The organism is Stenotrophomonas sp. YJH_SMC_19 (genome assembly GCF_059367915.1).
On sequence record NZ_JCAFRI010000004.1, the window covers coordinates 112,725 to 169,297 of the forward strand.

49 protein-coding genes and 2 tRNA genes (2 of these 51 cut by a window edge) are annotated in these 56,573 nt (G+C 67.1%); 30 read left to right on the plus strand and 21 right to left on the minus strand.

Features of this window, described 5'->3' with window-relative positions:
• Both AC5P5R_RS06685 and AC5P5R_RS06690 read right to left on the minus strand, forming a co-directional pair.
• On the minus strand, positions 1-866 hold the beginning of the coding sequence (locus AC5P5R_RS06685; protein ID WP_100438748.1) for a hypothetical protein. The gene continues 901 nt to the left of window position 1, outside the view; 866 of the gene's 1,767 nt are visible here — the first part of the coding sequence; the start codon lies at positions 864-866; its stop codon lies beyond the left edge, outside the window.
• 10 nt (positions 867-876) lie between these two features.
• Complete coding sequence (locus tag AC5P5R_RS06690) at positions 877-1,476, minus strand: NfuA family Fe-S biogenesis protein (protein ID WP_005410314.1); 600 nt, start codon at positions 1,474-1,476, stop codon at positions 877-879.
• A gap of 90 nt (positions 1,477-1,566) precedes the next feature.
• Here AC5P5R_RS06690 and AC5P5R_RS06695 point away from each other — a divergent pair, with 90 nt between their 5' ends.
• From AC5P5R_RS06695 to zupT, 3 genes are all read left to right on the plus strand, one after another.
• The gene (locus tag AC5P5R_RS06695) at positions 1,567-1,917 is read left to right on the plus strand and encodes a 4a-hydroxytetrahydrobiopterin dehydratase (RefSeq protein WP_006456031.1); all 351 of its coding nucleotides are present in this window, start codon (positions 1,567-1,569) and stop codon (positions 1,915-1,917) included.
• Positions 1,914-2,330, plus strand: coding sequence for an energy transducer TonB (locus tag AC5P5R_RS06700; RefSeq protein WP_005410316.1), 417 nt, complete (start codon positions 1,914-1,916; stop codon positions 2,328-2,330). Before AC5P5R_RS06695 ends, AC5P5R_RS06700 begins: the two co-directional genes overlap by 4 nt.
• A gap of 98 nt (positions 2,331-2,428) precedes the next feature.
• Positions 2,429-3,238 carry a zinc transporter ZupT gene (gene zupT, locus AC5P5R_RS06705; RefSeq protein ID WP_005410317.1) on the plus strand — a complete coding sequence of 270 codons (810 nt, stop codon included), beginning with the start codon at positions 2,429-2,431 and terminating at the stop codon, positions 3,236-3,238.
• Positions 3,239-3,650: 412 nt separating this feature from the next.
• On the opposite strand, the gene AC5P5R_RS06710 is transcribed toward zupT, so the two are convergent.
• Entirely contained in the window at positions 3,651-4,625 is a 975-nt protein-coding gene (locus tag AC5P5R_RS06710; protein WP_012480803.1) for an RluA family pseudouridine synthase, read from the minus strand.
• Between the two features lie 407 nt (positions 4,626-5,032).
• Between AC5P5R_RS06710 and AC5P5R_RS06715 the strand changes: the two genes are divergently transcribed.
• Entirely contained in the window at positions 5,033-8,326 is a 3,294-nt protein-coding gene (locus AC5P5R_RS06715) for an Rne/Rng family ribonuclease (RefSeq protein WP_164281503.1), read from the plus strand.
• A 224-nt stretch (positions 8,327-8,550) separates the two neighbouring features.
• Here AC5P5R_RS06715 and AC5P5R_RS06720 read toward each other — a convergent pair whose 3' ends face one another.
• The 10 genes from AC5P5R_RS06720 to AC5P5R_RS06765 form a co-directional block, all read right to left on the minus strand.
• On the minus strand, positions 8,551-9,435 hold the full coding sequence (locus AC5P5R_RS06720) for an endonuclease/exonuclease/phosphatase family protein (RefSeq protein WP_049397928.1): 885 nt from the start codon (positions 9,433-9,435) through the stop codon (positions 8,551-8,553).
• 2 nt (positions 9,436-9,437) lie between these two features.
• The gene (locus AC5P5R_RS06725) at positions 9,438-12,605 is read right to left on the minus strand and encodes a discoidin domain-containing protein (RefSeq protein ID WP_100438750.1); all 3,168 of its coding nucleotides are present in this window, start codon (positions 12,603-12,605) and stop codon (positions 9,438-9,440) included.
• A complete protein-coding gene (locus tag AC5P5R_RS06730) occupies positions 12,602-13,438 on the minus strand; it encodes a carbohydrate ABC transporter permease (protein ID WP_005410322.1) in 837 nt (278 codons plus the stop codon). The genes AC5P5R_RS06725 and AC5P5R_RS06730 overlap by 4 nt, the downstream gene beginning before the upstream one ends.
• Positions 13,435-14,316, minus strand: coding sequence for a carbohydrate ABC transporter permease (locus AC5P5R_RS06735; RefSeq protein WP_005410323.1), 882 nt, complete (start codon positions 14,314-14,316; stop codon positions 13,435-13,437). Before AC5P5R_RS06735 ends, AC5P5R_RS06730 begins: the two co-directional genes overlap by 4 nt.
• A complete protein-coding gene (locus AC5P5R_RS06740; protein WP_100438751.1) occupies positions 14,313-15,653 on the minus strand; it encodes a sugar ABC transporter substrate-binding protein in 1,341 nt (446 codons plus the stop codon). The genes AC5P5R_RS06735 and AC5P5R_RS06740 overlap by 4 nt, the downstream gene beginning before the upstream one ends.
• 4 nt (positions 15,654-15,657) lie before the next feature.
• Entirely contained in the window at positions 15,658-17,262 is a 1,605-nt protein-coding gene (locus tag AC5P5R_RS06745) for a glucoamylase family protein (RefSeq protein ID WP_049451706.1), read from the minus strand.
• Positions 17,263-17,509: 247 nt separating this feature from the next.
• Positions 17,510-20,566, minus strand: a complete 3,057-nt coding sequence (locus tag AC5P5R_RS06750) for a TonB-dependent receptor (protein WP_005410326.1) — start codon at positions 20,564-20,566, stop codon at positions 17,510-17,512.
• 76 nt (positions 20,567-20,642) lie between these two features.
• Entirely contained in the window at positions 20,643-21,680 is a 1,038-nt protein-coding gene (locus tag AC5P5R_RS06755) for a LacI family DNA-binding transcriptional regulator (protein ID WP_012480808.1), read from the minus strand.
• A 149-nt stretch (positions 21,681-21,829) separates the two neighbouring features.
• Positions 21,830-22,081: a BolA family protein gene (locus AC5P5R_RS06760; protein ID WP_162292028.1), complete on the minus strand. Its 252-nt coding sequence runs from the start codon at positions 22,079-22,081 to the stop codon at positions 21,830-21,832.
• Between the two features lie 20 nt (positions 22,082-22,101).
• A complete protein-coding gene (locus tag AC5P5R_RS06765) occupies positions 22,102-22,401 on the minus strand; it encodes a YciI family protein (protein ID WP_005410329.1) in 300 nt (99 codons plus the stop codon).
• Positions 22,402-22,775: 374 nt separating this feature from the next.
• Between AC5P5R_RS06765 and AC5P5R_RS06770 the strand changes: the two genes are divergently transcribed.
• The 3 genes from AC5P5R_RS06770 to AC5P5R_RS06780 are packed head-to-tail and all read left to right on the plus strand — an operon-like array spanning position 22,776 to position 26,182.
• Positions 22,776-23,681: a segregation and condensation protein A gene (locus AC5P5R_RS06770; protein ID WP_005410330.1), complete on the plus strand. Its 906-nt coding sequence runs from the start codon at positions 22,776-22,778 to the stop codon at positions 23,679-23,681.
• Between the two features lie 13 nt (positions 23,682-23,694).
• Positions 23,695-24,570, plus strand: coding sequence for an SMC-Scp complex subunit ScpB (gene scpB / locus AC5P5R_RS06775; protein ID WP_005410331.1), 876 nt, complete (start codon positions 23,695-23,697; stop codon positions 24,568-24,570).
• Complete coding sequence (locus AC5P5R_RS06780; RefSeq protein WP_099473667.1) at positions 24,563-26,182, plus strand: pseudouridine synthase; 1,620 nt, start codon at positions 24,563-24,565, stop codon at positions 26,180-26,182. The genes scpB and AC5P5R_RS06780 overlap by 8 nt, the downstream gene beginning before the upstream one ends.
• 116 nt (positions 26,183-26,298) lie before the next feature.
• On the opposite strand, the gene AC5P5R_RS06785 is transcribed toward AC5P5R_RS06780, so the two are convergent.
• Positions 26,299-27,087 (minus strand): AraC family transcriptional regulator, encoded by a 789-nt coding sequence (locus tag AC5P5R_RS06785; protein WP_012480810.1) that lies wholly within the window; start codon positions 27,085-27,087, stop codon positions 26,299-26,301.
• A 91-nt stretch (positions 27,088-27,178) separates the two neighbouring features.
• Between AC5P5R_RS06785 and AC5P5R_RS06790 the strand changes: the two genes are divergently transcribed.
• Positions 27,179-28,306 carry an MFS transporter gene (locus tag AC5P5R_RS06790; RefSeq protein WP_100438753.1) on the plus strand — a complete coding sequence of 376 codons (1,128 nt, stop codon included), beginning with the start codon at positions 27,179-27,181 and terminating at the stop codon, positions 28,304-28,306.
• A 95-nt stretch (positions 28,307-28,401) separates the two neighbouring features.
• Entirely contained in the window at positions 28,402-28,695 is a 294-nt protein-coding gene (locus AC5P5R_RS06795; RefSeq protein ID WP_005413984.1) for a hypothetical protein, read from the plus strand.
• Here the strand turns inward: AC5P5R_RS06795 and AC5P5R_RS06800 are convergent.
• From AC5P5R_RS06800 to AC5P5R_RS06810, 3 genes are all read right to left on the minus strand, one after another.
• On the minus strand, positions 28,682-29,116 hold the full coding sequence (locus AC5P5R_RS06800) for a hypothetical protein (RefSeq protein WP_005410336.1): 435 nt from the start codon (positions 29,114-29,116) through the stop codon (positions 28,682-28,684). The two genes, AC5P5R_RS06795 and AC5P5R_RS06800, sit on opposite strands and share 14 nt — an antisense overlap.
• A 103-nt stretch (positions 29,117-29,219) precedes the next feature.
• On the minus strand, positions 29,220-30,026 hold the full coding sequence (locus AC5P5R_RS06805) for an amidohydrolase (RefSeq protein ID WP_032966922.1): 807 nt from the start codon (positions 30,024-30,026) through the stop codon (positions 29,220-29,222).
• Positions 30,027-30,040: 14 nt separating this feature from the next.
• Positions 30,041-31,189, minus strand: a complete 1,149-nt coding sequence (locus AC5P5R_RS06810; protein WP_005410338.1) for a pyridoxal phosphate-dependent aminotransferase — start codon at positions 31,187-31,189, stop codon at positions 30,041-30,043.
• A 247-nt stretch (positions 31,190-31,436) separates the two neighbouring features.
• Here AC5P5R_RS06810 and ccmA point away from each other — a divergent pair, with 247 nt between their 5' ends.
• From ccmA to AC5P5R_RS06865, 11 genes are all read left to right on the plus strand, one after another.
• The gene (ccmA, locus tag AC5P5R_RS06815; RefSeq protein WP_407070841.1) at positions 31,437-32,006 is read left to right on the plus strand and encodes a heme ABC exporter ATP-binding protein CcmA; all 570 of its coding nucleotides are present in this window, start codon (positions 31,437-31,439) and stop codon (positions 32,004-32,006) included.
• On the plus strand, positions 32,003-32,698 hold the full coding sequence (gene ccmB, locus AC5P5R_RS06820) for a heme exporter protein CcmB (protein ID WP_100438754.1): 696 nt from the start codon (positions 32,003-32,005) through the stop codon (positions 32,696-32,698). The genes ccmA and ccmB overlap by 4 nt, the downstream gene beginning before the upstream one ends.
• Before the next feature lie 43 nt (positions 32,699-32,741).
• A complete protein-coding gene (gene ccmC, locus AC5P5R_RS06825) occupies positions 32,742-33,512 on the plus strand; it encodes a heme ABC transporter permease CcmC (protein ID WP_005410341.1) in 771 nt (256 codons plus the stop codon).
• A complete protein-coding gene (gene ccmD / locus AC5P5R_RS06830) occupies positions 33,509-33,697 on the plus strand; it encodes a heme exporter protein CcmD (RefSeq protein WP_005410342.1) in 189 nt (62 codons plus the stop codon). Before ccmC ends, ccmD begins: the two co-directional genes overlap by 4 nt.
• Positions 33,694-34,155, plus strand: coding sequence for a cytochrome c maturation protein CcmE (gene ccmE, locus AC5P5R_RS06835; RefSeq protein ID WP_100438755.1), 462 nt, complete (start codon positions 33,694-33,696; stop codon positions 34,153-34,155). Before ccmD ends, ccmE begins: the two co-directional genes overlap by 4 nt.
• Positions 34,156-36,075, plus strand: coding sequence for a heme lyase CcmF/NrfE family subunit (locus AC5P5R_RS06840; protein WP_100438756.1), 1,920 nt, complete (start codon positions 34,156-34,158; stop codon positions 36,073-36,075).
• A gap of 8 nt (positions 36,076-36,083) precedes the next feature.
• Complete coding sequence (locus tag AC5P5R_RS06845) at positions 36,084-36,701, plus strand: DsbE family thiol:disulfide interchange protein (RefSeq protein ID WP_005410345.1); 618 nt, start codon at positions 36,084-36,086, stop codon at positions 36,699-36,701.
• Between the two features lie 4 nt (positions 36,702-36,705).
• On the plus strand, positions 36,706-37,155 hold the full coding sequence (locus tag AC5P5R_RS06850; protein ID WP_005413991.1) for a cytochrome c-type biogenesis protein: 450 nt from the start codon (positions 36,706-36,708) through the stop codon (positions 37,153-37,155).
• Positions 37,149-38,138 (plus strand): tetratricopeptide repeat protein, encoded by a 990-nt coding sequence (locus tag AC5P5R_RS06855; RefSeq protein WP_049459788.1) that lies wholly within the window; start codon positions 37,149-37,151, stop codon positions 38,136-38,138. The genes AC5P5R_RS06850 and AC5P5R_RS06855 overlap by 7 nt, the downstream gene beginning before the upstream one ends.
• Before the next feature lie 148 nt (positions 38,139-38,286).
• The gene (metX, locus tag AC5P5R_RS06860; protein ID WP_043035339.1) at positions 38,287-39,399 is read left to right on the plus strand and encodes a homoserine O-acetyltransferase MetX; all 1,113 of its coding nucleotides are present in this window, start codon (positions 38,287-38,289) and stop codon (positions 39,397-39,399) included.
• Entirely contained in the window at positions 39,400-39,744 is a 345-nt protein-coding gene (locus AC5P5R_RS06865) for a DUF1294 domain-containing protein (protein ID WP_043035340.1), read from the plus strand.
• Positions 39,745-39,836: 92 nt separating this feature from the next.
• Here the strand turns inward: AC5P5R_RS06865 and cydC are convergent, their stop codons facing one another.
• Together cydC and cydD are read right to left on the minus strand one after the other, a co-directional pair.
• Positions 39,837-41,510 carry a thiol reductant ABC exporter subunit CydC gene (gene cydC / locus AC5P5R_RS06870; protein WP_012480819.1) on the minus strand — a complete coding sequence of 558 codons (1,674 nt, stop codon included), beginning with the start codon at positions 41,508-41,510 and terminating at the stop codon, positions 39,837-39,839.
• Complete coding sequence (cydD, locus tag AC5P5R_RS06875) at positions 41,507-43,252, minus strand: thiol reductant ABC exporter subunit CydD (RefSeq protein WP_049397940.1); 1,746 nt, start codon at positions 43,250-43,252, stop codon at positions 41,507-41,509. The genes cydC and cydD overlap by 4 nt, the downstream gene beginning before the upstream one ends.
• A gap of 228 nt (positions 43,253-43,480) precedes the next feature.
• Here cydD and AC5P5R_RS06880 point away from each other — a divergent pair, with 228 nt between their 5' ends.
• From AC5P5R_RS06880 to pgaD, 10 genes are all read left to right on the plus strand, one after another.
• On the plus strand, positions 43,481-45,070 hold the full coding sequence (locus AC5P5R_RS06880) for a cytochrome ubiquinol oxidase subunit I (RefSeq protein ID WP_005410352.1): 1,590 nt from the start codon (positions 43,481-43,483) through the stop codon (positions 45,068-45,070).
• A 15-nt stretch (positions 45,071-45,085) separates the two neighbouring features.
• Positions 45,086-46,237, plus strand: coding sequence for a cytochrome d ubiquinol oxidase subunit II (cydB, locus tag AC5P5R_RS06885; protein WP_005410353.1), 1,152 nt, complete (start codon positions 45,086-45,088; stop codon positions 46,235-46,237).
• A gap of 58 nt (positions 46,238-46,295) precedes the next feature.
• Positions 46,296-46,412: a cytochrome bd-I oxidase subunit CydX gene (gene cydX / locus AC5P5R_RS06890; protein WP_005410354.1), complete on the plus strand. Its 117-nt coding sequence runs from the start codon at positions 46,296-46,298 to the stop codon at positions 46,410-46,412.
• 55 nt (positions 46,413-46,467) lie between these two features.
• Positions 46,468-46,544, plus strand: a tRNA-Pro gene (locus AC5P5R_RS06895).
• 140 nt (positions 46,545-46,684) lie between these two features.
• Positions 46,685-46,761 (plus strand) — tRNA-Pro (locus AC5P5R_RS06900).
• A 223-nt stretch (positions 46,762-46,984) separates the two neighbouring features.
• Entirely contained in the window at positions 46,985-48,190 is a 1,206-nt protein-coding gene (locus tag AC5P5R_RS06905) for a CynX/NimT family MFS transporter (protein ID WP_005413997.1), read from the plus strand.
• Positions 48,191-48,534: 344 nt separating this feature from the next.
• Entirely contained in the window at positions 48,535-50,562 is a 2,028-nt protein-coding gene (pgaA, locus tag AC5P5R_RS06910) for a poly-beta-1,6 N-acetyl-D-glucosamine export porin PgaA (RefSeq protein ID WP_100438758.1), read from the plus strand.
• A 1-nt stretch (position 50,563) separates the two neighbouring features.
• Complete coding sequence (pgaB, locus tag AC5P5R_RS06915; RefSeq protein WP_005413999.1) at positions 50,564-52,450, plus strand: poly-beta-1,6-N-acetyl-D-glucosamine N-deacetylase PgaB; 1,887 nt, start codon at positions 50,564-50,566, stop codon at positions 52,448-52,450.
• A gap of 1 nt (position 52,451) precedes the next feature.
• A complete protein-coding gene (pgaC, locus tag AC5P5R_RS06920; protein ID WP_049395393.1) occupies positions 52,452-53,708 on the plus strand; it encodes a poly-beta-1,6-N-acetyl-D-glucosamine synthase in 1,257 nt (418 codons plus the stop codon).
• Positions 53,705-54,175 (plus strand): poly-beta-1,6-N-acetyl-D-glucosamine biosynthesis protein PgaD, encoded by a 471-nt coding sequence (pgaD, locus tag AC5P5R_RS06925; RefSeq protein ID WP_005410359.1) that lies wholly within the window; start codon positions 53,705-53,707, stop codon positions 54,173-54,175. The genes pgaC and pgaD overlap by 4 nt, the downstream gene beginning before the upstream one ends.
• Before the next feature lie 135 nt (positions 54,176-54,310).
• On the opposite strand, the gene AC5P5R_RS06930 is transcribed toward pgaD, so the two are convergent.
• A complete protein-coding gene (locus tag AC5P5R_RS06930; RefSeq protein ID WP_099497580.1) occupies positions 54,311-55,582 on the minus strand; it encodes a glutamate-5-semialdehyde dehydrogenase in 1,272 nt (423 codons plus the stop codon).
• Positions 55,579-56,573, minus strand: partial view of a glutamate 5-kinase gene (gene proB / locus AC5P5R_RS06935; RefSeq protein WP_024958393.1) — the 3' portion only. Its footprint extends 163 nt past the window's final position; the window shows 995 of its 1,158 coding nt (coding positions 164-1,158); the start codon falls outside the window, past its right edge; the stop codon is at positions 55,579-55,581. The genes AC5P5R_RS06930 and proB overlap by 4 nt, the downstream gene beginning before the upstream one ends.

Genomic DNA, 56,573 nt, shown 5'->3' on the forward strand with positions numbered 1-56,573 from the left:
TGCACCGGGATGTCACGCAGCTGCGGCGTCCGCACCGCGATCTCCGGCGCACGCAGTGCGGCCGGGGCCGGCGGCACCTGCACCGGCTGCACACTGCGCTCGCGCACCGTCGGTACCGTGTCGCGCGGCACGATGCTGATCTCCGTGCGCGGCACGCTGACAGGTGGCACCACGAAATCCGCACTGGCCTCGGCTACTTCGGTGGCCTGCACCGGAGACGGCGGCGGTGCCGCGACCGGCGCCGGCTCGGATTCGGCGGGCGGCGGTGGCACGCTGACCACTGCAGCCGGAGCGGGTGCGGACGCAGCTGCCGACGCCGACGCCGGACGCGGCTCAGGCGCCGTCGCGGCCCCTGCGTTCTGGCCAGCTGCAACCTGGCCCGGCGGTGCAGCGGCCGCCGCTTCCGCACCTGGCTGATCGCCACCGCCCTCCTGGGTAGCGCGACCGACGAACTCCACCTGCACGCGCTCGCCCTCGGCGCCTTGTTCTTCCGGTGCCGAGGTGAGGATCACTGCCACCCATAGCAGCAGCACGAAGAACAGCAGATGCAGCAACGCACTGGCCAAGGCCGAGACCCAACGCATCCAGCGCTGGTCGCGCGGCGCAGCATCCCAGTCCTGCCAGAACAGACGGCGCAACGCTTGCCAGGGTGACAACCGGGGCAACTGCCCGGGTGGCCCCGGCAGCGGACGCGGCAGCAGCACCGCGATCAACTCGCTGGCGTGCAGCGGCCGCGGCAACGGACCGAGCGAGCGCAGCCACAGCGCCCAGCCATACGGCAGGCGCGTGGTTTTCTCGAGGACGGCCCTGGGCTGCTGGCGGGCCAGCAGCAGGTCGATGAACTGCTCGGCCCGGGTCAGAGGCACGCGTCAGCGATCAGGCGGCGTTGCCGCGAGGGATATACGGCGCGTGGCCACTGTCGTGGTCGGTCGCGTCGCGCACGGCGGTCACGCCCGGCACGCGGCCCATCAGGGTCTTTTCAATGCCCTGCTTGAGGGTCACGTCGGCCATGCCGCAGCCCTGGCAACCGCCACCGAAGCGCAGCAGCACCACGCCTTCGGCCGAAACTTCCTGCACGGCCACCTTGCCGCCATGCGAGGCCAGCTGCGGATTGATTTCGTTTTCCACCACCCAGTGCACGCGCTCGACCAGCGAGGCGGCATCGCCGGGCGCTTCGCCCTTGATGCGCGGTGCCTTGATGGTCAGCTGCTGGGTACCGGCACTGCCGGCGACGATGTCGATCTCGGCGCCATCGAGCCAACCGACGCTGCCGGCATCAACGTAGAGCGTGAAACCATCGCAGTCCACCGCCCACTCGTCGCCGAGCAGGTCGGTCGGTTCGGCGAACTCCAGCCGGGCGTCGGCGCGCGGGGTGCCGGGATCGACCGCGCTCAAGCGCACACCCATGCCGGGCACGCCCTCGCGTTCGATCAGCTTGCGGAAATGGGTCTGGGCAGTGTCGGAGATCTGGATCATCAGGCTATTCTAGCCAAGTAAGCGTCAGCCGCTCATTCGGTTTATACACCGTCCGGCGCATTGTTCAGTCAACACGAGGTGGAGATTCCCATGGCCGACCTGATTCCACTGGCCCAGGCCCGTTGCGTGCCGCGCAAAGGCAGCGACCACAAGCTCGGCGAAGCCCGCCTGGCCGAACTGCTGCCGCAGATTCCCGGCTGGGAGCTGAGCGAGGGCGGACAGGCCCTGTCGCGCACCTTCCGCTTCAAGGATTACTACGCCACCATGGCCTTCGTGAACGCGCTGGCCTGGATTGCCCACCGCGAGGACCACCATCCGGACCTGGGCGTGCACTACGACCGCGCTGTGGTGCGCTTTTCCACCCACGACGTGGGCGGCCTGAGCGAGAACGACTTCATCTGCGCTGCGAAGACTTCGGCCCTGACGGAGCAACTGCCATGAACGTACGCTTGCTGAGCCTGTCCCTGATTGCTGCGACCGGCCTGGCCGGTTGTGGCCCGTCGGAACCGCCGGCACCACCGCCGCCGCCGCCGACCGAAGTGGCCGCGGTGAAGACGCCGCCACCGCAGTACCCGCTTGAACTGGCCTGCATGGGCGTAGGCGGCACCAGCACCTTCAAGGTGACCATCGGCACCGACGGCAAGCCAAGCGAGGTCGCCCTGCTGACCGGCGCCGGCAACCCGCAGCTGGACGAACTGGCCAAAACGGCCGTTCAGGGCTGGCAGTTCAAGGCCGCCACCCGCAACGGCGCTGCCGTGCCGGCCACCATCCAGGTGCCGGTCAGCTTCAACCCGCCGCAGCCGAAGCCCGATCAGTGCTTCGCCATCGAAGAACGCCTGCGCCGCGGCGGCTGATCGCGCGCGCCCCGACGAGGCCAGCCGACGCCCGCCTCGCCCTCCCCGCCCCGGGCTCATCCGGGGCGGCTGTCTGTTGACCAGGACCGCGTCGGTACATGCTGCAGATTCCCCCCGAAAATGTCTGGATCGCACTGGCGGTCACCCTCGCGGCCGGCCTGGCCACTGCCATCGGCAGCCTGCTGGTGCTGTTCTCGCGCCGCCCCAATCCGCGCCTGCTGGCGTTCGGCCTGGCCTTCGCCGGCGGCGCGATGGTCTACGTGTCGCTATCGGAAATCCTCAACAAGTCCATCGCATCGTTCGCCCTGGCCTATGGCGAGCGCACCGGCTTCACCTACGGCACGCTGGCCTTCCTGGCCGGCGTGATCGTGATCGTGCTGATCGATCACTTCATTCCCAATCCGCATGACAGCCTGGACAAACAGGACCCTGCGTTCCGCGAGAACAGCCGCGAGTACCTGAAGCGGGTCGCGCTGCTGACCTCGGTGGCGATCACCGCGCACAATTTCCCGGAAGGCCTGGCGACCTTCTTCGCTACGCTGGAAAGCCCGTCGGTGGGCATGCCGCTGGCCTTCGCCATCGCCATCCACAACATTCCCGAGGGCATCGCGATCGCGGTGCCGGTGTACTTCGCCACCCAGAACAAGTTCTATGCGTTCAGTGCCAGCCTGCTGTCCGGCCTGGCTGAGCCGGTGGGCGCGGTGCTGGGCTACTGGTTGTTGTCAGGATCGCTGTCGCACGCCACGTTTGGCTGGGTGTTCGGACTGATCGCCGGCGTGATGGTGTTCCTGGCGCTGGACGAGCTGCTGCCGGCAGCCAAGCGCTATGCCAAGGGCCACGAGACGGTATATGGCCTGGTGGCCGGCATGGGCACCCTGGCGATCAGTCTGGTGCTGTTCAAGTGGTGAGGGGTTCCCGGCCAACGGGCTGAGCCCCCTCGCGGCTGGCACGTTCCGCAGTATCGAGAGGTCACGGGCGGGGCCGGCTTGCAGGGGACGCCGTGAACCCGTCCATGGGGGCTTGTCCGCGGCATCTCATGCCGCAGACACCCCTGCAAGCCGGCCCCGCCCGTGCCCCGTCATTCTTCCGTGCACGCCAGCCGCGCGATGAAAAGATTGAAGAGCGAAGCGCGCGCTGCGCGCGTGAGTCGAGTACGACTCGAGTCTACAAAGGCTGCGTGCGGGTATGGGCCTACGCTGCGGATGTCCGGGTGCGCCTTGTAGCGAGCCGAGCACCGCAGGTCCGGCGAGGGCGAAGAGGCGCGGGTGTCTGAGCGCTGCGAATGGCGCCGACCAAGCGCCCGGCGCCGCCGAACTGCCGTCAGCGCAGGCGGTCCAGCGCCTCGACCAGCTCATCGGCCAGCGGCGCGTTCAGCACATACGGGCTCTTGCCGTCGTCCAGCGCGAACTCCAGCGAGGCCGCGTGCAGGAACAGGCGCTTCAGCCCGATCTGCTCACGAAGCCGCTTGTTGACCGCCGGATCGCCGTACTTGTCGTCGCCGGCCACCGGATGACCCAGGTGCTGGGCATGCACGCGGATCTGGTGGGTACGGCCGGTCTCGATGCGCACCTCGCAATAGGAATGGCCGCCGCGGCGCTCCAGCACCCGGAAGTGGCTGATCGATTCCTTGCCGATCGCGTTGACCTGCACATGGCGCTCGCCGCCCTGGCGCAGGCCGACATGCAGCGGCGCATCGACCGTCATCACCCCGTCGGGCATGCGTCCGGCCAGCAGGGTCAGGTAGCGCTTGCGGATGCCGGCACCGTGGTCTTCACGCAGCAGCGCCTGCAGTTCGCTCAGCGCCGAGCGCTTCTTGGCCACGATCAGCAGGCCCGAGGTGTCGCGATCCAGCCGGTGGACCAGCTCCAGGGTCTGCCCCGGGCGCAGCGCGCGCAGGGTCTCGATGGCGCCGAAGCTGATGCCGCTGCCGCCGTGGCTGGCCACGCCGGTGGGCTTGTTCAGGGCCAGCAGGCGCGCGTCCTCGAAGACGATGGCCTGCTCCAGCCGGCGCATGAATGCCTCCGGGGGACCCACCTTGTCTCCCTCTTCGGTGAGACGAACCGGCGGCACGCGCACTTCGTCGCCCGCCTCCAGCTTGCGCTCGGCCTTGGCGCGGCCGCCGTTCACCCGTACCTGGCCACTGCGCACCAGCTTGTAGACCAGGCTGCGCGGGGCGCCCTTCAGCTGGCCGAGCAGGAAGTTGTCCAGGCGCTGGCCGGCGCGGTCGGCGGGAACGGTGATCATGCGCACGGAAGGCTTGTCGCCAGCGGGCTTGGTGGGGTCTTGGGCGGTCATCAGGCTGTTTATTCTGTTACACTCGGGGGGCGAGATAAGGGATTGATTTCGTTGGAAGTTACTCAGGGCCAGAAGCCCAGCTTCCGACGAATCCGGCACAGTGCGCGACCACCGCCCGCGGGGCGGCCATGTTAGCGGCTCACCGGCCTTCCCGGCCATCGCCGGATGCCTGACACGCAACCGTGCTGAACATGTCCCGCGTGGCGCTCCAGCCTGGCTGACAGCTGCCTGCGGCCCTGCAACACCCAAAAACCATAAGAGTGAAGCGCTCCCGCGGCCTGCCGTGGTGTCGTAGCGCTGGAAACCCAAGCCGCCCTCCCCGCGCTTGCGCGAATGGGCGGCGAGCCGTGTCCAGAGGCGAAACCCCATGGCGTTCCGCGCGGTAGCCGCTTGCGAGGAACGCAACAATGAAGCGAATGCTGATCAACGCCACGCAGGCTGAAGAGCTGCGTGTTGCCATCGTGGATGGCCAGTCGTTGTATGACATCGACATCGAACAGCCGTCGAAGGAACAGAAGAAGTCCAACATCTACAAGGGCCGGATCTTCCGCATCGAGCCCTCGCTGGAAGCGGCCTTCGTCGAGTACGGCGGTGGCCGCCATGGCTTCCTGCCGCTGAAGGAAATCTCCCGCGACTACTTCCAGGCCGGTGTCGACCACAACAAGGCCGGCATCCGCGAGCTGCTGAAGGAAGGCCAGGAGATCGTCGTCCAGGTCGACAAGGAAGAGCGTGGCAACAAGGGCGCCGCCCTGACCACGTTCATTTCGCTGGCCGGCCGCTACATGGTGCTGATGCCGAACTCGCCCAGCGCCGGCGGTGTGTCGCGCCGCATCGAGGGCGAAGACCGGGCCGCGCTGAAGGACGCCCTGGACAAGCTGAACATCCCCGACGACATGGGCGTGATCATCCGTACCGCCGGCGTCGGCCGCGATGCGGAAGAGCTGCAGTGGGACCTGGACTACCTGCTCAATGTCTGGCGCGCCATTGCCGAAGCGGCACTGAGCAAGCCCGCCCCGTTCCTGATCTACCAGGAATCGCGCCTGATCGTGCGCGCCCTGCGTGACTACCTGCGCGCCGACATCGGCGAGATCCTGGTGGACACCGAGGAGATGTACGAGCACGCCCGCGAATTCATGCAGCAGGTGATGCCGCAGACCCTGCGCAAGCTCAAGCACTACAAGGACGACATTCCGCTGTTCAACCGCTTCCAGATCGAATCGCAGATCGAAGGCGCCTACGAGCGCAACGTGCGCCTGCCGTCGGGCGGCTCGATCGTGGTCGACCAGACTGAAGCGCTGACCGCCGTCGACGTCAACTCCTCGCGCGCCACCAAGGGCAGCGACATCGAGGACACCGCGTTCCAGACCAACCTGGAAGCGGCCGAGGAAGTGGCCCGCCAGCTGCGCCTGCGTGACCTGGGTGGCCTGGTGGTGATCGACTTCATCGACATGGCCTCCAACAAGCACCAGCGCGAAGTCGAGAACCGCCTCGCCAACGCGCTGAAGTACGACCGCGCGCGCGTGCAGGTGGGCCGCATCTCGCGCTTCGGCCTGCTGGAAATGAGCCGCCAGCGCCTGCGCCCGAGCCTGGGCGAGTCCAGCCAGATCGTCTGCCCGCGTTGTGACGGCCACGGCCGCATGCGCAGCGTCGAGTCGCTGTCGCTGTCGATCATCCGCGTGGCTGAAGAGCATGCGATGAAGGAGAACACCGGGCAGGTGCTGGTGCAGGCCCCGGTGGAGATCGCCAATTACCTGCTGAACGAGAAGCGCAGCGCCCTGCGCGAGATCGAACAGCGCCACGAGGCACCGATCGTGATCGTCGCCGACGAGCAGCTGCACACCCCGCACTACACCGTGACGCGCCTGCGCGAGAACGAGCTGGGTGAAGAAAGCAGCAAGCCCAGCTACCAGCGCGGCACCCCGCGCAAGCTGCCGGTGCACGCGCTGACCAAGGGCCAGCTGAATATCCCGCCGCCGGCGGTGACCCAGGTCAAGCACACTTCCCCGGCCCCGGTGCGCGAGGAAGTGGAGCCGGCCGCGGCCGCGGCCGCTCCGGCCCCGGTCGCTGCAGCGCCTGTTGCGCCGGCCCCAGCGGGCGGCGTGATCGGTTGGCTCAAGCGCGTGTTCGGTGGCGAACCGGCGCCTGCGCCAGCACCGGCCGCCCCGGCTGCACGCCAGCAGCAGGACGGCGGTCGCAAGGACCGCAACAAGGATCGCAACAAGGACCGCAAGGACCGTCGCGACGACAATCGTGGCAATGGCAACGCGCAGCAGCAGAAGGATGGCGGCAACCGCAAGGACCGCGGCGAGCAGCGCAAGGACGGCCGCAACGGCAATAACGGCAATGCGCAGCAGCAGCCGCAGCAGGGCAAGCAGAAGGAGCCGCAGCACAAGGATGGCCAGCAGCCGCCGCAGCAGCAGAACAAGCCGCGCAACGAGCAGCAGGGCCAGAACCAGAACCAGCAACCGAAGCTGAAGCAGCCCAAGCAGCCGCGCCCGCAGCAGCAGGACGGTGACAAGCCGGCCGAGAAGCCGCAGCGCAATGCCGCCGAAGCACCTGCCGAAGCCGTGACCGCAGCTGCAGCCGTAGCCGCTACGGCCGTCGCCGCCAATGGGGTGAACGCGCAGGAAGCCACCGCGCCGGTCGCCCCGGTCGCCCCGGTGGAAGCGGCCGCACCGGTCGACACCGCTGCCAATGCGGCCAGTGCGACCGACGTGGTTGCAGTTGCCGGTGAAGAGGCTGCAACCGACGCCAATGGCGAGCAGGCTGGCGAAGGCGCAACCCGCCGTCGCCGTGGCCGTCGTGGTGGCCGTCGTCGTCGTCGCGGTGGCGCCGAGAACGCCGCCGGCAGCGACGCTCTGGGTGATGACCAGGACGAGGGTGATGACGGTGATGACGCCGACGGCGCCGAGCCGAACATCGACAGCACTGCCGGCACTGCGCCGGTCGCGGCTGTGCAGCCCACGCGTTCGCAGCCGGAGTTCGACTTCGATGACGAAGCCGAGCCGGTCGCTGTCGAAGCCGAGAAGCCAGCCCGTGCTGCCGCCGCTGTTGTCGCCGCGCCGGTTGCCGTGGTGAGCAGCGCTGTGGTCGAAGCCGCCGCCCCGGTCGTGGCTGAAGTGCAGGCACCGGTCGAAGCTGCGAAGACCGAAGCGGTGTCCTCGCCGGTGCAGACCAGCATGCTCGATGCCATCGACGCCGCGACCCCGGTCCAGCCGGTCGCCGCTGCCGCACCCGTCGCCAACGCCACTCCGGTGGTGGACGCTGCTGCGCCGGCCATCGAAGCAAAGCCGGTTGTGGCTGAAACGGCCGCGGTGGTTGAAGCCGCACCGGTGATCGAAGCGAAGCCGGTCGCAGTCGAGGCCGCGCCGGTCGTGGAATCGAAGCCGCAGGTGGTTGAAGCAACCCCGGTGGTTGAAACCAAGCCGGTGGCCAGTGAGAGTGCCCCGGTGGTGGAGGCCGGCCCGGCCGTTGAAGCCACGCCGGTCGTCGAGGCTGCGCCGATCGCGGAACAGCCGGTCGCTCCGGTGGCGGTCGAAGCCGCACCGATCGAAGCCGCCGCCCCGAGCGCTGATGCGGTGGTGACGCCATCGATCGATCCGGTCGCCGATGGCCATGCCGACGCTGCAGCCCAGGCTGCAGAAGCCAAGGCTGATGAAGAAGACGACGAGGCCGCCAAGCGCACGCCGCCGGCGAACTGATCGCTCCTTGATAGCGTGAAAGCGAAACGGCGGGGATCAATGATCCCCGCCGTTTTTGTTTGTGCTTCGGGCCGAACCGTGCCAACCAAGGTTGGCACCCACCAGGGCACAACCCGCGCACGGTCACCGCTTTGGTAGAGGCCAACCTTGGTTGGCGCCGTTGATCGAGTGCACGCGGACACGCCCGTGCCAACCAAGGTTGGCACCTACCCAAGCGTGTCCCGTCAGGGTTTCGGCGCGAACTGCAGGCGGGTCCACACGCCGTAGTGGTCCGAGGCCCAGCGACCGCTGTCGTCGGGCTGGTCGAACAGGATCTTCGCCTCGCGCGCGACCATCTCGTCCTGCTGGAAGAAGATGTGGTCGATCCGCGACGGCGCCTGGTAATAGTGGCGGTTGAGCGTACTGACCCCGGACAGATCGGTGTTGACGTGCACGCTGCCGTAACTGTCGCCGTAGTGGCTGCGCAGCTCGCTCAGATCGCCGGCATCCACCAGTGCATTGAAGTCACCTGCGATCACCACCGGCGCGCCCGCCGACGTCGCGCTGATGAAGCGCAGCAGGTCCTCGACCTGGCTGCGACGGATGCGTTGTCCGCTCTCATCACTGCGCTCGTTCAGATGCGTGGCGTAGACGTTTACCGGCGTGCCATCGACGTCGATGCGCAGGTGGGCCACGGTGCGGTAGTCGTCCAAGGGCTGCAGCAGATGATCCCCCTGGGCAAGGATCGGCCGCCGGGTCAGAAGCGCATTGCCGTAGCGCTTGGGCGCGCCGACCGCATCGGTGGACACGAACACGTACCTGTAACCAAGTTGGCTGGCCAGCCATTGCGCCTGGTTTCGCACGTTGCGGCGTTGGATCACCTCCTGCAGGGCAACCGCATCCGGCTGCAGGCGCTTGAGTTCGGCCAGGATGGTGCGGCGCCGGCGTGGCCAGTCCTCGCGGTCATGATGCAGATTGAAGGTGACCATGCTCATGCCTGGCGCGGTGGCGACATCAGCCGCTGCCCCGGCGGCTGGATCGGCCGCCATCGCGGCGCCCGGCAGTGCCAATGCAATGGCCAGCCCCAGGGCGCGCACGATCGTGCGCACTCTTGCCCCCTGCTGCTTCATCGTTACTGCCCCTTGCGCTCGGCGCGGCGCACCGCGCTCGGTACATCGATCTCGACCCGCGCCGGCAGCTGGTGCACGTGCAGTTCCTTGTTGACCCATTCGGCCGCTTCGCCGTTGATGGTCGCCTCGCCCGGATCACCGGCGTACGGCCATGGCAACACCACGCCACCGACCGGTGGCACCAGGCCCGGCTGCACCTCCAGCACCAGCTGCTTGTCGCTGCGCTGCAGGCGGTAGTTGAGCTGGCCCTGCGGCGTGCGCAGGCCTTGCACGGCGATGCCCTCGCCCTGCAGCCAGGCGCTCGGAATGCCGGCGGCCAGCACCAGCGCATCGTCCATGTCACGGCTGTACGCGAACATGTCCAAGGCCGAGCGCACGAAGTCCGAGGCTACCCAGGCGTGCGGCAGGTCACCGACGAAGAACGGCTTGCGCGGCGTGCGCGAGACCACCTCGGCCCATTGGTTCCAGGCCTGCGGCGCACGGTCCCTGAAGAAGAACTCGGTGGCCTGCCAGGCGCGGTCACGCCAGCCCAGGCGTACGAACGCCGCCACGTTGCGCCACTCGTACGGGGTGTAGTCCTTCCACTCACGCTTGCCGTCGCGGCGGGCCACGAACTCCTTCCAATAGCGCTCGAAGGTCGCCTCCAGTGCCTGCTGCGGCAGTCGGCCCTGCTCGCCGCCCGGCGCCAGCGCGATGGTGGTCGAGGTCGCATCGAAATCGCCCAGCTCGGCCGAGCCCGGCAGGTAGTCGATGTCGTGCTGCTGCATCGCCGACAGCAGCGAGGCCTGCAGGTCATCACGGAACTGGTCACGCGATCCGGCGATCTGCATCGCCTCGACCTTGCCCAGCTGGGCCGCCAGCGATGCCGCGTCCTTGTAGCCGCGCAACGCCCAGAAATTATCCCAGTACGAATGCATCGGCTTGGCCGAATAGCCTTCGTGGCTGATCGAGGCCGGCATCATCCCGTAGAAGGCAGGATTGCGTGCGCGGTTTTCCTCGGTGCGCTCGCTGGCGCGCAGCTGCTCCATGTAGTTGTAGGCGCCCTGCACGTGCGGCCACATCAGCTCGGTGAACGTGCTGTCGCCGGTGTAGCGTCCATACTCGGCAATGCTGTAGATCAGTTCGCCATGGCTGTCGTTCTCCGGTACCGGGTCGCTGCCGCGCGCGTCGACGCAGCACGGCACCTTGCCGTTCTCGAACTGGTACGGCGCATACCAGTTGATGTAGTCACGCACGGCATCGCTGCGCCCCATGCGCAGCAGGCCCTCGGAAATCATCGCGCCATCGCGGATCCAGCTGCGCGCGTACGAGCGCGTGCCCGGCTGCAGGCGTGGGCCAACCCGCGAGATCAGCATGTGCGCGACGGCCGTGCGCAGGGTATCGACCAGTGCCTGGCCCGCAGCCGGCACCTGCAGCGAGACCACGCCCAGCTTCTGCCGCCATTGATCGGCCACCTGCGCCTGCGCCTTGGCCACGTCCAGCGCCTGCGGCGCCCAGCCACCGGTCTGCGGCAGCACCACCGCCACTTCGCGGCTCTGGCCGGGCTCGAGCTTGATCGTGTACATCAGCGCACCCGACGCCATGCCGGTGCTGTCCTTCACTGCGGTCGTGGCCGGGTACTTGCCGCTTTCCAGATGCATCGCATCGAGCTTGCCATCGAACGTACTGGCAAAGCGCGCATCCGGCGCCTGCAGCGGATAGATGCGCGGCTCACCGTTGACCCGAACCAGCTGTTCGCCCACATCCAGTGCATCGATGCGGCTGAAGCCACCGACGGTGTTGAGGAACTGGGTGGGCGGGTTGACCTGCCACGGACGGATTGCCAACGCCAGGGTGTACTCGTGGGCGACCTTGTCCGGATTGCTCAGCCGGTAGCGGCCGATCAGCTGCGCGCGCTCGGGCGTGCCCTGCACGAAACTGGTCACCGAAAGCCCGGCCTTCTCATGCACCCAGTCGACGGTGGCGATCGGCAGGTAGTGATCCTGCAGCGACTGGGTGATGGCGACCTTCGACCAGTCCAGCAGCTTGCCATCCAGGCGAATGAACGGCTCGATGCTGAAGCTGCCCTTGGCCGGCTCCAGCGCGCCATCCTCGCTGATCAGCGCCTGCTCCTGGCCACCATCGAGGCCGAGCAGGGTCCAGTACGGCTGTTCGCCCACATAGGCACGCGGCAACGAGCCGCGCGGCAGATCGGCGGCCACCGAGGACAGGAAGGCATTGGGCGTGGCGGCGAAGGCCAGCGGCTTGAGTGCGATGTCACGGATGCCATAGCGCCAGTTCGGGCCATCGCGCAGATCGAAACGCACGTAGCGCGCGTCGGTATCCGGCAGCGCCAGCCAATCGCGCCCCCCCGCACCGCCGGTCACCTCGCGCACAGTGCGCCAGTCCCGGCCATCCTCGGACGTCCGCACGGTGTAGCGATTGGCTTCCAGGTTCGGCAGCCAATCGATCACTACACCGCCGATCTCGCGGCTCTTGTGCAGGTCCAGGCTGATGGTCTGCTGCTTGACGCCACCGCTGATCCAGAACGTGTCGCTCTTGCCGTCGATCATGCGGTCCTGCAGCGCGGTGGCCGTATCGGCAATCACTGATGGCACCAACGCCGAATCATCCTGCGGCGGCAGGCCCTGCAGGGTCAGCTTGTCGAAGCACACCGTGCCGCGGCCACCGACCTTGCTGTAGATCGTGAACTCGACGGCGGCGCTTCGTGCCATCTCCTTCTCGGGCGACGGACCCCACGCCTTGTCGATCTGGCGGCGGCGGTACTCGACCGGCGTCCACGCCTTGGGGAAGCTGTAGCCGGGCCGGTTGACCCACCAGACGTTGTCGCCGCTGGCATCGATCAACTTGAACTGCAGGTCGTTGCCCGGCGATTCGCCACGCAGCTGGAATCCGAAGCGGTAATTGACCGGGTATTCGATGTTCAGCGCGCGGCGGATGCCGACGTAGCCGGAGACATCGTGGAAGTCATAGTCCAGGCACAGCGCGCGGCCACCACCGGCACCACTGACCGGACGCAGCGAACCGCTGACCTGGTCGGACAGCACCAGCGTCCAGGCCGCGATGTCGTCGAAGTCGTCCAGCACCTTCGGTGCCGGCAGCGCCGGTGGTGCGGCGATCGCCAGGGAAGTCCACAACAGGCCCAGTCCAACGGCGATCGCTCGCTTCATCCCTTGACGCTCCCCAGCAACAGACCTTGGATGTAGTACCGCTGCAGCACCAGGAACAGCGCCAGCACCGGGACCACGGTGACCACCGCGCCAGCCATCATCATTTCCACGTCCATGATGTGCTCGCGCGAGAGGGTGGCCAGTGCCACCGGCAAAGTGTAGTGCTCCTGGTCGGTCAGCACGATCAATGGCCACATGAAATCGTTCCATGCGCCCATGAAGGTGAAGATCGCCAGGGTCACCAGCACCGGCTTGAGCATCGGCAGCACGATCTGGAAGAAGATGCGCAGCTCCCCTGCCCCGTCGATGCGCGCCGCTTCCAGCAGTTCGTCCGGGATGGAACGCGCGTACTGGCGTACCAGGAAGATGCCGAACACGCTGGCCAGCGCTGGCACGATCACGCCACCGAAGCTGTTGACCAGGCCCAGCTGCTTCATCAGCAGGAACAGCGGCAGCATCGCCACCTGCGCCGGAATCACCAGCGCCGCCATCAGTACCTGGAACAGGCGCTCGCGGCCGACGAAGTTGAGCTTGGCGAAGGCGTAGCCGGCCATGGTGTTGAGCAGCAGCGAACCGACCGTGATGCCGAGCGACACCAGCAGGCTGTTGGCGAAGTTGCCACCCATGCCAGTGCGCGCGAACAGCTCATGGTAGTTGTGCGTGGTGATGCTGGAAGGCAGCAGCGGCGGCGGGAAATGGCTGGCCTCGCCCTGCGGCATGAACGAGACCGAGAGCATCCACAACAGCGGTGCCAGGCTGACCAGGGCCAGCACCAGCAACGCACCATTGATCAACCACGGGTACCAGCGCGACTGGCCGATTTCACGACTCATACCAACTGCCTCTTGCGGCCGAAACGCAGCATCACGGTGGTCACCGCCAGGATGATCAGGAACAGCAGGAACGCCACGGCGGAGGCGCGTCCCAGGTTCCACCACTTGAAGCCTTCCTCGAACATGAAATACAGCACGCTGACGGTGCTCTGCAGTGGGTCGCCGCGGGTCATCACGTAGGGTTCGGCGAACAGCTGGAAGTAGCCGGACACGGTAATCACGCCGACCACCAGCAGCACCGGGCCGAGCATCGGCAGGGTGATGTGCAGGAACTGCTTCCAGCGCGAGGCACCGTCGATGCGCGCGGCCTCGTACAGGTCATGCGGGATCGCCTGCAGGCCGGCCAGGAAGATCACCATGTTGTAGCCGAAGTTCTTCCACACCGCGAACAGCATGATGGTCGGCATCGCCCAGTTGGGATCGCCCAGCCAGTCGATCGGGCTGATGCCCAGATGGCCCAGGCCGTAGTTCACCAGCCCGTAGCTGGTATGGAACAGGTAGCGCCAGATCACCGCCACCGCCACCAGCGTGGTCACCACCGGCGCGAACAGCGCGGTGCGGAACAAAGCCTTGAAGCGTGCGGCCGGCGCATTCAGCAGCATTGCCGCGCCCAGCGACACGCCGATCGACAAGGGCACACCGATCAACACGAAGTAAGTGGTATTCCACAGCGACTTCCAGAACATCGGTGTCTGCAGCAGATCGATGTAGTTGCCAAGGCCGACAAAGCGCAGGTTGCTGCTGTCAGCCAGGGCATACAGGTCGAAGTCGGTCACGCTCAGCGCCAGCGCCGAAGCCACCGGCAGGCCGAAGAACACGCCCAGCACGATCAGCGAGGGACCGGCGAAAATCCAGCCGGCGAGTGAAGTACGTTTCATTGCGCGCTCCCGGCGGCCACGGCACTGCTCGTTTGCGGCGACGGAACGCGCTGCTGCAGGCGTTGTTGTTCATGCATCCAGCGGCGCTTTGCCAGCACCTTGTCCACGCGCTGGTCGAGCTCTTCGACGGCCTTGTCCTGCGGCAGGCCACCGCGTACCACCTTCTCGGTGACGATGCGCATTTCCTGCACGATGCGCTCCCATTCGAGCACCTTCGGCGTCGGCTTGACCCGCTCCAGCTGGTCACGGAACGCTGCGGCCAGCGGATCGTTGGCCAGCGACGGCGCACTCCACGTGCTACGGCGTGGCGGCAGGTCGCCGATGATCGAATGGAAACGTGCCTGGATCTGCGGGCGCGACAGGAACTCGATCAGCTTCCACGACGCCTCCTTCTGCTGCGACTTGCGGAAGATCACCAGGCTGGTGCCACCGGCGATGCCCGCGCCCGGACCTTCCGGCCCCGGCAGCGCTGCGGTGCCCCACTGCCCTTCCAGTTCCTTCGGCTGCAGCTTCTTGAACTCGCGGATGTTCCATGGGCCGGAAATGTAGAAGACGTTGAAGCCGCGGAAGAACTCATCCCAGACGTTTGATATCTGCGTCTCGGACATCTTCGGCGCCCAGCCCTGCTCGAACATGTTGGCGTAGAACGCCAGCGTGCGGCGGAAGCCGGGGCTGCTGAAGTTGCCGCGGGTGTCATCATCGCGCAGCAGCGGATCGGGCTGCTGCAGTGCCAGCGACAGCTGCTGCTCGAACTCGTTGATCGGCATCAGCACCGCATAGCGGTTCGGGCCCTGCATGCGCTTGATCGCTGCCATCTGCTCATCCCACTCCTGCCACGTGCGCGGCGGGTGGTCGTAGCCGGCCTTGGCCAGCAGGTCCTTGCGGTAGTAGATCAGGCGCGTATCGACATACCACGGCACGCCGACCAGCTTGCCGTGGATCACGTTGGTGTCCCAGATGCCCTGGAAATAATCCTTCTCATCGACCACGGCAGAGCGATCGACGAACGGCTGCAACGGGGTCAGCGCATCGAGCTCGGCGAACTCCGGCACCCAGGTGTTGCCGAGCTGGCACACGTCCGGCAGGCCGTCGGCGGCGAACGCGGTCAGCAGCTTTTCGTGCGCAGCGGTCCACGGGATGTTCTGCACGTCCACCTTGATGCCCGGGTTCTCGGCTTCGAACTCATGGATCAGTTCGCTGACCACCTCGGCTTCCCGGCCCATTGCCCAGAAGCGCACAGTGGTCGTGTCCGGTTCGGTGCGGGCGCAGCCGGCCACGGCCAGTGCGGCCAGGGCTGGCAGTGTCCAGCGGCGCAGACGGTCGATCCAGTTCGGCATCGGGTTACTTGCCCTGGCCTGTGTTGCGGTTGGCATTGTTCTTCTGTTCCTGCGCGGCAGCCGCGCGTGATTCGGCGATACCCACCGCGCGTGCCGCCGCGGCCTTTTCGTCTTTCTGCAGTTCCAGCGGCTGGAACGAACCTTCCGGCGCCAGCCAGCCACCACTGAACCCCGCCCGCTCCAGGCCCTTGCGGATGTACGGGTTCTTCTTCATCACTTCCCAGACGAAATCATTGCGATAGTTGGCGATCATGGTCAGGATCGGCCCCTGGTCGATGGCGATGTAGTCGCTGGCGACCCAGCCACGATCCGGCACCACGCGGCCGGTCTTGATCGGGATGTCGTAGTTGAAGCTGGGATTGAACGAATCCAGGAAGCCGTAGCTGGAATAGATGTAATCGCCGTAGCGCTTGTGCATTTCCAGCGTGGCCGGGATCACCTGTTCCGGCGCGAACACCACCGACGCGATCGCGGCGGTCGGAGCGATGGTGCCGTCATCGAAGTTCTCGCGCAGGCCAGCGCCGCGCGAAGAGTAATGGCGGAACTGGCGCTGCTCGCCACGGTATTCCTGCGTGGTGTTCTGCGGGCCATCGCTGGCGGTCAGGCCCCAGACGTTCTCGCCGTAATCCTTCCACTGCATCGGGTTGGCGATGGCGTACTCACGCTGGGCAAGTGCAGCCGAGCGGCTGTTGAGGAAGTAGGTACTGCCGCGCTCGCGCATGTAGGCGTCCTGGATGTCGCGGAAGTCGATCCAGACGTGGCTGTACTGGTGGCCGAACAGCGGGCCGAAGGACAGGTATTCCTGGCCCTGGTAGACCCCCCAGTCGTTGTCATAGGTGCGCGTCCACACCGTCCACGCATCCGGGCTGACCGGGTGCGTCGGCGAACCCAGGGCAAGGATGTAGACCATCATCGCCTCGTTGTAGCCCATCCAGTCGTGGTCGATGAAACCGCTCTCGGGGAACCAGCCCATCGAGATCAGCGGCGCACGCTGCTGCAGCCAGGGCCAGTCGACCTTCCTGTACAGCGTGTCGGCGATCTGGCGGATTTCCTTCTCGCGCGGATCGTCACCGTCGTAGTACGACTGCGCGAACAGCACCCCCATCATCAGCAGCGCGGTATCCACCGAGGACAGTTCGACCCAGCTGTCGTAGCGACGGCCTTCCTGCATGTCCAGGAAGTGGTAATAGAAGCCCTTGTAACCCGCCTTGCCGGTACGCTGCGGGCCCATCGGCACATCGCGGAAGAATTTCAGGGTAGTCAGGGTGCGGTCGATCGCCTGGTTGCGGCTGACCCAGCCGTTCTCGATGCCGATCGGATACGCGGTCAGTGCGAAGCCGACCGAGGCGATGCTGGCGAACGGCCGCGACGGATAGCGGTCCGGGGTCAGGCCATTGATCTCGTTGGTGGTATCCCAGAAGAACTGGAAGGTGCGGCGCTCGATGTCATCGAACAGCGGCGGCAGCTCAGGTTTCATCGGCCGCGGCGGTGCATCGGCCTCGATCAGGATCACCGGCGGCCGCGGCTTGGCAGGCTCCTGCTGGGCCGGCTGGCAGGCGGCCACGGCCAGGCTCAACGCTGCGGCGGACAACAGATGACGTGCCTGCATGGCGCGATTTCTCCGGTGGTCTGATCGATGGGAAAGCATACCGTCCAATGATCTGAAATCGTTTACAAGGTGCGTTCTTAAAAAACCACGAAAAACGTGGTTTGACACCGCGATCATTGCCCATGCCGATGCCCCCTGACCGGCAGCGGCATGGGCAATGGACCGGCACAGGGCCGGCCATTGCTGTTTTCACGCGCCCGATGCCGCCGGCGGAGCGGCGGCATCGGGGTCATGCATCCATCCGGGCTTAGAAGCGGAAGCCCACTTCGGCCTTGACCTGGCGCGGCGTACCGACGATGTCGCCGGTCTCGTTGTAGCTCGCGGTCAACTTGCCATTCTTGTAGTAGTTGTAGTTCGAGAAATTGTCGAAGTTGAACACGTTGATGATGTCGATACGCGCATACAGCTCGGTATCGCCCGGCATCTTGAACGTCTTCGTCGCCTGCAGGTCGACCGAGCGATAACCGAAGATCTTGCCACCCAGCAGGAACTTGCCGTTGCCACCCGGAACCGCCGCCATCGGGGTCGGCAGGTCGAAGCCATTGGCCTGCGGCACGCCGTACCAGTCGTTGATCGCGGTCGGGGTGGCCAGGGTGATCTTGCCACCGAAGGTGATGCCCCAGAAGCCCGCATACGAACCGGTCACCACCAGGCGGTGACGCGGCGCGCCGTTGGAGCGGATGGTCGGGTAGTCACCGATCACGCCACGGTCGAACGCGTAGTGCTCGTTGATGTCACGGTTGTGGCGGGCGGTGGTCCAGGTATAGGCGATGGAGGTGCCCCAGCCGCTTTCCTGGGTGAACGGCTTCTGCGCCGACAACAGGATCTGGGTAGCACGGGTCTTGATGCCCTGCTGGCCGATGATCAGGCTGCCGAAGCCCGGCACGTTGCAGCTCCACGCCTGGCCCAGACCGGCTTCGGTGCCACCGCACAGACGCGGATCGTCGAAGAAGTTGCCGGTCGGGTAGCGATTGCCCAGGGTGAAGGCGAAGCCGTCATAGGTGAGCGTGCGCGAGATGGTGGCGTCGGTCAGCCAGTCGCCGATCTGGTTGCTCATGCCCAGGCTGAACTGGTCAGCGTAGGGCACCTTCAGATTGTTGTTCAGCAGGTCGACTTCCAGGCCGGCATTGCTGGTCGAACCGACCAGGCTCTGGAGGTTGCCGATACCGTTGAGCAGGTTCGGGTTCCAGTCATAGCACGCGGCGTTGCCCTGGAAGCACTGACCGGTTGCCGGATTGCGGAAGTAGATCGTCGGCTGCGGCAGGGCCAGCTTGGTGGTTTCCAGCTGCAGGTAGTCGAACAGGTCGCGGTCGTAGGAACGACCGGCACCACCGTGGATCACGTGCTGCTCGTCGGCATTGATGTCATACGAGAAACCCAGACGCGGCTGCCAGGCATTCTTGAATGCCTTGCGGTTGTGGCCGTTGCTGATGTAATCGTTGATGTTCAGGCCGCTCAGCGCCAGCGTGTCGGCGTAGCTCTGGCCAGCGGCGGCACGCGGATCCTGCGCGAACAGCGCATTGACCACTTCCGGCGGGGTCACGAAGTCCAGATAGGACGGGTTCTTCTCGTAGTCCCAGCGCAGGCCGAGGTTCAGCTGCAGGTGGTCGTTGACCTGCCAGTCATCCTGGATGAACAGACCGATCTGCTTCACCTTCGAGCGCACTTCGCCGGACACGCCGGACACGCCGGTGACCGGCTTCACGAACTGTGCCTTGTACGGGATGCTGTCCGGGAAGGTCGGGTTGTCGATGGTGTAGTAGAACTGCGGATTGATCTGCGCCGCATCGGAGGCGTACAGGTCGATCTGCTTGTACTTGGCACCCATCTTGATGGTGTGGTCGCCCGCCCACTGGATGCCATCCAGGGTCAGGTTGTCTTCGATCGACCAGCCCTTCTGGCCCTTCACCTGCGACGACATTGCCGAGGAGCCACCGATCGAGACGATGGCGCGCTCCTCGTTCTTGCCGTCCGGCGCGGTGTAGTTGAAACCGTTGCCCATGCTCAGCGGCTTGGGATTGTTGAACGAATCCTCGTGGGTAACCATCAGCTCGTTGTAGTAACGCTCACCGCTGTGGTTCCAGCGCAGCGCGTAACGGCGGTCAGTGTTCTTGGTTTCCTTGCCGTGCATCGGCGCGGTCTGGTCCGAGAACTGCTGCTGGGTTTCATCACGGTCCTGGAAGGTCAGTTCCAGGCGATCGTTGTCGGTCGGCTCGAAGTCGACCTTGGCGAAGATCAAGTCCTGCTGGAACGGCTGGCTGGCCGGGCCCAGGCCGGCCTGGGCATCAGCCGGGACGCGGTTGGCCTTGTTGGTCACCGAACCATGCGGTGCGATGGTCACCGGCAGATCGAAGCGCTTGGCTTCATAGGTCACGAAGAAGTGGGCCTTGTCCTTGACGATCGGGCCGCCCAGGGCGAAGCCGTATTCCTTCTCGGCCGAATCCTCCTTGCCCTTGCCCGGCTGACGCTCGGCCGGGGTCATCGCGCGCATGCTGTCGTTGGTATAACGGTAGAAGGTTTCACCCTTGAACTCGTTGGTACCCGACTTGGTCGCGGCCGTGACCGCTGCACTGGACACCTGGCCGTACTCGGCCTTGTAGTTGCCGGTGATGACCTTGTACTCGCCGATGGCCAGCTGCGGGAACGGGTTACCGGCACTGCCGGACTGACCGGCCACGCCGCCGCCCTTGACGTAGCTCTTCTGGCCCACACCGTCGATGTACACGTTGGTGCCGTCGGAGTTGGTGGCACCGCCGCGCAGCGAGGTGTTGCCCTTGGCGTCGCGGGTGAAGATCATGCCCGGCACCGCGTCGGCGAACTCCAGGAAGTTGCGCGAGACCTGCGGGGTGGTCTGGATCTGCTGCAGGCTGACGGTCTTGCCGACTTCGGACGTGCGCACTTCCTGCAGCAGGGTCGGCGCGACGACGTTGACAGTGTCCAGGTTGGTGGCTGCGGTCGTACCCGGGGTGCTGCTGGCAGCGCCGGCAAAGTTCAGGGTAGCGGTCGAGGCCACGGTGACGGTGACCTTCTGCGACTGGCCGTTGGCGACCACATCATAGGTGCCCGGGTCCAGGCCCATCAGCGAGTAGCTTCCATCGGCACGGACGGTACCGCGACGGACGGTGCCGGTGGCCACGTTGGTGGCGGTCACCTCGGCGCCGGCCTGCGCGCCGGAAACCTGGCCGCGCAGGCTGGCATTGGCCGACTGCGCCATGACGTTCGGAGCAGCAGCCAGCATCAGGCAGCTGACCAGTGCGGTGCTCAGCAGCCGGCGTGCCGGCGTGCGGAAGGTGGTGTGCATCATCAACTCAATCTCCGGGTGGCGGTAACCGCTTGCGCGGTCCCTGCGATCAATCAAAAAAGAAGGAACGCCTCCGGCTTCAACGGCCGGATGGCGGAGTGGTGGAATCGCGAACTATCAAGCGGGGAACCAGGGTCTGCTTGTCCCCTGTCCCATCCGTGGAGGTGCCGTCCATCAACTGCATCAGGCGCGTCATGGCCCGATCGCCGAGTTCGGCGATGCTGACCTGCATGGTGGTCAGCGACGGGTGGACGAAACGCGCCAGTGGAATGTCATCGAAACCGGCCAGGGCGACGTCGGACGGAACGTGGACACCTGCCTGCGTGAACGCATACAGGCAACCCAGCGCCATCATGTCGTTGGCGGCGAACACGGCATCAGGCAGCGCTCCGGCTGCCAACAACTCCTGACCGGCGCGATGGCCGGAAGCTTCGTCGAAATCACCGGGCAGCTCGATGCCTTCGGCGTCACTGCCGAAAGCCGCCAACGCGTCACGGAAGCCACGCAGGCGCTCGCGCGCGTCGAAGTTGAGGTCCGGGCCAGAAATGAAAGCGATACGGCGGTGACCCGCGTCAAGCAGATGGCGGGTCATCGCCATCGCACCGGCATGGTCATCGATGCTCAGCACCGGGTGGTCCTGCCCGGGCAGATAGGTGTTGATCAGCACCGTTGGCAATGACTGCGGCAGGTTGTCGGTCAGGAATCCAGGGCTCTCCGCATAGGGCGAGAGCACCAGCAGGCCGTCGACGCGGCCGCGCATGGCGCGCAGGGCCGCGCCCTGCTGCTCCTGGTCACCGTGGTAACTGGACACCAGCAGGTGCTGGCGGCGGTTGCGGGCGACGTTGTCGATGCCGCGCATCAGCTCGGAGAAGAATTCGCCGTACAGGTCAGGCAGTACCACGCCCACCGTATTGGTGCGACGGCTGCTGAGGCTGCGGGCGGCGGCGTGCGGGGTGTAACGCAGCCGTGCGGCCACCTCCAGCACAAGCTGGCGGACCGGTTCGGCGACATTTTCATGCCCGTTGAGCGCGCGGGAAACCGTGGCCACGGAGACCCGGGCTTCGCGAGCGACGTCTTTGATTGTGATAGCTGCCTTGTTCACGAAGCCGCCCTCCACGGCTTGGACCTACCAGCATTGGCGCGGAATGTAAGCGTTTCCATCTGGGCTTGTAAACAGTCCGTTAGGCGAATGTCCTGAAATGGACATGGAAATCTGTCTGTGGCGGGCCCGCTGACGGACCCGCCAGGACAGTGTGGGACAAGGGCTCAGCCCTGTTCTGACGGTGTCAATGCACGAACGGACAGCGCCTGGATGTCGGTCTCCATCATCGCGCCCAGCGCGGCATAGACCGCGCGATGCCGGGCCAGTGGACCCAGTCCGGCGAAGCGTTCACTGACCACATGCACGTTGAAATGGCCGCGGCCATCGCGCGCACCGGCGTGGCCTGCATGACGATGACTGTCGTCTTCGATTTCCAGCACGCTCGGGGCCAGCGCCTGCTGCAGTGCGTCACGCATCCGCTCGATCCGCTCCGCGTTCACGGCAGGACCTTGCGGAACGGACGCACCTGTACATGGGTGTAGACGCCCGCGGCTACGTAAGGGTCGGCATCAGCCCAGGCCTGGGCCTGCACGAGCGACTCGAACTGCGCGATCACCACCGAACCACTGAAGCCGGCCGGGCCCGGGTCCTCGCTGTCTACTGCCGGGCACGGTCCGGCCAGCAGCAGGCGGCCTTCGTCGCGCAGCGCGTGCAGGCGCGCCAGGTGTTCCGGACGTGCCTGCAGTCGCTGTGCCAGCACGTCCTGGCCGTCATAGCCTTCAATCACATACCACACGGCATTTCCTCGCTTGCGTTGTCGGGTGCGCAGATTCTAGCCAATGCCGCCCTCGCCCCAGCCCGGCTGGACACTGGCGCGACAAAGGCTTACCCTAGACACCATTGCACGTGGCTGGATGCAGCAGCCCGTCGGTTTCTGTGGCCAACGCAGCCCCCGACGACCGTCCCGCTGCTTCGAACCGGACCACCTGGCCGGGCCACGTAGACGACCTCCCCGTAGTTCCGTCGCTGCCGTTTACTGCGGCGCGTCCTGCTGTTTGATATGTGTGGAATCGCGCCGATCCCGGCGTGTCTGGTGCCGTGGGGCGCCGTGGCGTTGGCCCGGTGAACCCGCTGCCGCGACTGGTCCGATGCAATCCTGATGTCCATTAGATGACTTCCGAACTCGCGCTCGACGCGAACCCGCCAACCCGGCCGCCCGCCCCCCAGCAGCAGGAAATGCCGCTGGCCGTGGTGCATGGGCAACCGGTCCTGCAGATTCCGCAGGACCTGTACATCCCGCCGGACGCGCTGGAAGTCATCCTGGATGCCTTCGAAGGCCCGCTGGACCTGCTGTTGTACCTGATCCGCCGCCAGAACCTGGACGTACTGGACATTCCCGTGGCCGAGATCACCCGGCAGTACGTGGAATACATCACCGTGATGCGCGAGCTGCGCTTCGAGCTGGCCGCCGAGTACCTGGTCATGGCCGCGATCTTGGCCGAGGTGAAGTCGCGCATGCTGCTGCCGCGCCCGGTCAGCGAGGAAGGCGACGAGGCCGACCCGCGCGCCGAACTGGTGCGCCGCCTGCAGGAGTACGAACGCTTCAAGCAGGCCGCCGAGGACATCGACGCCCTGCCCCGCCAGGACCGCGACACCACGGTGGCACACGCCTTCATGCCCGAACGTGCTGCGGTGAAGCTGCCGCCGCCGGTGGACCTGAAGGAAATGCTGCTGGCCCTGCACGACGTGCTCAAGCGCGCCGAGCTGTTCAGTGGCCACGCCATCAAGCGCGAGGCGCTGAGCGTGCGGCAACGCATGGGCGAAGTGCTGGGCCGGCTTGAAGATGGCAAGTTCTACCGTTTTGAAGGGCTGTTCACTGCAGAAGAAGGCAAGCTGGGCGTGCTGGTCACGTTCCTGGCGGTGCTGGAACTGGCCAAGGAACAGCTGCTGGACATCGTCCAGGAAGAGCCGCTGGCGCCGATCTACGTGAAGTCCCTGGCCGCCGGCAACACCAATGCCCCGCTGCAGTTCAGCAGCGAGTTCGACGACAACGACGCCGCCAACGAGAACGAGTGAGCGCTGACTGCCGATGGACCAAACGCTGATCAACCGCATTGTCGAGGGTGCCCTGCTGGCCTCCAGCCAGCCGCTCACCCTGGCCCAGCTGAAAGACCTGTTCCCGGAAGAGGAGCCGGCACCGCCGGGCAGCATCGAACGTGCGCTTGAGCGCCTGCGCGAAGCCTGCGAAGGCCGTGGCGTGGAACTGGTCGAGGTCGCCTCCGGCTTCCGCTACCAGGTGACCGGCGAAGTGCATGGCTGGATCAGCCGGCTGTGGACCGAACGCAAGACCCGCTATACCCGTGCCACCCTGGAAACCCTGGCGCTGATCGCCTACCGGCAGCCGATCACCCGTGGCGAGATCGAGCAGGTGCGCGGCGTGGCGGTCAGCAGCAACATCATCCAGGCGCTGGAGGAACGCGAGTGGATCCGCGTGGTCGGCCACCGCGACGTGCCCGGCAAGCCTGCCCTGTTCGGCACCACCAAGGGCTTCCTGGACTACTTCGGCCTGAAGCGCCTGGACGAGTTGCCGCCGCTGTCGGAACTGAAGGACCTGGGCGAGCTGGAACCCCAGCTGGCCCTGGACCGCGACGCACCGGCCGCCGCCAGTGCCGAGGGTCCGGACATTTCAGCTGGCGCCGATGGCGCTGCTGCCAACGATGACGCCGGCCTGGCCGGCAGCGACACCCCCGATTCCGCCGACGCAGCGTCTGCGTCGGCTTCCGATGAGCAAGCACCTTCGCCCCTTGATGATGGGCACCCCGATTCCGCGCCGGGCGAGCGCGCGGTGCCCCTGAACGAACGCGAAGACAACGCCGTCGCGATGACGACCGTGGCTGTTGACCAAGCCGATTCCGAACCAGAGGCCGACCCCGAAACCGTCGGCCGGAGCAAAACTGATGAGTGACACCCCCCGTAACAAGCTCTCGCTCAAGCGCGAAGCCACCTCCGAACAGTTCAAGCTGGAAGAGCGCCTGCACAAGGTGCTGGCCCAGGCCGGCCTGGGTTCGCGCCGCGCGCTGGAACAGCGCATCGCCGAAGGCCTGGTCAAGGTCAACGGTGAAGTCGCGCAGACCGGCATGTCGGTCAAGAGCGGCGACAAGATCGAGCTGGATGGCCGCGGCTTCGTCGCCACCGCCCTGGCCGAACCGTCGCGCGTGCTGGTCTACAACAAGCCGGAAGGCGAAGTGACCACCCGCGAAGACCCCGAAGGCCGCCCGACCGTGTTCGAATCGCTGCCGCCGCTGAAGGGCGCGCGCTGGATCGCCATCGGCCGCCTGGACATCAACACCACCGGCCTGCTGCTGGCCACCACCGACGGTGAACTGGCCAACGCCATGATGCACCCGTCGTTCGAGGTCGAGCGCGAGTACGTGGTGCGCGTGCGCGCCCCGGAAGGCGAGGAGAAGGTCTCCGACGCCATCGTCGACCGCCTCGCACGCGGCGTGGCACTGGAAGACGGCCCGGCCAAGTTCGACGAGATCGAACGCATCGGCGGCACCGACTCGCACGACTGGTTCCGCGTCGTGGTGAAGGAAGGCCGCAACCGCGAAGTGCGCCGCCTGTGGGAGTCGCAGGGCTGCCAGGTCAGCCGCCTGAAGCGCACCCGCTACGGCAAGGTGAGCCTGCCGCGCGAACTGGCCCGTGGCCATTCGGTGGAACTGGGCACCGCCCAGGTTGAAGCCCTGCGTGCGCAGCTGAAGCTGGAAGAAGGCGCGCCGTCGGCTCTGACCCTGCAGCCGGTGATCGGCCAGCGCCGCGCCGCCAAGACCACCGTGCGCGTGCGCGAAGGTGGCCGTGGCAATGCCTACGTCAACGGCCATAACACCGCAGACGAAGGCCGCGAGCTGCGTCGCTTCGACAACGTCCGCGAAGACCGCGGCCGTGGCCGCGGCGGCAAGGGCGGCGGTTTCAAGGGTGGCCTGACGGTCAGCGGTGAAGCAGCAGCCAAGCAGTCGCAGAGGCCGTTCAAGCAGCGCACCCAGAAGAACGACCGTTCGCTGCCGGAAGGCAACCCGGCCGCGTTCCGCACCTGGTACGTGCCGGATGGCGTGAGCACGGGCCCGAGCGGCCATCGCAATGCCGGTCCGGGCGCGCGCGGCCCGGGTGCCCGTGGTCCGGGCGCTGGCGGCCAGGGCCGTCCGTACGGCAAGCCGAAGGGTCCGGGCGCCGGTGGCGGACAGGGCCGTGGCGGTTTCGGCGGTGAAGGCCGTGGCGGCGCAGGCGGCCAGGGTCGTCCGGCCGGTGCCGGCAACCGCTCGCAGGGCCAGGGCAACAAGCACCCGTATGGCCATCCGGGCAATGCCCCGAGCTTCCCGTCCGACCACGCCACGCCGGGCTTCAACCCGTATGGCAGCCCCAAGCCGGCGCAGGGCGCCCGTCCGGGCGGTCGCGGTCCGGGTGGTGGCAACCGTGGTCCGGGCGGCAATCGCGGCCCCGGCGCTCCGGGTGGCAACCGCGGCCCCGGCGGCAACCGCGGTCCAGGCGGCCCGCGCCGCAGCGGCCCGCGCGGCGGCTGATCACCGGCACGCCTGAAATGAAAAACCCCGGCGCAGGCCGGGGTTTTTCGTTGAAAAGGGGACGGAGGGGATTAAGTCGTTTTTGCCACGGCCTGTGTCGAAGGGGCGAAAGCGACTTAATCCCCTCCGTCCCCTTTTGCGTGGCGCTGGAACGCGGCGGGTGTGGTGCCCGTCATGCCGCGGAAGAAGGCGATGAACGGGCTCTCGGCGGAGAAGCCGGTGTCCTGCGCCACGTGCGCCACGCGTTGGCCAAGCAGCAGCAACTCCATGGCCCGCATCAGTCGCCATTGCTGGCGCCAGGCCTGGTAGCTCATGCCGGTATCACGCTGCATCAACCGGCCGACGGTACGCGCGCTCAGGCCCGTGCGCGCGGCCAGCTCCCCCAGTTCGGGCGGCAGCTGCTCGGCCACCGGCAGGCACCGTGCGATCCGCGGATCACGAGGCAAAGGCAGGTCCATCGGTGCCACCGGTGCAGCAGCGATTTCCAGCACGCACAACGCCAGTTGATGGCGTGCGCGCGGCGACTGCCAGTCATGGTCGAACGGCGCCTGCGCGATCGGCTCCAGCAAGGCCTGCAGCAGCGGCCCCACGCCGATGATCGCCGGCTGCCGGGGCAGTTGGGCCGACAGCGTGGCGTCGAAGTACAACGAACGGTAGTCGACCGCCTGGCGCATCTGCGCGCGATGGCGCAGCCCACCCGGAATCCACGCGGCGCGCGCGGGCGGCAGCAGGCTGATGCGATCACCGTAGGTCAGGCGCGTGCAGCCCTGCCGGGTGTACAGCAGCTGCGCGCGTGCATGCTGGTGCCAACCCGAGTCGTGATCCGCCAGTGAGGCTGCAATCCCCAGCACCGGAGCGCTCCAGGCATCGGCGTCGAAGTGCGCGTGCGGCTGCAACCAGGCCATGTCTGATTTCATACATTCAATGACAGGATAGACAGAGTGCGCCATTGCGGGCGAGACCACAATGCGCGGCCCTTCTTCCTGGAGCGCCCGCATGTCGCGCCGCCTGTTGTTGCTCACCATTGCACTGCTGATGTTCCCGCAGTTGGCACAGACCCTGTACAGCCCGGCCCTGGCCGATCTGGCCGAACGCTTCGCCCTGCCGCCGAGTGCCGCCAGCCAGGCCATGAGCCTTTACCTGTTCGGCTTCGCTGCAGGCGTGCTGCTGTGGGGGCGCCTGGCCGATCGTATCGGTCGTCGCCCTGCCCTGCTATGCGGGCTGGCCGTGTTCGCACTGGCCGCCTGCGGCGGCCTCCTGGCCAGCACCTTCGGCCACGTCCTGCTGGCACAGGCACTGGCCGCACTGGGTGCGGCGGCGGCCTCGGTGGTAACCCAGACCGTACTACGCGACCACCTGCAGGGACCCGCGTTGGCGCAGGCGTTCTCCTGGATCGGCATGGCCCTGGCCCTGAGCCCGGCCATCGGCCTTGCACTGGGCACGCTGCTGGTCGCCGCCCATGGCTATGTCGGCGTACAGTCCGGCCTGCTGCTGATCGCTGCCCTGCTGGCAGTCGCATGCCTGGCGGGCCTGCGCGAAAGCCGCCCTGCACAGATCCCGCACGCGCCCATGCTGCCGTTGCTGCGGGAACTGCTGCGCGATCGCTGGATCTGGTCACACGCGTTGCTGGTGATGGCCTTCAACGTGGCGATGTACAGCTGGTATGTGCTCGGCCCCTTCGTGTTTGCGCGCCTGCACTGGCCAGCCACCTGGTTCGGCGCCAGCGGCGCGGTGCTGGCACTGGGCTCGGCACTGGGCGCGTGGGGCAATGGCCGCCTGCTGCGTGCAGGCGTTGCCGCAACCACGCGTATCCGCATCGCCGCAGGACTGGTTCTGACGGGAGGCCTGCTGGCCGCGCTGCTGCATGATCACCCTGCCCTGATCGCGGCGATGGTGCCGGTGGTGACGGGCTTCGGCCTTGCCATTCCCAATGTGCTCGGCCAGGCCCTGCGCGGCTATCCACACTGTCTCGGCAGCGCAGGCGCGCTGTTCGGCCTGCTCTACTACCTGTTGATCGGTGCGGCAATGGCGCTGGTCGGTGCGGTGCAGATGCTGGCACCGACCGTTATCGCGTGTGGCCTACTGGCCTTGTGGCTGCAACGGCGGCGTCCCGCTGCAGCCTAGGAATTGCTGCAAAAGCAGCGCACTGTGCTGGCCTTCCGGGAACGGCTTTGATTCCCCGGCTATCGTGCGCGCGCTCCCACACAAGGCAGATGCCCATGATCACCATCACCGCCGAACAGGCCCGCGCCAACGTCGATGCCGCCAAGCGCCCGATCGAACTGTTCTACCGCGATCTCGACAACGCCATCCAGATCGGCTCGGAAAATGGCCGCCGCTACATCGTGTTCGGCTTCAGCCAGGTGATGGCCAGCGAGCAGCTCGTCGAAGACGTGGTCGCACAGCTGCTGAAGAATGGTTTCGGTGTCGAACGGTTGTTGAGCGATTCCGAACAGCACTACATCCGCATCAGCTGGGGAACTGCCGCGCCGTCGCGCCTCAGCGCCGGCTGAGGGTGAACGCGGTGCCGTCCACGCCCAGATCCCAGCCCTTGCCGGTACCGGACAGGGCCAGCGAGATGTCGCCCTTGGTCATCACCTGCGCGTTGCTGGACTTCACCGCACCGGCATGCGCGCCCACCGAGGCGTAAGTACCCAGCAGCTCGTTGACGCTGACTGCGCCGGTGAAGCTGCCACGTCCGTTGGTGATCTTCGACTTGCCCACGGTCAGACCGCCGCCCTTCATCTGGATGCGCACCGGCATGCTGGCGCCATTGCTGCAGGTGACCGTGCCATTGCCGGATGCAGTCTTGTAGATCAGCGACCAGCCAGAGAGGTTGTAGCGCAGCTCGCAGTCGAGGTTGCCAGCGGCGTGCGCGGCCGGGGCCAGCGATGCGGCAGACAGGGCAAGCAGCAGGGCGAAGGGCTTGTTCATGGCAGGACTTCCAGTTCGGTCGGACTGCCGGCGAATCTAGCAGCGCGCGCGTGCACGTTGGATGCAGGCGCACGCGCTGGTGCAGCAGTGTTCAGGCCGGTGCTCAGGCCTGTTCGTCCAGGTGGAAGGCATCGGCATCGAGCATCGCCGGGAAACGCGCGCGGTGTGCGGCCAGCGCCTCGGCCGAGATGGTGGTGGTGACCACCTGTTCGCGTTCGCGGATCTCCACCTGCGGCTGGCCGAGGAAATCCAGCACCGCGCTGTCGCCTGCGTAGTGCAGCTGGTTGCCATCGACACCGACGCGGTTTACCGCTGCCACGAAGCACAGGTTTTCAATCGCACGTGCACGCAGCAGCGTCTTCCACGCATAGGCGCGTGCCGACGGCCAGTTGGCGACGAAGATCTGCAGGTCGAAATCCAGCTGCTGCGGACGCTCCACGTTGTAGCGGTTGCGGCAGAACACCGGGAAACGCAGGTCGTAGCAGACCTGCGGATTGATCCGCCAGCCCTTCCATTCCACGCTCAGGCGGTCGCGACCGGCGGCATAGCGCTCGTGCTCGCCGCCGTAACGGAACAGGTGGCGCTTGTCGTAGTACTGCAGGTCGCCATCGGGCGTGGCGAACAGCAGGCGGTTGTAGACGCCCTCGCCGTCGCGCAGCTGCACGCTGCCGATCACCGCCGCGTTCAAGGTCCTGGCCTGTTCGCGCACCCAGGCCACGGTCGGGCCGTCCATGCCTTCGGCCTGGGCAATGGCGTCGTTGGAGAAACCACTGGTGAAGGTCTCCGGCAGGATCACCAGGTCGGTGGTGCCGGCCAGCGGTGCGAGCAGCGCGCCGTAGTAGGCGCGGTTGCCGGCCGGATCGTGCCAGCGGGTGTCGCCCTGGACGAGGGAAATGCGCAGGTCCTGCATGTTCACGCCTCCGCTCAGAGCAGGCGCAGGCGTTCGATCGCCGCGTCCATCGTTGCTTCATTCTTGGCAAAGCACAGGCGCACCAGGCGCTGGCCGGCCGGCGGGTTTTCGTAGAACGGCGACAGCGGGATCGCGGTCACGCCCTTCTCGATGGTCAGCCACTTCACGAACTCATGGTCCGGCAGGTCGCTGATGGCCGAGTAGTCGACCAGCTGGAAGTAGCCGCCGGGGACCGGCAGCGCCTTCAGGCGGGTGCCGGCCAGCTGCTCGCGGAAACGGTCGCGCTTGGCCTGGTAGAACGCGCCCAGCTCCAGGTGGTGTTCGGGTTCGTCGCGGATCATCGCGGCGAAGCCGTACTGCGCCGGGCCGAAGCTGGTGAAGGTGTTGTACTGGTGCACCTTGCGGAACTCGGCGGTCAGTGCCGGCGGTGCGATCGCATAGCCGATCTTCCAGCCGGTGCAGTGATAGGTCTTGCCGAAGCTGGAGATGACGAACGCGCGCTCGCGCAGTTCCGGGTAGCGCAGCGCCGATTCATGGCGGCGGCCGTCGTAGATGATGTGTTCGTACACCTCATCGGAGATCAGGTAGATCTGCGTGCCACGCAGCAGCTCGGCCAGTGCCTGCATGTCCTGCGCCGACAGCATCGCGCCGGACGGGTTGTGCGGGGTGTTGACGATCAGCATGCGGGTGCGCGGGGTGATCGCCGCACGCACGCGGTCCCAGTCGACCGCGAAGGTCTGCGGATCCAGCGACACATGCACGGCCTTGGCACCGGCCAGGTCGATCGCCGGTTCATAGCAGTCATACGCCGGGTCGAGCACGATCACTTCCTCGCCGGCACGCACCACGGCGTGGATGGCGTTGAAGATGGCCTCGGTACCGCCACTGGTGACGGTGATCTCGCTGTCCGCATCGACCTGCGCGCCGTAGCAGTCCAGCGCCTTCTGCGCGATGGCCTGGCGCAGCGGCGCCACGCCGGTCATCGGCGGGTACTGGTTCAGCCCGGCGGCCATCGCCCTGGCGGTCTCGTCGATCAGGCGCTGCGGCGCCGAAAAGTCCGGGAAACCCTGGCCCAGGTTGACTGCGCCGTGTTCGGCGGCGAGCTGGGACATCACGGTGAAGATCGTGGTACCGACCTTGGGCAGCTTGGTGTTCGGTTGCATCGGCCTGGGCTGTGGGGGAACAGGCCTGCGAGTTTACGCAATCCGCGCGTCGGTAGTGCCGGCCGCTGGCCGGCACCCCTGGGACGATCTGCGACGCCGGGTCGCATCTGCCGGCCAGCGGCCGGCACTACCATCGGCATTCACCGCTACAATTGCCATCGCACTCCGGCATGAAGACCCCTGCCCCTTGAACACCCCTGCATTGCTGGCCGCCAGCGGCCTGAGCTTCTCCCGCAATGACGAGCCGGTGTTCGGCCCGCTGGACTTCCATGTGGACGCCGGCGAAGCCCTGCTGGTGCAGGGCGGCAATGGCGCCGGCAAGACCACCCTGCTGCGCGTGCTGGCCGGCCTGGCCCGGCCCGGCGCCGGCCAGGTGCGGATCGACGGCAAGCCGGCGAGCAATGCCGAACGTGCACGCTACGTGGCCTACCTCAGCCATCTGCCGGCCCTGAAGCCAGACCTGGACACGCTGGAGAACCTGCACTTCCTGTGCGGCCTGCATGGACGGCGTGCGCGGCAGATGCCCGGCAACGCGCTGGCCATCGTGGGCCTGGCCGGTTATGAGGACACCCTCGTTCGGCATCTGTCCGCCGGGCAGAAGCGGCGGCTGGCACTGGCACGCATCTGGCTGTCGCCGGCGCCGCTGTGGCTGCTGGACGAGCCCTATGCCAACCTCGACCTGGAGGGCATCACCCTGGTCAACCGGATGATCTCGGCGCACCTGCGCGCCGGCGGCGCTGCGCTGGTCACCACCCATGGCGCCTACGCCGCACCGCCGGTGCGTACCCGCCAGCTCGACCTCGGCGGTGCCGCATGATCGCGCCGGGTACCGAACCAGGCCTGTGGCAGACCGCAGGCGCCCTGCTCAAGCGCGACCTGCGCCTGCTCTGGCGCCGCCGCGGCGATGCGCTGCAACCACTGCTCTTCGCGGTGCTGGTAGTGGTGCTGTTCGCGCTGGCCCAAGGCCGCGAACCACAGCTGCTGGCCACCACCGCGGGCGCGGTGCTGTGGCTGGCCGTGCTGCTGGCGGGACAGCTGTCGCTGGATTCACTGTTCCGTTCCGACGCCGAAGATGGCTCGCTGGAACAGTGGCTGCTGGCGCCGGTGCCGCTGGCCTGGCTGGTGCTGGTGCGCGTGCTGCTGCACTGGGCAACCACTGCGCTGCCGCTGATCGTGGTCAGCCCGCTGTTGGCCGAAATGCTGCATCTGCCGCATGACCAGCTGCCGATGTTGCTGGCATCGTTGCTGCTGGGAACGCCGTTGCTGAGCCTGATCGGTGGCGTGGTCGCCGCACTGACCGTTGGCATCCGACGCTCTGGTATTCTCGTGGCGCTGCTGTCGTTGCCGCTGTACGTGCCGGTGCTTGTGTTCGGCGCCGGCAGCCTGGCGGCAGCCGGACGCGGGCAGGATCCGGTCGGTGCGCTGCTGATGCTGGGCGCCGGTCTGCTGCTCGCGCTGGTGCTGGCTCCGCTGGCCACTGCCGCTGCAATACGTATTTCTCTGAGTTGACCGAGCTGAGAGCCAATCCACCCCTGCTGGATAGCCGCCACGCATGAATCCGATTGTCCGCTGGTTCCACCAACTCGGTTCGCCTCCCACGTTCGACCGTTTCGCTGCCCGCTGGTCGCGGGTGTTCTACCTCGCGGCGGTGCCGGTGCTGCTGGTCGGCATGTGGCAGGCGCTGCTGGTGGTGCCGCCGGAAGCCAAGCAGCTGGACAGCTTCCGCATCCTTTACATCCACGTGCCCAGTGCCTGGATGAGCCTGTTCGTATTCGCGCTGATGGCGCTGTATGCCGCCATCGCGCTGATCTGGCGGATCAAGGTCTGCGAGATCCTTGCCATGGCCTGCGCGCCGATGGGCGCCGGTTTCACCCTGATCACCCTGCTGACCGGCAGCATCTGGGGCAAGGGCACCTGGGGCACCTGGTGGGACTGGGACCCGCGCATGACCAGCGAGCTTGTGCTGCTGTTCCTGTACCTGGGCGTGATCGGCCTCTACCACGCCATCGAGGACCGCCGCAGCGCCGCACGTGCGGCGGGACTGCTGGCCATCGTCGGCGTCAGCCTGCTGCCGGTGATCCGCTATTCGGTGGACTGGTGGGGCGGCCTGCATCAGCGCCAGTCGATCAACGTGTTCGGTGAATCGGCGATCAGCAGCGCGATGATCGCGCCGCTGTGGTGGATGGTGATCGGCACCAAGTTCTGGTTCGCCGGTTCGGTGCTGGCCAAGGCGCGCGCCGACAATCTCGACCGCGAGGCCGGCAAAGCCTGGGTCGGTGGACGCGTCGGTGCCGAACGCCCGGTCCGGGAGGCCCAGCCATGACCCACCTTCCCTATGTGATCGGCGCCTACGCCGTGTTCGTGCTGGTGCTCGGCGCCGATGCCATCGGTTCGTGGCTGCGCCTGCGCGTGGCACGCCGGCTGGCACTGGCCCGCCAGCAGCGGCAGCAGACCCGCGCCGGCAGGCAGGACGCAGCTGCGCCGCTGTCGACGGAGCTGGAACGATGACCCCGGTACAGCGTCGCCGCTTGGCATGGGTGCTGCTGGCCCTGCTCGCCTCCGGGCTGGCCACTGCGCTGGTGGCGATGGCACTGGAGCGCAACATCGCCTACCTGTACACGCCTTCGGAAGTGCTGCGCGGTGATGTCGATGCGCAGTCGCGCTTCCGCTTGGGCGGCATGGTGGTGAAAGGCTCCTTCAATCGGCCGGTCGGCTCGCTGGAAGCACGTTTCAAAGTGACCGACGGCGACGCGCAGCTGGCAGTGACCACCTCGCGGATCCTGCCGGACATGTTCGCCGAAGGCACGGCGGTGGTCGCCAGCGGCCGCCTGCAGGGCGGCACCTTCGTCGCCGACGAAGTGCTGGCCAAGCACGATGAGAAGTACGTGCCGAAGGAAGTGGCCGACAAGATGGGCGATGCCCACCGCAAGCACGATGTGCCGGTGACGGCCCCCGAGGTGCGCTGAGTGCTGCCCGAACTGGGTCAGATCCTGCTGATGTGCGCATTGCTGGCCTCGCTGCTGCAGGCCGGCCTGCCGCTGGTCGGCGCACATCGCAACAACACGGCATGGATGGCGGTCGCACGGCCAGCCGCGTTCGCGCAGCTGCTGCTGCTCGCCGGCGCGTTCGCGGTGCTGACCGCCGCATTCGTGCAGCAGGATTTCTCAGTGCGCTACGTGGCCGAGAACTCCAATTCGCTGCTGCCGATGATCTACCGCTATTCGGCGGTCTGGGGCGCGCATGAAGGCTCACTGCTGATGTGGGCGCTGGTGCTGGCATTGTGGACCGGCGCGGTGGCGCTGTTCTCCCGGCACCTGCCGGCACCGGTGCAGGCGCGCGTACTGGCGGTGATGGGCATCGTCAGCGTCGGCTTCCTCGCCTTCCTGATCTTCACTTCCAACCCGTTCCTGCGCCTGAACCCGGCGCCGCTGGAAGGGCGCGATCTCAACCCACTGCTGCAGGACCCGGGGCTGATCATCCATCCACCGATGCTGTACATCGGTTACGTGGGTTTCGCCGTTCCGTTCGCATTCGCGGTGGCGGCGCTGCTGGAAGGTCGCGTGGATGCGCGCTGGCTGCGCTGGACGCGGCCCTGGACCAACGTCGCCTGGGGCTTCCTGACCCTGGGGATCGCGTTGGGCAGCTGGTGGGCCTACTACGAGCTGGGCTGGGGTGGCTGGTGGTTCTGGGACCCGGTGGAGAACGCCAGCTTCATGCCATGGCTGGTCGGTGCGGCACTGATCCATTCGCAGGCCGTCACTGAGAAGCGCGGCACGTTCGGCAGTTGGACCCTGCTGCTGGCGATCGCGGCCTTCGCGCTGTCGCTGCTGGGCACCTTCCTGGTGCGCTCCGGTGTGCTGACCAGCGTGCATTCGTTCGCCGCCGATCCCTCGCGCGGCCTGTTCATCCTGGTGTTCCTGTCGGTGCTGGTCGGCGGCAGCCTGCTGCTGTACGCGCTGCGCGCCAGCCAGCTGAGCGTGGACGCCGACGACCCGCGCCGTGGCTTCACCCCCACCTCGCGCGAGACCCTGCTGCTGGCCAACAACCTGCTGCTGGCCACGGCCTGCGCGATGGTGCTGCTCGGCACGCTGTATCCGTTGCTGGCCGATGCGCTGTCGCTGGGCAAGATCTCGGTCGGCCCGCCCTACTTCGGCAGCCTGTTCCTGCTGCTGATGGCGCCAATGATCCTGCTGCTGCCGTTCGGCCCACTGGTGAAATGGCAGCGTGACCAGCCCTCGCGCGCCTTCGCGCTGCTGGCACCGTGGCTGGGCCTGGCGCTGCTGCTGGGCGCGCTGGCCTGGTGGCAGGCGCCGCAGAACGGCTGGAAGGCCGGCATCGGCGTGGCCGCTGCGGCCTGGGTCGCACTCGGTACCGCACGCTTCGTCTGGCAGCGACTGCGCGGCAACGGCCGCTTCACCGCCGAAATGCTCGGCATGATCGTTGCCCACGCCGGCATCGCCGTGTTCCTGGCCGGCGCGCTGCTGGTGGAAGCCTTGAACGTGCAGCGCGAAGTGGCGCTGGCCCCGGGTCAGCAGCTGGTGGTCGGTCGCTACGAAGTGCGCTTCGAGGGCGTGGACCACCGCGAAGGCCCCAATTTCATCGCCGACCGCGGTCACCTGCGGGTGTTCCGCGACGGCCGCGAACTGGCCCTGCTGCACCCGGAGAAGCGCCAGTACGCCAGCGGCGGCCAGGTGATGACCGAGGCCGGCATCGATGCACGCTTCGACGGCGATGTCTACGTGGCATTGGGCGAGCCGCTGGGCAACAATGCATGGGCGGTACGGGTGCACATCAAGCCGTTCGTGCGCTGGATCTGGCTGGGCGCGCTGTTGATGGCCCTGGGCGGATTCATCGCCGCCGCCGACCGCCGTTTCCGTCGTCCGTAGGAGTTTCCATGTCCGAGTCCCCCGCCCCGCGCCCCTCCCGCCCGCTGCCGCCGGTAGCCATCGTGATCGGCGTGCTGTTTTTCTTCGGCCTGCTCGGGCTGATGATCTACGGGGTTATGAAATCGGGTGATCCGCAGCGCGACGTGCTGCCATCGGCGCTGATCGACAAGCCGGCGCCAGCGTTCGCGCTGCCGGTGCTGCACGACCCGGAAATGATCGTGCACAGCGACGAACTGCGTGGCGCGCCGTACCTGTTGAACGTGTGGGGCAGCTGGTGCGCGGCCTGCCGCGAGGAACACCCGGTGCTGACCCGTTTCGCCGAGAGCAAGCGCGTGCGCGTGATCGGCTACAACTGGAAGGATGAACCGACCGATGCCCTGCATTGGCTGGAACAGCTGGGCAACCCGTTCATGGTCGTGCTCAGCGACGTGGAAGGCCGCACCGCGATCGACTGGGGCGTGACCGCCGCACCGGAAACCTTCCTTGTCGACGGCAGCGGCATCGTGCGCTGGAAGTACAGCGGTGCGATGACCCAGCGCGTGGTCGACGAGAAGCTGATCCCGGCGCTGGAGAAGATCGAGAAGGCCCAGGGCAATGCCGGCAGCACGTTGCACACGGCGCCCTGAGCCCATGCGCTGGCTGCTGGCGCTGCTGCTCCTGATGCTGCCGCTGGCCGCGCTGGCACAGCAGCCGCTGCATGATCCGCAGCCGCTGCAGTTCCGCGATGGCGCCGAAGAACGCCGCTTCCACGACCTGGCCGCGCAGCTGCGCTGCGTGCAGTGCCAGAACCAGTCGCTGGCCGATTCCAACGCGCAGATCGCGCAGGACCTGCGCCGCGAGGTGCTGCAGCTGATGCAGCAGGGCCACGACGACGCGCAGATCAAGCAGTTCCTGGTCGCGCGCTACGGTGAGTTCGTGCTCTATCAGCCACCGTTGCAGCCGGGCACCTGGCTGCTGTGGGGCGGTCCCCTGCTGATGCTCGGTGCGGGTGCTCTGGTGGTGCTGGGCATCGTCCGCCGCCGTGGCCGTACGGTTGGCGCCGCAGCGGCCGGCAAGGCCGATGAAGGAGACGGATGGTGAGCCATTGGCTGCCGATGCTGGCCGGTCTGGTTGCTGCGTTGATGGCAGCGCTGGTGCTGTGGCCGCTGCGCCACTCTGGCCGCCGCGGTTTCGTGGTCGGCGTGTTCGCACTGGGCGTGGCCGGTGCCTGCCTGTATCTGCTGGTCGGTGATCCGCGTGCAGCACAGGTGCAACCGACGCCTTCGGTAGCCACCCTGCGCGATGGCGTGCAGGCCCTGCAGGATGCACTGAAGCGTGACCCACAGCGGGCCGATGGCTGGGCGCTGCTGGGCCGGTCGCAAGCCGAACTGGGCAATGCCGCAGCCGCGGCGGACGCGTTCGCGCGGGCCGCCACTCTCGCCCCGGAAGACCCCGGCGTGCTGGTGGAGGCGGCGCAGGCACGTGCGCAGGCCGATGCCGGCAAGCAGTTCGATGACACGGCGATGGCCTGGCTGCAGCAGGCGCGTGCGCTGGCGCCCGATGCCGAGCGTGCCAGCTGGCTGCTGGGTATCGCCCTGCGTCAGCGCGGAAAGAATGCCGAGGCCGCAGATGTGTGGAGCGGCCTGCTGCCACGGCTTGAGCCCGGCGCCGCGCAGGCGCTGCAGGCGCAGATCGCCATCGCCCGTGAAGCCGCCGGTCAGCCGTCCGATGCAGCCGTTGCGGCGCCACCGGCGCTGTTGCAGGTGCGCGTGCAGTTGCCTGCGTTGAAGGGCACCGAGTGGCCGGCCAGCACCCAGGTATTCGTGCTGGCCCGCGCCGTGGGTGGACCGCCGATGCCGGTGGCCGCACGCAAGCTGCCCTTGGCCGGATTCCCGGCCACGGTCGGGCTGGGTGACGCTGACAGCCCGATGCCAACCGCACCGCTGTCGGCCCATCGCGAAGTGGAAGTGCTGGCACGCATCTCGCGCACCGGCAGCGCCAACCGCAGCGAAGATGACCTGCAGAGCGTGCCGGTGAAGGTGAGCCTGCCCCACGACGGTGTTGTGGAGCTGCGCTTCCCGTAACGCGCCGCGGTAGTGCCGGGCGCTGGCCGGCAACCTCATGAATCGTGATGCGCCTGCGAGGTTGCCGGCCAGCGGCCGGCACTACCTGCATCGCCGATGGAAACCAGCGTGTCGCCAGCTCCACATGCGGCCCCGCTAGAATGCCTGCATGACCGAATTCATCCCGCCCGGCACCCGCTTCCACGCCCTGCCCTCGCCCTTCCCGTTCAAGCGCGGCGGCGCCCTGCACGGCGCGCGCGTCGCCTATGAGACCTGGGGAACACTGGCGGCCGACGCCAGCAACGCGATCCTGATCGTGACCGGCCTCTCGCCGGATGCACATGCGGCAGCCAACGACGCCAACCCGGCAGCGGGCTGGTGGGAAGGCATGGTCGGACCCGGCAAGGCGATCGATACCGACCGCTGGTTCGTGGTCTGCGTGAACTCGCTGGGCAGCTGCAAGGGCTCGACCGGTCCGGCCTCGCTCAACCCGGCCACCGGCCAACCGTATCGTCTCGACTTCCCCGAGCTGTCGATCGAAGACGGCGCGCGCGCCGCGATCGAAGTCGTGCGCGCCCTGGGCATCGAACAGCTGGCCTGCGTGGTCGGCAATTCGATGGGCGGCATGACCGCGCTGGCCGTGCTGATGCTTCACCCGGGCATCGCGCGCAGCCACGTCAACATTTCCGGCAGTGCGCAGGCGCTGCCGTTCTCCATCGCGATCCGCTCGCTGCAGCGCGAAGCGATCCGCCTTGATCCACGCTGGAATGGTGGCCACTACGACGACGACGCGTATCCCGAGTCCGGCATGCGCATGGCGCGCAAGCTGGGCGTGATCACCTACCGCTCGGCACTGGAATGGGATGGCCGCTTCGGCCGCGTGCGGCTGGATTCGGACCAGACCGACGACGATCCGTTCGGTCTGGAATTCCAGGTGGAAAGCTACCTGGAAGGCCACGCACGGCGCTTCGTGCGTTTCTTCGACCCCAACTGCTATCTGTACCTGAGCCGCTCGATGGACTGGTTCGACCTGGCCGAGTATGCCGATGGCGATGTGCTGGCCGGGCTGGCGAAGATCCGGGTGGAGAAGGCGCTGGCCATCGGCGCCAACACCGACATCCTGTTCCCGGTGCAGCAGCAGCAACAGGTCGCCGATGGCCTGCGTGCCGGAGGCGCTGACGCCCATTTCATCGGATTGGAGTCACCGCAGGGTCACGACGCCTTCCTGGTCGATTTCGAGCGTTTCGGCCCCGCCGTGCGCGGCTTCCTCGACGCGCTGTAAGTGGCGTGGCGGCGTAACCTCGCGTTGGCCGCGTTCGGCGCGTTGATCGCGCTGATGGTCAGCGGTGTGCTGCCGCTGTGGCTGGGCGGCTGGTGCATGCTGACCAGCGCGGTGTCGTTCGCGCTGTACGGCCAGGACAAGCGCGCGGCGCAGCGAAAGCAATGGCGCATTCCCGAACGCACCCTGCAACTGCTGGCCTTTGCCGGTGGCTGGCCGGGCGCGCTGCTGGGCCAGGCGCTGTTCCGACACAAGCACCGCAAGGCCGCATTCCAGTGGGTGTTCTGGTTGTGCGTGCTGGCCAACGTGGCCTCGATCGCGGTGATGCTGCGCGAGTTCTCGCGGTAACCGTTCGAATGGGTAATGCCGGCCGCTGGCCGGCAATTCCGTGTCCGTATCAGGCGCCATGAGGTTGCCGGCCAGCGGCCGGCACTACCGGTTCACGCTTCGCGGACCAGAGCCCCGTCGCGCAACCGGTACTGCGCATCGACCACGCCTTCGGGCAGGTCGTCGTGGGTGATCATCAACAGGCTGCGCCCGTCCAGCAAACCGGAAAGGTCCTGCAACAGCGCGCGTGCGGTATCCACGTCGAGGCCTTCGGTCGGTTCGTCCAGCAGCAGGATCGGCGCATTGCGCAGCAGTGCACGGGCCAACGCCAACCGCCGCGCCTGCCCGGCCGACATCGTCGCGCCGTTCTCGCCCACCCAGGCCTGCAGGCCGCCGTTGCGCTCGGCCCATTCGCCCAGGCGCACGCGGCGCAGCACCGCCCACAAGGCGGCGTCGCTGGCATCGGGATCACCCAACCGCAGGTTCTCGGCCACGCTGCCGGCAAACACCGGCGCGTTCTGCGGCAGCCACGCCAGTTGCCGGTGCCAGTCGGCCTGGGCGAAATCACGCAGATCGCGGCCACCGTAGGTCAGCCGCCCCTGCTGCGGATCCCACAACCGCAGCAGCAGGCTCGACAGCGTGGTCTTGCCGCTGCCGCTGTCTCCACGGATGGCGATGCGTTCGCCTGGCGCCAGGGTCAGCTGCAGGCCGGACAACACCGGCCGCGCGCCGCCTGGCCACTGGAAATGCACGTCATCCCAATGCACGCGCGCAGCCGGCGGCACCACCTGTGGCGCCTGCGGATCGTCCACCGTCGGCGGTTGCTCGACGATCGCCTGCAGGCGATCGGCGGAAATGCGCCCGGACTGCAGCGACTGCCAGGCCAGGCCCATGCCGGCCCACAGCTCGATCAACGCCACGGTGAGGAACACCAAACCTGCGGCCATTTCCGGTGCGATGCGCCGCTGCTCGGCCGCGTGCAGGGCCAACGCCAGCATCGCCACCAGGCCCAGCCCGGCCACCAGGCCATGCAGGGTCGAGGCCGCGATCAGGCGCCAGCGCCGACGACGATCCCGCGAGGCCAGCTGCTTGGCAGCTACGCGTACCTTCAGCTGCCAGGCCGCATCGGCGTGCAGCGCGGCCAGGTCACCCGCACCTTCCAGCCCTTCGAATGCAGCGGTACGCAATGCGGCACGATGCGCGGCACGGTCGGCCTCTTCGTCGTCATGGCCACGCACGCCCAGCCACGGCACCCCGAAGGCGATCAGCAGCGCCAGCACCGCCAGCAGCACCGCAGCCGACGGCAGGATCAGTGCCGCCGAAACGATCGCGACCAGCGACAATCCGCCCAACGCCACCAGCGGCCCGATCGCACGCACCAGCAGGCCGTCCACTTCACCGATGTCGCCGAGCAGGCGCGCCAGAAGGTCGCCGGTGCGCGTAGCCCCCAATCGTGCGGGTGCCAGCGGCAACGCGCGGCGGAAGAACCACACGCGCAGGTCGCGGGCGATGCGCAGCGTGGCGTCGTGGCCGACCAGCTTCTCGAAATAGCGCGACACGATGCGCGCCATCGTCAGCCCGCGTATACCCGCGGACGGTGAGAAGAAGTTGAAGCCTTGGCCGAGGCCGGCCGCACCAGCCAACGCGGCGGCGGTGAGGAAGCCACCGGACAGGCCAAGCAAGGCGGTGCCGGCCAGCATGGTGGTCCACAGCAGCAGCACGGTCAGCAGCAGGCGCGGCCGATGGCGCAGGAACACCGCACGCAGCGAATCAGGCGAACGGCTCATGCGCGCACCGCCTGTGCCGGTTCGACCAGGCGCCCTTCCGGCAGCAGCAGGCAGCGGTCGGCCCAGGCGATCACCGCCGGGCTGTGGGTGGCGACCACCACACTGCGGCCCCGCGCATAGGCAGCCAGGCTGCGCAGCAGTGCGGCCTCGGTATCGGCGTCGAGAAACGCGGTGGGTTCGTCCAGCAACAGCACCTGCGGGTCGCGCAGCAACAACCGGGCCAGGCCGATACGACGGGCTTCGCCGCCGGACAGGCCGAAGCCACGTTCGCCGATCACCGTGTCCAGGCCCTGTGGCAGGCGCTGTGCGAACTGCAGCACCTGCGCGGCCTCGGCCACCGCACGAAGACGCGCATCGCTGGCACCGGGATCAGCCAGCCGCAGGTTGTCGGCGATGCTGCCGTGGAACAGGTAGGGGCGCTGGCTGGCATAGGCCACCTGCACGCCAGGCCGCAGCTGCAGCTTGCCGGCGCGCGGCGGCAGCCAGCCGGCCAGCGCTTCCAGCAGGGTGCTTTTACCGGAGCCGCTGGGACCAACCAGGGCCAGGCGCTGGCCCGGCTCCAGCCGCAGGTCCAGATCCTGCAGCACATCCTGCGGCGCGCCCAGCGGACGCAGCACCAGCCCTTGTGCCTGCAGCGGCGGCAAGGCGGCCTCGGCCGGCTCCACCGCCAGCGGTGCAACCTCGTTCTCGACCAGGCCCTGCTCATCGGGCAGCGACTGCAGCAGACGCTCCACTTCGGCGGCGGCGGCCAGTGCATTGGCGCGATCATGGTAGTGCGCGGCCAGCCGTCGCAGCGGCGCATAGAATTCCGGTGCCAGCAGCAGGCAGAACAGCCCCGCACCCAGCGTCGGCACCGCTGCATGCAGCGACATCATGCCCAGATAGCTCAGGCCCAGGTACAGCGCCACCATCGCCACGCTCACCGAGGCGAAGAATTCCAGCACCGTGGACGACAGGAAGGCAATCCGCAGCACTTTCAGCGTGCGCACGCGCACGCCTTCAGCGGCGGCCTCGATACCCTCCAGCTCGGCGTCACCGCGGCCATACAGGCGTAGCAGGCCCAGGCCCTTGATGCGGTCGGCGAAATGGCCGCTCATGCGTGCCAGCTCACCCAGCTGCGCACGGCCGGCCGCTTCGGCGCCCCAGCCCACCAGCATCATGAAAAATGGCACCAGCGGCGCAGTGAACAGCAGGATCAGCGCCACCACCCAGTCGACCCAGGCGACAGCGGCCAGGATCAGCAGCGGCACCACCACCACTTCAGTGCGCACCGGCAGGAAGCCGCTGTAATAGCTCTCTATCGCATCACCGTGATGCAGCATCAGTTCGCCCAGTTCGCCGGTGCGGCGCTGCCGCAGCCACAGTGGGCCGTGGCCCAGCAGGCGTGCGAACACGCGTTCGCGCAATGCCAGGCGTGCGGCGTCGGCCACGTCACCGGCGGCGGCCTGGGTGGCGCTGCCCAGCAGGGTGCGCAGCACCAGGATCACCGCCAATCCCGCCAGCACCGGCAGGCCAGAGGCCAGCGGCACGCGCTCCACCAGCACCTGCTGCACCAGCCAGGCGATGGCGGCAGCCTGGCCGATCAACAGTGCGCCGGACAGGCTGATGCAAAGCGCGGCCAGGCGCTGGCGGCCCCGGGCGGAGCGTGCCAGGTCGGCCAGCCAGGCCGTGCGCACACGCCGCTGGCGGGCGGTTTCAGCTTCCGGGGACAGGCCGTCAGGGGTCGTTTCGGCAGCGCTCAAGAGGTCTTCACGGGCAACGGGGGAGACACGGCATTGTAGGCGCAGGCAATAGCCCGCCCCTGCGGCCGGCGGTCGCAGTCTTCATCAGGTTGGCATACGATCAACCGGGGCACCTGTTCATACATTGATCTGGATCAAGGCTGTTTGAAGTAGTCGGTCACATCATTCACGTCGTAGACCACCCTTCCCGCCACCTGCAACGGCACTATCCAACGAGGTAGCCAGGCCATGATTGATCAGACAGTCGTAGAACTGTCGCGGCTGCAATTCGCGCTGACCGCGATGTACCACTTCCTATTCGTACCGCTCACCCTCGGCCTGTCCTTCATGGTGGCCATCATGGAGAGCGTGTATGTGATGACCGGCAAGGAGATCTGGCGCAGGATGACCCTGTTCTGGGGCGTCCTGTTCGGCATCAACTTCGCCATGGGCGTTGCCACCGGCATCGTCATGGAATTCCAGTTCGGCATGAACTGGTCCTACTACAGCCACTACGTGGGTGACATCTTCGGTGCGCCACTGGCCATCGAAGGCCTGATGGCGTTCTTCCTGGAAGCGACCTTCGTCGGCCTGTTCTTCTTCGGCTGGAACCGCCTGAGCAAGGTCAAGCACCTGATGGTGACCTGGCTGATGGCGCTGGGGACCAACCTGTCGGCGATCTGGATCCTGGTGGCCAATGGCTGGATGCAGAACCCGACCGGTGCGGTGTTCAACCCGGAAACCATGCGCATGGAAGTGGTCGACTTCATGGCGGTGGTGTTCAACCCGGTGGCGCAGGCCAAGTTCGTGCACACCGTCAGCGCCGGCTACGTGACCGGTGCGGTGTTCGTGATGGCGATCAGCGCGCTGTTCCTGCTGCGCAACAAGCACAAGGACCTGGCCCGTCGTTCGTTTGCGGTGGCCGCGGCGTTCGGCCTGCTGTCATCGCTGTCGGTGGTCGTGCTGGGTGACGAGAGCGGTTACGCCGCCAGCGAACACCAGAAGATGAAGCTGGCCGCGATCGAAGCGATGTGGGAGACCGAGCGTGCGCCGGCCGACTTCACCGCCTTCGGCATCCCGAACCAGGAGACCCACCAGAACGACTACGCGGTGAAGATCCCCTACCTGATGGGCCTGATCGCCACCCGCTCGTTGAACCAGCCGATTCCCGGCATCCTGGAACTGGTCGAGCGCGCCGAACACCGCGTGCGTGGCGGCCAGCTGGCCTACGGTGCATTGGAACGCCTGCGCGCCAACAAGAACGACGTTGAAGCGCGCGAGATGTTCGACCGTCACTGGCAGGACCTGGGCCACGGCCTGCTGCTCAAGCGCTATCGCGATGACATCCTCAACGCCACCCCGCAGGAAATCTCGCAGGCGGCGATGGACACGGTGCCGCGCGTGATGCCGTTGTTCTGGACCTTCCGCGTGATGGCCGGCCTCGGCTTCTACCTCATCGCCTTCTTCGCCCTGGCCTTCTACTACTCCTGCCGCAACAATTTCCAGGACAAGCGCTGGTTCCTCAAGCTGGCCCTGTGGACGCTGCCGGCGCCGTGGATCGCGATCGAGTGCGGCTGGTTCGTGGCCGAGTATGGTCGCCAGCCGTGGGCGGTCGATGGCGTGCTCCCGACCTTCTATGCAGCATCGGGGCTGGCCCTGCATGAAATCGTGCTGACCCTGGCCGGCTTCACTGCCATCTACACCGCGCTGATCGTGGTCGAGATCAAGCTGATGCTCAAGGCGATCCGCAAGGGTCCGGACGAGGTGCTGCCGTCACTGCAGTCGCCCCAGCCGCATGCTTCCCACAATGCCTCGGCGCCGGCCGCCGGCCAGGCCTGAGGCAGGAGAACCAAGATGGATTTCATTCTTCTGGACTACACCACGCTGCGCGTGATCTGGTGGCTGCTACTCGGCATCCTGCTGATCGGTTTCGCCGTGATGGATGGTTTCGACCTGGGCGTGGGCACCCTGCTGCCCTTCGTCGCCCGCAACGACGCTGAGCGCCGGCTGGTGATCAATACCATCGGTCCGGTATGGGAAGGCAACCAGGTGTGGCTGATCCTGGGCGGCGGCGCGATCTTCGCCGCATGGCCGCCGCTCTACGCGGTCAGCTTCTCCGGGTTCTACCTGGCGATGTTCGTGATCCTGTTCGCGCTGATCCTGCGACCGGTCGGCTTCAAGTTCCGCAGCAAGATGCCCAGCGAGCGCTGGCGCAACACCTGGGACTGGGCGCTGTTCATCGGTGGCTTCATCCCGGCGCTGATCATGGGCGTGGCGGTGGGCAACGTGGTGCTGGGCGTGCCGTTCCACTTCGATGACAGCATGCGCATCTTCTACACCGGCTCGTTCTTCGGCCTGCTGATGCCCTTCGCGCTGCTGGCCGGCCTGCTCAGCGTGTCGATGCTGGTCGCCCACGGTGCCGCCATGCTGGTGCTGAAGACCGACGGCCCGGTGGCCGAACGTGCGGCCCGTTTCGGCAGCATCGCCGCGATCATCGCCTTCGTGCTGTTCGCGGTGGGCGGTGCCTGGGTGGCCTTCGGCCTGCCGGGTTACCAGATCACCTCGCAGGTGGTCACCGACGGCGCCACCAATCCGCTGCTGAAGACCGCCGAACTCGGCGCCGCCGGTGGCTGGATGCGCAACTACAGCGCCATGCCGGCCACGATCCTGGCGCCGCTGCTGGGCCTGGCCGGCCTGCTGGCCAGTGCGGTACTGCTGCGGGCCCGTCGCGGCGGCCTGGCCTTCATCGCCTCCGGGGCAGCCATCGCCGGCATCATCCTGACCGTCGGCTTTGCGATCTTCCCGTTCCTGCTGCCGTCCTCGAGCCAGCCCACCTCCAGCCTGACCGTGTGGGACGCCTCGTCCAGCCACCTGACCCTGTGGATCATGCTGCTGGCCACGGCGGTGTTCCTGCCGATCATCCTCGCCTACACCACCTGGGTGTACCGCGTGCTGAAGGGCAAGACCACCACCGAAGAGATGGGCAACAACCCGAACGCGTATTGATTGCTTGCACGTGTGCCGACCAACGGTCGGCACCTACCCGGAATGAAGGAGACTGATCATGTGGTATTTCGCCTGGATTCTCGGTGCCGGCCTCGCCTCGACGGTGGCCATCCTCAACGGCATGTGGTTCGAAGCCCGCGAGCAGAACCGCATCGAGAAGGAAAATCGTCGCTGAGCTGTAAAAAAGCCTTGCCGCCTTGGCCTTCACACGGTATCTTAGGCGGCTCCTTCGGGGTGTAGCTCAGTCTGGTAGAGCGCTACGTTCGGGACGTAGAGGTCGCAGGTTCGAATCCTGTCTCCCCGACCACTTCGGTGGTCGCATTGAAGCCTGGTGAAGTCGTCCAGGCTTTTTTGTTCCCTGAAGTGGCACTGCTTCGGCAGTGTGAAGAAAACAGCATTCACCCCTTGCCGCCATCGGGGTGAATCGCTAGAATAGGCGGCTCCCTTCGGGGTGTAGCTCAGTCTGGTAGAGCGCTACGTTCGGGACGTAGAGGTCGCAGGTTCGAATCCTGTCTCCCCGACCACTTCGGTGGTCACCAAGAAGCCTGGAAGACATCACTGTCCTCCGGGTTTTTTTGTATCAGGGCACCTGGCCGCCCGCATGACGGGACCTTGCCGGAGCCCGCACGTACAATGGCCGCGCTGCCGGCCCGCCAGCAGCCCCCACCCCCACCTGCCGCTTCGGCGTAGACCGATGCCGGCGCTGCATGCCATTGCCCCGGCATGCGACACCTGCAAGGACCACCGATGAGTTCCTCCACTTCCGATTCGCCGTCGCTGCTGCACGGTCGTGTCCTCGCGTTTGCCGCGATCCTGCTGGCAGCGGTCAACCTGCGCACTGCGGTCACCTCGATCACCCCGCTGCTGGACGTACTCGGCCAGCAGTTCGGCTTCGGCACCACCATGACCGGCGTGCTGGGCATGCTGCCGACCGCCTCGTTCGCGCTGTTCGGCGTGGCCACGCCGGCGCTGGCGCGGCGCCTGGGCCTGGAGCGCACCACGCTGCTGGCGATGGTGATGGCGATGGCCGGCCTGCTGCTGCGCTCCAGTGCCGGCAACGTCGGCACGCTGCTGCTCGGTTCGGTGCTGGCACTGGCCGGCATGGGCATCGGCAACGTGGTGGTGCCGCCGCTGGTGAAGCGCTACTTCGCCAACAAGGTCGGCACCATGAGCACGCTCTACATCAGCGTGCTGCAGCTGGGCACCATGCTGCCCGCATTGCTCGCGGTGCCGATGGCCAACGCCGCTGGCTGGCGCGTGTCGCTGGGCATGTGGGCACTGCTGGCACTGGCCGCAGCATTGCCGTGGCTGGTTCTGGCCAGGCGCGCACCGAAGCCGCAGGCAGATGCCACCGACCCGGCCGCACAGCCGCATGGGAAAGTCTGGCGCACCTCACTGGGCTGGAGCATGACGCTGATGTTCGGCATGACTTCGCTGATGACCTATTCGATGTTCACCTGGCTGCCACGCATCGTGGTCGAGGCCGGCGGCACACCGGCCTTCGGTGGCGTGATGGTGGCGGTGTTCTCGGCGCTGGGGCTGCTGCCGTCGCTGGTCATTCCATCCATGGCAGTTCGCATGCAGAACCCGTTCCCGCTGGTGCTGATCGGCTTCTTCTCGTTCGTGATCGCCTTCACCGGCCTGCTGCTGGCACCGATGAAGGCCCCCCTGCTATGGGCGTGCCTGCTCGGCGTCGGTCCATCCACCTTCCCGCTGGCGCTGACCCTGATCAACCTGCGCACGCGCACCCCCACCGGCTCGGCGGCACTGTCCGGCTTCATGCAGGGCGTGGGTTACAGCTTCAGCTGTCTGGGGCCGTTCCTGGTCGGCTGGCTGCATACGGTCAGCAACGGCTGGACGCTCCCGTTCAGCTTCCTGTTCGGCTGCGCCACCCTGATGCTGTGCGCCTCCTGGGTGGCCTGCAAGCCGCGCAAGCTGGAAGACCTCTGGTAAGCCGCGCAGGGCCTCGCAACCGGCCCTACCTACCGCTCGTCAGCCCGCCTGCGCATTTTGACACCGGGCTGACAATTCCGGGCGGATAGTGCCCACGAATGCCCATCCTTGCCGCGTGCCGGCATCGGGCATGGGGGCGGCAGCGCCGCCCAGGCCGCCATTCGGTGTGCGGGGGACTCTCGTTTCAGACAAGACATTGCAGGTCGCTGTCCGGGTTTGTATCCGTCCTTGCTGGACGGGAATGCACGAAGGGAGTGACGCGGGCCACGGCCACGCCAAAAGCCGGCATGTGATGTGCGTCACATTTCTCAGGTTGTCTGGTTCGGAAGCCAAGGGGGTCCCCAATGGTTGTCCACCGCCGGCTGGCGCTCTGCGTCGGCCTTGCCTGTACCGCCTTGGCCTGGGCCAGCAGCGCTGCCCCGCCTGACCGCGAGGCGGCCCTGGCCGAGATCGGCCGCTACCGCGACCAGGCCCGCTGGCTGGATGCCCTCGGCGCGATCGAGCGCGCCAGCCAAGAGCAACCCAACGACGACCTGCTGTTCAAGCTGCGCGTACTGACCCTGGGCGACATCGGCAACGCCTGGCGCGCCTGGGAGCTGTACCAGCAGCGCCCGCAGCTGTTCGACGCTGCACAGAAGCAACGCATCGAAGGCGACTACCTGGCCAAGCTGGTGGTCTGGAGCCTGGCCTACAGCAGCAGCGAAGACAGCCGCCTGGAAGAAGCCGAATCGACCCTGGCGCGCATGCAGCGCTACCTGGGCAGCGAAGGCACCCCGCCCGCGCAGGCGCCGCTTCGCGTCCGCATGGACCGGCTGATCCTGCTCAACCGGCTGGGCCGCCATGCGCAGGTGCGCGAGGAAGCCCGCGCACTGCAGGCCGAAGGCCATGCCCTGCCCGACTATGTGCTGCCTGCGGTCGGCGATTCGCTGATGGGCACCCTGCATCCGGAAGAAGCCATACCGGTGCTGCAGGCGGCAGTGGCCGGCGACCCGACACGCGATGCCTCGCATTCGGAACTGGCCTATGCCTACCTGGAGAGCGAGCAGCAGGAAAAGGCGATCGACCTGCTGCAGGCCTGGCGTGACAAGGAGCCGGCGTGGCGCTGGAGCAACGGCAAGTCACCGTACGCGAACTGGTCACGTTACGAGGCCGACCTGAATCTGGCGATGGTACGCGCCTACAGCGGCGACCTGCGCACCGCACAGCACGACCTGGAATCGATGGTCGACATCGCACCGGGCAACGGCGGCCTGCAGAGCGCGCTGGGCAGCGTGTACATGATGCGCGGATGGCCACGCATGGCACTGCAGCGCCAGCAGATGGCACATGCGCTGGACCCTCGCGACATCGAGCCGCGGCTGGGCATGGAGGAGGCCTACGTCGCCCTGCAGCGCGATGACCTGGCAAGGCCACTGCACGACGATCTTGTCGCACGCTACCCGACCCAACCCGCCGTCGAACGCATGGACCAGGCCTGGCGGGCGCATCGCGGTTGGCAGCTGAAGGCATGGACCGACATTGGTCGCAGCTCCGGCGGTGGCGGCACCTCGCCGCTGGGCAACAACGACCGTCACTACGGCATGGAAGTGCAGACACCGGTGCTCGACGACCGCTGGCGGTTGTTCGCCTTCGCAGACAGGCGCTCGGTCGACTTCCAGGACCAGCGCATCGACCCGCTGTGGCTGGGCGCGGGCGTACGCTACCGTTTTGGCCGGCTGGATGCGGAAGCGGCGGTACTGCGCGCCAACGACCACATTGGCGATACCGGCCTGCGCATCGGCGTGGGTTGGCAGTTCAACGATTACTGGCATGCCGGGCTGGTGGCCGCACGCAATGACCCGGAAGCCTCGATGCAGGCGCGCGTGGCGGGCATCAGCGCTGACAGCGTGAGCGCGCAGGTCGACTACCGGCGCAGCGAGCTGACCCACTGGATGTTCGGCGCCAGCCGCTTCCGCTACGACGACGGCAACCACCGCGAGCTGTTCAGCACCAGCCTCGAACAGCGCCTGCTGACCCGCCCGCGCTGGTTGATCGACGGCCTGGCCAGTGCCTACACCAGCCGGGGCAGCCGCGACGACGCGCCCTACTTCAACCCGAAGCGCGACCGCATGGTCGAGATCGGGCTGCGCATCGACCAGCAGCTGTGGCGGCACTACGAGCGCCACTTCCGGCACCGCCTGACGGTCTCGCTCGGTGACTACTGGCAGGACGGCTTCGGCAGCGCTCTGGTCCCTTCGGTGTCCTACATGCACGAATGGCAGCTGGGCCAGGGCCGCGTGTTCGAGTACGGCGTGCGCTGGTCGCGGCCGGTCTACGACGGCCACCGCGAGCGTCATATCGGCTTCGAAGCCGCACTGCGCTGGGGAGAGTGACATGGCCCGCATCCTGCGACTGATCGTGCTCCTGCTGCTGGCCGCCACGCCGCCGGCGTTCGCGCAGCAGGCCCTGCATCTCGATGCCACTGACAACGGCCTGCTGATCCTCAGCTACCACGACATCCGCGACCGGGTCGCGGCCAAGGGCGACGCCGATACCTACGCGGTGAGCACGCAGAACTTCGCCGCGCACCTGGATTGGCTGGGGGCACACGGCTACCACCCGGTGTCGCTGTCGCAGGTGATCGACGCCTCCCAGGGACGCGCCACGCTGCCACCGAAACCGGTACTGCTGACCTTCGATGATGGCCTGCGCAGCGTCTACGACAAGGCGTTCCCGCTGCTGCAGGCGTACCGCTACCCGGCGCTGGTGGCAGTGATCACCGATTACGTGGACATGGCGCCCGGGCGCACGATCGACTATGGCTACCGGCCGTTCGGCCACGATGACTTCGTTACCTGGGCGCAGCTGAAGCAGATGCACGACAGCGGCCTGATCGAAGTGGCCAGCCATACAGACGACCTGCACCACGGAGTGCTTGCCAATCCGCAGGGCAATTCGACGCCAGCGGTGGTCACCCGCATCTACCGGCCGGCCACGCGCAGCTACGAGAGCGAGGCGCAGTACGAGCAGCGCCTGCGCGCCGATCTCGGCCGCAGCGTGCAGCGCATCCAGCAGCATCTGGGCGTGCGCCCGCGCGCCATCGTCTGGCCGTACGCGGCCTACAACCAGTTGAGCAACGACATCGCCGAACAGCTGGGCATGCCGGTGTCCTTCGATCTGGAAGGCCGCAGCACACCAGTGGCCAGCGACCTGCATGGGCTGGCGCGCTTCCTGGTCAGCGACAACCCGACCGTGGAGGGCCTGGCCTACGAGCTGCGGCGCGACGTTGCGCTCGACGGCATCCGCGCGTTGCAGGTCGACCTGGATGATGTGTACGACCCGGACCCGGCGCAGCAGGGGCGCAACCTCGATGCGCTGATCGAGCGGGTCAAACGCATCTCGCCCACCCACGTCTACCTGCAGGCGTTCGCCGATCCGGACGGCAACAACACCGCCGATGCACTGTACTTCCCCAACCGGCACATGCCGATGCGCGCGGACCTGTTCAGCCGGGTCGCCTGGCAGCTGAAGTCGCGCGCGGGGGTGAAGGTCTACGCATGGCTGCCGGTGCTCGGCTTCGAGCTGCCCGACCCCGTGCAGCGCAAGGCACTGGCGATCCACAACGGCGATGCCGACGGCATGTACCGGCTGGACTTCACCAATCCGAAGGCACGCCAGATCATGCTCGACATCTACGAGGATCTGGCCGTCAATTCGTATTTCGAAGGCCTGCTCTTCCATGATGATGGCTACCTGCGCGACACAGAACTGCCCACGCTGGCGGCCGGCGACGATGGCAGCGCTCGCACCCGGGCGCTGATCGACTTCACCCTGGCCCTGCGCGACAGTGCGCAGCGTTGGCGGCCGAAGCTGGCCACGGTGCGCAACCTGTACGCGGAGCCGGTACTGCGTCCGCAGAGCGAAGCCTGGTTCGCGCAGCGCCTGGACCTGTTCAACAAGGCCTACGACCAGACCGCACTGATGGCGATGCCGTGGATGGAAGGCAGCAGGCATCCGGAACGCTGGCTCGACCAGCTGCTGGCCGCGGTGCGTGCGCACGATCCCCAGTTGCAGCACACCCTGTTCGAACTGCAGACCGTCGATTGGCGCAGCGGGCAACCGATTCCCGCCGAGCGGCTGCGCGCGCAGATCCGCCAGCTGCAGGCGCAGGGCGTGCACCACTTCGCCTGGTACCCGGATGACTTCATCGCCGGCCAGCCTTCCACCCATGATGCCCGCGCGGCGATGTCCGCCGGCAACTTCCCGTACCCGGAGAAGTGACATGGACATGCACCCGCTGCTGCAGGTCCTGTTCCAGTTCGCCTTCTACTACCCGATGGTGATGGCGTTCTTCTGGATGTCGGGCGGCCTGTATTACTACTTCCGGCGCGAACGCCATTCGCGCCCACGCAACGACCCGCCGCTGATGGTCGATCCACCGTTCGCGAGCGTGTTGATTCCCTGCCACAACGAGTCCGCGAACCTCGACGACACACTCGGCGCGGCGCTGGCACAGCGCTATCCGGCCGACTACGAGGTGATCGCCATCGACGATGGCAGCAGTGATGACACCGGCGCCCGGCTCGACGTGCTGGCGGCGAAGCATCCGCGGCTGCGCGTGCTGCACCTGGACCGCAACCTCGGCAAGGCCAACGCGCTGCGCATGGGTGCGCTGGCGGCCCGCTCGGAGTACCTGGTGTGCATCGATGGCGATGCCATGCTGGAGGAACACGCCCTGCACTGGATGGTCTGGCACCTGGTCAGCGGCAACCGCGTCGGTGCGGTCACCGGCAACCCGCGCATCCGCAACCGTTCCACCCTGCTTGGACGCCTGCAGGTGGCCGAATTCTCCTCGATCATCGGCATGATCAAGCGCGCGCAGCGCGTGTACGGGCGCATCTTCACCATCTCCGGAGTGATCGCAGGCTTTCGCCGCACCGCCCTGCACCAGGTCGGCTGGTGGTCGGACGACATGGTGACCGAGGACATCGACATCAGCTGGCGCCTGCAGCGTGCGCATTGGGACATCCGCTACGAACCCAACGCGCTGTGCTTCATCCTGATGCCGGAAACGCTGAAGGGTCTGTGGCGGCAACGGCTGCGCTGGGCGCAGGGTGGCGTGGAAGTGATGCTGCGGCATGCGCGTTCACTGCTGCACTGGAAGGAACGGCGCATGTGGGGCGTACTGCTGGAGTACGTGCTGAGCGTGATCTGGGCCTACACCATGTTGTTCATCGTGGTGCTGTGGGTGCTGGGCAAGCTCATCGACGTACCGCCGCAGCTGTACATCGCCAGCCTGCTGCCGCAATGGCATGGCGTGATCCTGGCCCTGGTCTGCCTGATGCAGTTCGCCAGCAGCCTGATCATCGACCGTCGTTACGAAACACAGATTGGACGCAACTACTTCTGGGTCATCTGGTACCCGATGGCGTACTGGCTGATCAGTCTTTCCACCACCCTGGTGGCGTTGCCGAAGACCCTGCTGCGCCGTCGCAGCAAGCGCGCCACCTGGACCAGTCCCGATCGGGGGATCCGATGAACGCACAACGCCCGTCCAACCGCTTCGACTCGCGGATGATTCGCAAGCCGCATCGCCAACCACGCTTCCAGCGCACCGCCTGGGGCTTCGTCACCCTCGCGTTCTGGGGGTTCTACTTCTACCTGTGGGCACCGTTGGTGACCCTGTTCTCGTGGCTGATCGGCGGCCAGCTGGCCTGGCAGCAGCTGTACGAACGGCAAAGCCAGTTCGACCCCTATGTGCTGGTGGCACTGCCGCTGATGCTGCTGTGTGCCAGCGTGCTGCTGATCGGCTGGGCCGAGTACAACCGCGCGCGCTTCCGTGGCCACGAGCGACGCCTGCCGCGACCGCTGGCCAGCCTCAATGAAGTCGCGGCCGATCTGGGTGCCAGCACCGGCCTTGCCGAGCGCCTGCTGGGCTGCAAGGCCGCCACGCTGCACATGGACGATCACGCGCGGCCGATCGGTATCCGCCGCGAGGTGGTGTGACGCCCCGGTAGTCGCCGACCCGGGTCGGCGCTTGCTTGGGTAGCTGCCGACCCTGGTCGGCGCTTGGGCCTGGTGGGCGCCGACCTTGGTCGGCACCGGGGTCTACCGCGAAGGGCATCCGCGCATCGCGTGGATCTACTTGCGCGTCTGCCCTTCACCGCGCACGACGAATCGTTCGACGGTGAGTGCTTCCAGGCCCATTGGGCCGTACGCATGCAGGCGCGTGGTGGAAATGCCGATCTCGCTGCCCAGGCCCAGCTGTCCACCGTCGGAGAAGCGCGACGAGGCATTGACCATCACCACCGCCGAGCGCAGTGCGTTGACGAAGCGCTCGGCATGGCCGGCGTCTTCGGTGACGATCACTTCGGTATGGTCGGAGGTATAGGCACGGATATGCGCGATGGCCGCATCGAGGTCGTCGACCACCCGCACGGCCAGCACCAGGTCGAGGAACTCGGCAGCGTAGTCGTCTTCGCTGGCGGCGGTGCTGCCCGGCAGCAGCGGCTGCGCGTTCGTGTCGGCGCGCAGCTCCACGCCACGCTCACCTAGCGCCTGCGCCACGCGCGGCAGGAAGGCTTCGGCCACATCACGATGCACCAGCAGGGTTTCCAGCGAGTTGCAGGCCGACGGACGGCTGCACTTGCCGTCCACCAGAAGGTCGATGGCTTTGCCGAGGTCGGCGCTGGCATCCACGAACAGGTGGCAGACACCCTTGTAGTGCTTGATCACCGGCACCCGCGCATGCTCGGCAACGAAGCGGATCAGGCCTTCGCCGCCGCGCGGAATCGCCAGATCGATCAGTTCATGCAGCTGCAGCAGCTCCAGCATTGCTTCGCGGCGCAGGTCGGTCAGCACGGTCACTGCCGCCGCCGGTACGCCATTGGCCTGCAGGGCGCCGGCCAGCGCCCGGGCGATGGCGGTGTTGGAGTGGATCGCTTCGGAACCACCGCGCAGGATCACGCCATTGCCGGCCTTCAGGCACAGCGCAGCCGCTTCGGCGGTCACGTTCGGGCGCGCCTCGTAGATCATCGCGATCACGCCCAGCGGCACGCGCACCTTCTGCACGCGGATGCCGTTTGGACGCACATCGTCGCGGGTGATCTGGCCGACGGGATCGGGCAGCGCGGCGACCTCACGCACGGCTTCGGCCATCGCGAACAGGCGTGCCGGGTCCAGCGCCAGGCGGTCGAGCATGGCACTGCCAATGCCTTTCTCGCGCGCAGCGGCAAGGTCGCGCGCATTACCGGCCAGGATCAGCCCGGCATTCACTTCCAGCGCCTGGGCCATCGCCAGCAGCAGCGTGCGGCGCGCCGCACTGTCGAGGCCGGCAACGATCTGGGCCGCGTCACGGCAGGCACGCGCCTGCGCTTCGATTTCGCTCATCGGGGAGTCCTTCAAACCGGTCATGGCAGCACCAGATCGTCGCGATGGACGACACTGCCACCGTAGTTGTAGCCCAGCACGGCCTCGATGTCGCGCGAATGGCGGCCGGCGATCCGGCGCACATCATCGGCCGCGTACTGGCTGACACCGCGCGCCACGCAGACGCGGCCCTGTGGCGCGTTCCAGCACACCTGCACCATGTCGCCACGGCGGAACATGCCCTCCGCGCCGGTGATGCCGCCGGGCAGCAGCGAGGCGCCCTTCTCGCGCATCGCCTGCGCAGCGCCGGCATCGATCACGATCGCACCCTCGACCAGCGGCGCGTGCCGCAGCCAGTGCTTGCGGGCCGCCTCACGGCTGCGCGCGGCGTGGATACGGGTACCGAACAGGCGGTCCTGGGCCAGCGCGCGTACCACGTCACCGCTGCGGCCATTGAACAGATAGGTTTCGATGCCGAGACGACCCGCCTTCGCTGCCGCTTCCAGCTTGGTCCGCATGCCGCCGGTACCGGCGCGCGAGCCGGCGCCGCCGGCCATCGCCAGCACCTCGTCACTCAGTTCCGGCACGTCGTGCAGCGGCCGCGCGTCGGCCACGGTGCGCGGGTCGGCGCTGTACAGTCCGTCGATATCGGTGGCGATGAACAGCGCATCGGCATCGACCAACGCCGCCACCGTCGCCGCCAGGTTGTCGTTGTCGCCAAGCTTGAGCTCGTCCACCGACACGGTGTCGTTCTCGTTGACCACCGGCAACGCGCCCAGCCGCAGCAGTTCGTTGAGCGTGGCGCGGGCGTTGAGGTAGCGGCGGCGGTTGCGCAGGTCGTCATGGGTCAGCAGCACCTGCGCCACCGGGCGCTCGAAGAAGCGCTGCCAGAGCCCGATCAGCTGGGCCTGGCCGAGCGCAGCCAGCGCCTGCCGCGCCGCCATCGCCGCGCCAGGTTCATCGGCCCGCGGCAGGATCGCGCGCCCGGCAGCGACCGCGCCGGAAGACACGATCACCACCTCGCGCCCGGCCAGGA

Bases quoted from the DNA above. Each gene is read 5' to 3' on its own strand.
- AC5P5R_RS06880 (WP_005410352.1), top strand. From the start codon at position 43,481: ATGATTGATCAGACAGTCGTAGAACTGTCGCGGCTGCAATTCGCGCTG.
- AC5P5R_RS06730 (WP_005410322.1), bottom strand. From the start codon at position 13,438: ATGAGTCGTGAAATCGGCCAGTCGCGCTGGTACCCGTGGTTGATCAAT.
- AC5P5R_RS06690 (WP_005410314.1), bottom strand. From the start codon at position 1,476: ATGATCCAGATCTCCGACACTGCCCAGACCCATTTCCGCAAGCTGATC.
- cydC (WP_012480819.1), bottom strand. From the start codon at position 41,510: ATGAGCCGTTCGCCTGATTCGCTGCGTGCGGTGTTCCTGCGCCATCGG.
- ccmB (WP_100438754.1), top strand. From the start codon at position 32,003: ATGATCGCGCCGGGTACCGAACCAGGCCTGTGGCAGACCGCAGGCGCC.
- AC5P5R_RS06855 (WP_049459788.1), top strand. From the start codon at position 37,149: ATGGTGAGCCATTGGCTGCCGATGCTGGCCGGTCTGGTTGCTGCGTTG.
- AC5P5R_RS06695 (WP_006456031.1), top strand. From the start codon at position 1,567: ATGGCCGACCTGATTCCACTGGCCCAGGCCCGTTGCGTGCCGCGCAAA.
- AC5P5R_RS06710 (WP_012480803.1), bottom strand. From the start codon at position 4,625: ATGACCGCCCAAGACCCCACCAAGCCCGCTGGCGACAAGCCTTCCGTG.
- scpB (WP_005410331.1), top strand. From the start codon at position 23,695: ATGGACCAAACGCTGATCAACCGCATTGTCGAGGGTGCCCTGCTGGCC.
- AC5P5R_RS06720 (WP_049397928.1), bottom strand. From the start codon at position 9,435: ATGAAGCAGCAGGGGGCAAGAGTGCGCACGATCGTGCGCGCCCTGGGG.
- AC5P5R_RS06760 (WP_162292028.1), bottom strand. From the start codon at position 22,081: ATGCGTGACGCACTGCAGCAGGCGCTGGCCCCGAGCGTGCTGGAAATC.
- ccmD (WP_005410342.1), top strand. From the start codon at position 33,509: ATGACCCACCTTCCCTATGTGATCGGCGCCTACGCCGTGTTCGTGCTG.
- pgaA (WP_100438758.1), top strand. From the start codon at position 48,535: ATGGTTGTCCACCGCCGGCTGGCGCTCTGCGTCGGCCTTGCCTGTACC.
- AC5P5R_RS06850 (WP_005413991.1), top strand. From the start codon at position 36,706: ATGCGCTGGCTGCTGGCGCTGCTGCTCCTGATGCTGCCGCTGGCCGCG.
- AC5P5R_RS06740 (WP_100438751.1), bottom strand. From the start codon at position 15,653: ATGCCGAACTGGATCGACCGTCTGCGCCGCTGGACACTGCCAGCCCTG.
- AC5P5R_RS06905 (WP_005413997.1), top strand. From the start codon at position 46,985: ATGAGTTCCTCCACTTCCGATTCGCCGTCGCTGCTGCACGGTCGTGTC.
- AC5P5R_RS06790 (WP_100438753.1), top strand. From the start codon at position 27,179: ATGTCGCGCCGCCTGTTGTTGCTCACCATTGCACTGCTGATGTTCCCG.
- AC5P5R_RS06735 (WP_005410323.1), bottom strand. From the start codon at position 14,316: ATGAAACGTACTTCACTCGCCGGCTGGATTTTCGCCGGTCCCTCGCTG.
- cydX (WP_005410354.1), top strand. From the start codon at position 46,296: ATGTGGTATTTCGCCTGGATTCTCGGTGCCGGCCTCGCCTCGACGGTG.
- AC5P5R_RS06800 (WP_005410336.1), bottom strand. From the start codon at position 29,116: ATGAACAAGCCCTTCGCCCTGCTGCTTGCCCTGTCTGCCGCATCGCTG.
- AC5P5R_RS06700 (WP_005410316.1), top strand. From the start codon at position 1,914: ATGAACGTACGCTTGCTGAGCCTGTCCCTGATTGCTGCGACCGGCCTG.
- AC5P5R_RS06725 (WP_100438750.1), bottom strand. From the start codon at position 12,605: ATGAAGCGAGCGATCGCCGTTGGACTGGGCCTGTTGTGGACTTCCCTG.
- ccmC (WP_005410341.1), top strand. From the start codon at position 32,742: ATGAATCCGATTGTCCGCTGGTTCCACCAACTCGGTTCGCCTCCCACG.
- AC5P5R_RS06770 (WP_005410330.1), top strand. From the start codon at position 22,776: ATGACTTCCGAACTCGCGCTCGACGCGAACCCGCCAACCCGGCCGCCC.
- AC5P5R_RS06930 (WP_099497580.1), bottom strand. From the start codon at position 55,582: ATGACCGGTTTGAAGGACTCCCCGATGAGCGAAATCGAAGCGCAGGCG.
- AC5P5R_RS06750 (WP_005410326.1), bottom strand. From the start codon at position 20,566: ATGATGCACACCACCTTCCGCACGCCGGCACGCCGGCTGCTGAGCACC.
- AC5P5R_RS06780 (WP_099473667.1), top strand. From the start codon at position 24,563: ATGAGTGACACCCCCCGTAACAAGCTCTCGCTCAAGCGCGAAGCCACC.
- AC5P5R_RS06715 (WP_164281503.1), top strand. From the start codon at position 5,033: ATGAAGCGAATGCTGATCAACGCCACGCAGGCTGAAGAGCTGCGTGTT.
- pgaB (WP_005413999.1), top strand. From the start codon at position 50,564: ATGGCCCGCATCCTGCGACTGATCGTGCTCCTGCTGCTGGCCGCCACG.
- AC5P5R_RS06745 (WP_049451706.1), bottom strand. From the start codon at position 17,262: ATGCAGGCACGTCATCTGTTGTCCGCCGCAGCGTTGAGCCTGGCCGTG.
- AC5P5R_RS06785 (WP_012480810.1), bottom strand. From the start codon at position 27,087: ATGGCCTGGTTGCAGCCGCACGCGCACTTCGACGCCGATGCCTGGAGC.
- AC5P5R_RS06805 (WP_032966922.1), bottom strand. From the start codon at position 30,026: ATGCAGGACCTGCGCATTTCCCTCGTCCAGGGCGACACCCGCTGGCAC.
- AC5P5R_RS06810 (WP_005410338.1), bottom strand. From the start codon at position 31,189: ATGCAACCGAACACCAAGCTGCCCAAGGTCGGTACCACGATCTTCACC.
- AC5P5R_RS06795 (WP_005413984.1), top strand. From the start codon at position 28,402: ATGATCACCATCACCGCCGAACAGGCCCGCGCCAACGTCGATGCCGCC.
- zupT (WP_005410317.1), top strand. From the start codon at position 2,429: ATGCTGCAGATTCCCCCCGAAAATGTCTGGATCGCACTGGCGGTCACC.
- metX (WP_043035339.1), top strand. From the start codon at position 38,287: ATGACCGAATTCATCCCGCCCGGCACCCGCTTCCACGCCCTGCCCTCG.
- AC5P5R_RS06845 (WP_005410345.1), top strand. From the start codon at position 36,084: ATGTCCGAGTCCCCCGCCCCGCGCCCCTCCCGCCCGCTGCCGCCGGTA.
- cydB (WP_005410353.1), top strand. From the start codon at position 45,086: ATGGATTTCATTCTTCTGGACTACACCACGCTGCGCGTGATCTGGTGG.
- ccmE (WP_100438755.1), top strand. From the start codon at position 33,694: ATGACCCCGGTACAGCGTCGCCGCTTGGCATGGGTGCTGCTGGCCCTG.
- pgaC (WP_049395393.1), top strand. From the start codon at position 52,452: ATGGACATGCACCCGCTGCTGCAGGTCCTGTTCCAGTTCGCCTTCTAC.
- pgaD (WP_005410359.1), top strand. From the start codon at position 53,705: ATGAACGCACAACGCCCGTCCAACCGCTTCGACTCGCGGATGATTCGC.